General features: G+C 71.2%; 53 protein-coding genes and 1 tRNA gene (2 of these 54 running past the window's edge). 29 read left to right on the top strand and 25 right to left on the bottom strand.

Features of this window, described 5'->3' with window-relative positions; translation table 11 throughout:
* From lysA to ACH4RC_RS12775, 3 genes are all read right to left on the bottom strand, one after another.
* Positions 1-1,100 carry the 5' portion of a diaminopimelate decarboxylase gene (lysA, locus tag ACH4RC_RS12785; RefSeq protein WP_398198961.1) on the bottom strand. 292 nt of this gene lie to the left of the window's left edge, so the window shows 1,100 of its 1,392 coding nt (coding positions 1-1,100); its start codon is at positions 1,098-1,100; the stop codon falls past the left edge of the window.
* A gap of 39 nt (positions 1,101-1,139) precedes the next feature.
* Positions 1,140-2,192, bottom strand: coding sequence for an ArgS-related anticodon-binding protein NrtL (gene nrtL, locus ACH4RC_RS12780; protein WP_398198959.1), 1,053 nt, complete (start codon positions 2,190-2,192; stop codon positions 1,140-1,142).
* A 127-nt stretch (positions 2,193-2,319) separates the two neighbouring features.
* Positions 2,320-2,940 (bottom strand): PleD family two-component system response regulator, encoded by a 621-nt coding sequence (locus tag ACH4RC_RS12775; RefSeq protein WP_398198957.1) that lies wholly within the window; start codon positions 2,938-2,940, stop codon positions 2,320-2,322.
* A gap of 120 nt (positions 2,941-3,060) precedes the next feature.
* On the opposite strand from ACH4RC_RS12775, the gene ACH4RC_RS12770 reads away from it, so the two are divergent.
* Positions 3,061-3,132: transfer RNA gene (locus ACH4RC_RS12770), tRNA-Arg, on the top strand.
* A 111-nt stretch (positions 3,133-3,243) separates the two neighbouring features.
* Here ACH4RC_RS12770 and ACH4RC_RS12765 read toward each other — a convergent pair.
* From ACH4RC_RS12765 to ACH4RC_RS12755, 3 genes are all read right to left on the bottom strand, one after another.
* Positions 3,244-4,071 (bottom strand): nuclease-related domain-containing protein, encoded by an 828-nt coding sequence (locus ACH4RC_RS12765; protein WP_398198954.1) that lies wholly within the window; start codon positions 4,069-4,071, stop codon positions 3,244-3,246.
* A gap of 76 nt (positions 4,072-4,147) precedes the next feature.
* Positions 4,148-5,071 (bottom strand): M48 family metalloprotease, encoded by a 924-nt coding sequence (locus ACH4RC_RS12760; protein WP_398198951.1) that lies wholly within the window; start codon positions 5,069-5,071, stop codon positions 4,148-4,150.
* Between the two features lie 3 nt (positions 5,072-5,074).
* A complete protein-coding gene (locus ACH4RC_RS12755) occupies positions 5,075-5,542 on the bottom strand; it encodes a BlaI/MecI/CopY family transcriptional regulator (RefSeq protein WP_398198949.1) in 468 nt (155 codons plus the stop codon).
* Positions 5,543-5,735: 193 nt separating this feature from the next.
* On the opposite strand from ACH4RC_RS12755, the gene ACH4RC_RS12750 reads away from it, so the two are divergent.
* Positions 5,736-6,917: an acyltransferase family protein gene (locus ACH4RC_RS12750; RefSeq protein ID WP_398198946.1), complete on the top strand. Its 1,182-nt coding sequence runs from the start codon at positions 5,736-5,738 to the stop codon at positions 6,915-6,917.
* Between the two features lie 26 nt (positions 6,918-6,943).
* Here the strand turns inward: ACH4RC_RS12750 and ACH4RC_RS12745 are convergent, their stop codons facing one another.
* On the bottom strand, positions 6,944-7,924 hold the full coding sequence (locus ACH4RC_RS12745) for a Ku protein (protein ID WP_398199212.1): 981 nt from the start codon (positions 7,922-7,924) through the stop codon (positions 6,944-6,946).
* Between the two features lie 90 nt (positions 7,925-8,014).
* Here ACH4RC_RS12745 and ligD point away from each other — a divergent pair, with 90 nt between their 5' ends.
* Positions 8,015-8,908, top strand: a complete 894-nt coding sequence (ligD, locus tag ACH4RC_RS12740; protein ID WP_398198943.1) for a non-homologous end-joining DNA ligase — start codon at positions 8,015-8,017, stop codon at positions 8,906-8,908.
* A gap of 82 nt (positions 8,909-8,990) precedes the next feature.
* Here the strand turns inward: ligD and ACH4RC_RS12735 are convergent, their stop codons facing one another.
* Positions 8,991-9,794 (bottom strand): NERD domain-containing protein, encoded by an 804-nt coding sequence (locus ACH4RC_RS12735; RefSeq protein ID WP_398198940.1) that lies wholly within the window; start codon positions 9,792-9,794, stop codon positions 8,991-8,993.
* A gap of 170 nt (positions 9,795-9,964) precedes the next feature.
* Here ACH4RC_RS12735 and ACH4RC_RS12730 point away from each other — a divergent pair, with 170 nt between their 5' ends.
* The 5 genes from ACH4RC_RS12730 to ACH4RC_RS12710 all read left to right on the top strand — a co-directional run bounded on the left by ACH4RC_RS12730 (position 9,965) and on the right by ACH4RC_RS12710 (position 15,630).
* On the top strand, positions 9,965-10,711 hold the full coding sequence (locus ACH4RC_RS12730; RefSeq protein WP_398198938.1) for a hypothetical protein: 747 nt from the start codon (positions 9,965-9,967) through the stop codon (positions 10,709-10,711).
* Positions 10,708-12,057 (top strand): ATP-binding protein, encoded by a 1,350-nt coding sequence (locus tag ACH4RC_RS12725; RefSeq protein ID WP_398198936.1) that lies wholly within the window; start codon positions 10,708-10,710, stop codon positions 12,055-12,057. The genes ACH4RC_RS12730 and ACH4RC_RS12725 overlap by 4 nt, the downstream gene beginning before the upstream one ends.
* 198 nt (positions 12,058-12,255) lie before the next feature.
* Entirely contained in the window at positions 12,256-12,696 is a 441-nt protein-coding gene (locus tag ACH4RC_RS12720) for an SH3 domain-containing protein (protein ID WP_398198933.1), read from the top strand.
* A 40-nt stretch (positions 12,697-12,736) separates the two neighbouring features.
* On the top strand, positions 12,737-14,161 hold the full coding sequence (locus ACH4RC_RS12715; RefSeq protein WP_398198930.1) for an FtsW/RodA/SpoVE family cell cycle protein: 1,425 nt from the start codon (positions 12,737-12,739) through the stop codon (positions 14,159-14,161).
* Entirely contained in the window at positions 14,158-15,630 is a 1,473-nt protein-coding gene (locus ACH4RC_RS12710) for a penicillin-binding transpeptidase domain-containing protein (RefSeq protein WP_398198927.1), read from the top strand. Before ACH4RC_RS12715 ends, ACH4RC_RS12710 begins: the two co-directional genes overlap by 4 nt.
* 48 nt (positions 15,631-15,678) lie before the next feature.
* Here the strand turns inward: ACH4RC_RS12710 and ACH4RC_RS12705 are convergent, their stop codons facing one another.
* Positions 15,679-16,785, bottom strand: coding sequence for a ferritin-like domain-containing protein (locus ACH4RC_RS12705; RefSeq protein ID WP_398198924.1), 1,107 nt, complete (start codon positions 16,783-16,785; stop codon positions 15,679-15,681).
* Positions 16,786-16,938: 153 nt separating this feature from the next.
* On the opposite strand from ACH4RC_RS12705, the gene ACH4RC_RS12700 reads away from it, so the two are divergent.
* From ACH4RC_RS12700 to ACH4RC_RS12685, 4 genes are all read left to right on the top strand, one after another.
* Positions 16,939-17,889 (top strand): diiron oxygenase, encoded by a 951-nt coding sequence (locus ACH4RC_RS12700; protein WP_398198922.1) that lies wholly within the window; start codon positions 16,939-16,941, stop codon positions 17,887-17,889.
* A 34-nt stretch (positions 17,890-17,923) separates the two neighbouring features.
* Positions 17,924-18,649: a TetR/AcrR family transcriptional regulator gene (locus tag ACH4RC_RS12695; RefSeq protein WP_398198919.1), complete on the top strand. Its 726-nt coding sequence runs from the start codon at positions 17,924-17,926 to the stop codon at positions 18,647-18,649.
* An 81-nt stretch (positions 18,650-18,730) separates the two neighbouring features.
* Complete coding sequence (locus ACH4RC_RS12690; RefSeq protein WP_398198916.1) at positions 18,731-19,003, top strand: hypothetical protein; 273 nt, start codon at positions 18,731-18,733, stop codon at positions 19,001-19,003.
* A gap of 124 nt (positions 19,004-19,127) precedes the next feature.
* Positions 19,128-20,249 carry an NlpC/P60 family protein gene (locus ACH4RC_RS12685; protein WP_398198914.1) on the top strand — a complete coding sequence of 374 codons (1,122 nt, stop codon included), beginning with the start codon at positions 19,128-19,130 and terminating at the stop codon, positions 20,247-20,249.
* A 5-nt stretch (positions 20,250-20,254) separates the two neighbouring features.
* On the opposite strand, the gene ACH4RC_RS12680 is transcribed toward ACH4RC_RS12685, so the two are convergent.
* From ACH4RC_RS12680 to ACH4RC_RS12660, 5 genes are read right to left on the bottom strand one after another with little or no spacing between them, the layout of a single operon-like run.
* Positions 20,255-21,505, bottom strand: coding sequence for a styrene monooxygenase/indole monooxygenase family protein (locus ACH4RC_RS12680; RefSeq protein WP_398198913.1), 1,251 nt, complete (start codon positions 21,503-21,505; stop codon positions 20,255-20,257).
* Between the two features lie 50 nt (positions 21,506-21,555).
* Entirely contained in the window at positions 21,556-22,185 is a 630-nt protein-coding gene (locus ACH4RC_RS12675) for a GTP-binding protein (RefSeq protein ID WP_398198910.1), read from the bottom strand.
* The gene (locus ACH4RC_RS12670; protein WP_398198908.1) at positions 22,166-22,570 is read right to left on the bottom strand and encodes a DUF742 domain-containing protein; all 405 of its coding nucleotides are present in this window, start codon (positions 22,568-22,570) and stop codon (positions 22,166-22,168) included. Before ACH4RC_RS12670 ends, ACH4RC_RS12675 begins: the two co-directional genes overlap by 20 nt.
* On the bottom strand, positions 22,567-23,103 hold the full coding sequence (locus ACH4RC_RS12665) for a roadblock/LC7 domain-containing protein (RefSeq protein WP_398198905.1): 537 nt from the start codon (positions 23,101-23,103) through the stop codon (positions 22,567-22,569). The genes ACH4RC_RS12670 and ACH4RC_RS12665 overlap by 4 nt, the downstream gene beginning before the upstream one ends.
* Entirely contained in the window at positions 23,100-26,408 is a 3,309-nt protein-coding gene (locus ACH4RC_RS12660) for a nitrate- and nitrite sensing domain-containing protein (protein WP_398198904.1), read from the bottom strand. The genes ACH4RC_RS12665 and ACH4RC_RS12660 overlap by 4 nt, the downstream gene beginning before the upstream one ends.
* A 650-nt stretch (positions 26,409-27,058) precedes the next feature.
* Here ACH4RC_RS12660 and ACH4RC_RS12655 point away from each other — a divergent pair.
* Positions 27,059-27,847, top strand: coding sequence for a protein phosphatase 2C domain-containing protein (locus tag ACH4RC_RS12655; protein WP_398198903.1), 789 nt, complete (start codon positions 27,059-27,061; stop codon positions 27,845-27,847).
* A 93-nt stretch (positions 27,848-27,940) separates the two neighbouring features.
* Here the strand turns inward: ACH4RC_RS12655 and ACH4RC_RS12650 are convergent, their stop codons facing one another.
* On the bottom strand, positions 27,941-28,453 hold the full coding sequence (locus ACH4RC_RS12650; protein WP_398199209.1) for a MarR family winged helix-turn-helix transcriptional regulator: 513 nt from the start codon (positions 28,451-28,453) through the stop codon (positions 27,941-27,943).
* 326 nt (positions 28,454-28,779) lie between these two features.
* On the opposite strand from ACH4RC_RS12650, the gene ACH4RC_RS12645 reads away from it, so the two are divergent.
* On the top strand, positions 28,780-29,601 hold the full coding sequence (locus ACH4RC_RS12645) for a lysozyme (protein ID WP_398198900.1): 822 nt from the start codon (positions 28,780-28,782) through the stop codon (positions 29,599-29,601).
* 156 nt (positions 29,602-29,757) lie between these two features.
* On the opposite strand, the gene lon is transcribed toward ACH4RC_RS12645, so the two are convergent.
* Positions 29,758-32,193 (bottom strand): endopeptidase La, encoded by a 2,436-nt coding sequence (gene lon / locus ACH4RC_RS12640; protein WP_398198898.1) that lies wholly within the window; start codon positions 32,191-32,193, stop codon positions 29,758-29,760.
* Between the two features lie 162 nt (positions 32,194-32,355).
* On the opposite strand from lon, the gene ACH4RC_RS12635 reads away from it, so the two are divergent.
* Both ACH4RC_RS12635 and ACH4RC_RS12630 read left to right on the top strand, forming a co-directional pair.
* Positions 32,356-33,012 (top strand): GNAT family N-acetyltransferase, encoded by a 657-nt coding sequence (locus tag ACH4RC_RS12635; protein ID WP_398198896.1) that lies wholly within the window; start codon positions 32,356-32,358, stop codon positions 33,010-33,012.
* A 47-nt stretch (positions 33,013-33,059) separates the two neighbouring features.
* A complete protein-coding gene (locus ACH4RC_RS12630; RefSeq protein ID WP_398198893.1) occupies positions 33,060-34,190 on the top strand; it encodes a DUF3626 domain-containing protein in 1,131 nt (376 codons plus the stop codon).
* On the opposite strand, the gene ACH4RC_RS12625 is transcribed toward ACH4RC_RS12630, so the two are convergent.
* Positions 34,096-34,899 carry a rhomboid-like protein gene (locus ACH4RC_RS12625; protein WP_398199206.1) on the bottom strand — a complete coding sequence of 268 codons (804 nt, stop codon included), beginning with the start codon at positions 34,897-34,899 and terminating at the stop codon, positions 34,096-34,098. The two genes, ACH4RC_RS12630 and ACH4RC_RS12625, sit on opposite strands and share 95 nt — an antisense overlap.
* A 162-nt stretch (positions 34,900-35,061) precedes the next feature.
* Between ACH4RC_RS12625 and ACH4RC_RS12620 the strand changes: the two genes are divergently transcribed.
* From ACH4RC_RS12620 to ACH4RC_RS12600, 5 genes are all read left to right on the top strand, one after another.
* Positions 35,062-35,748, top strand: a complete 687-nt coding sequence (locus ACH4RC_RS12620; protein ID WP_398198890.1) for a spermidine synthase — start codon at positions 35,062-35,064, stop codon at positions 35,746-35,748.
* A 95-nt stretch (positions 35,749-35,843) separates the two neighbouring features.
* Positions 35,844-36,581 carry a response regulator transcription factor gene (locus ACH4RC_RS12615; RefSeq protein ID WP_361064207.1) on the top strand — a complete coding sequence of 246 codons (738 nt, stop codon included), beginning with the start codon at positions 35,844-35,846 and terminating at the stop codon, positions 36,579-36,581.
* A complete protein-coding gene (locus tag ACH4RC_RS12610) occupies positions 36,578-37,720 on the top strand; it encodes an ATP-binding protein (RefSeq protein WP_398198888.1) in 1,143 nt (380 codons plus the stop codon). Before ACH4RC_RS12615 ends, ACH4RC_RS12610 begins: the two co-directional genes overlap by 4 nt.
* Before the next feature lie 234 nt (positions 37,721-37,954).
* Positions 37,955-41,776 carry a multifunctional oxoglutarate decarboxylase/oxoglutarate dehydrogenase thiamine pyrophosphate-binding subunit/dihydrolipoyllysine-residue succinyltransferase subunit gene (locus ACH4RC_RS12605; RefSeq protein WP_398198885.1) on the top strand — a complete coding sequence of 1,274 codons (3,822 nt, stop codon included), beginning with the start codon at positions 37,955-37,957 and terminating at the stop codon, positions 41,774-41,776.
* A gap of 112 nt (positions 41,777-41,888) precedes the next feature.
* Positions 41,889-42,074 (top strand): DUF6104 family protein, encoded by a 186-nt coding sequence (locus tag ACH4RC_RS12600; RefSeq protein ID WP_030207192.1) that lies wholly within the window; start codon positions 41,889-41,891, stop codon positions 42,072-42,074.
* 41 nt (positions 42,075-42,115) lie between these two features.
* On the opposite strand, the gene ACH4RC_RS12595 is transcribed toward ACH4RC_RS12600, so the two are convergent.
* Positions 42,116-42,952: a hypothetical protein gene (locus tag ACH4RC_RS12595; RefSeq protein WP_398198883.1), complete on the bottom strand. Its 837-nt coding sequence runs from the start codon at positions 42,950-42,952 to the stop codon at positions 42,116-42,118.
* 153 nt (positions 42,953-43,105) lie between these two features.
* On the opposite strand from ACH4RC_RS12595, the gene ACH4RC_RS12590 reads away from it, so the two are divergent.
* A complete protein-coding gene (locus ACH4RC_RS12590; RefSeq protein WP_398198881.1) occupies positions 43,106-44,008 on the top strand; it encodes a DUF4097 family beta strand repeat-containing protein in 903 nt (300 codons plus the stop codon).
* A gap of 1 nt (position 44,009) precedes the next feature.
* Positions 44,010-45,044: a helix-turn-helix transcriptional regulator gene (locus ACH4RC_RS12585; RefSeq protein ID WP_398198879.1), complete on the top strand. Its 1,035-nt coding sequence runs from the start codon at positions 44,010-44,012 to the stop codon at positions 45,042-45,044.
* Between the two features lie 37 nt (positions 45,045-45,081).
* On the opposite strand, the gene ACH4RC_RS12580 is transcribed toward ACH4RC_RS12585, so the two are convergent.
* The 4 genes from ACH4RC_RS12580 to ACH4RC_RS12565 form a co-directional block, all read right to left on the bottom strand.
* Positions 45,082-45,639: a Clp protease N-terminal domain-containing protein gene (locus ACH4RC_RS12580; protein ID WP_398199204.1), complete on the bottom strand. Its 558-nt coding sequence runs from the start codon at positions 45,637-45,639 to the stop codon at positions 45,082-45,084.
* Positions 45,639-45,848, bottom strand: coding sequence for a helix-turn-helix domain-containing protein (locus ACH4RC_RS12575; protein WP_398198877.1), 210 nt, complete (start codon positions 45,846-45,848; stop codon positions 45,639-45,641). The genes ACH4RC_RS12580 and ACH4RC_RS12575 overlap by 1 nt, the downstream gene beginning before the upstream one ends.
* Before the next feature lie 133 nt (positions 45,849-45,981).
* On the bottom strand, positions 45,982-46,944 hold the full coding sequence (locus ACH4RC_RS12570; protein WP_398198876.1) for a zinc-binding dehydrogenase: 963 nt from the start codon (positions 46,942-46,944) through the stop codon (positions 45,982-45,984).
* Between the two features lie 129 nt (positions 46,945-47,073).
* A complete protein-coding gene (locus ACH4RC_RS12565) occupies positions 47,074-48,297 on the bottom strand; it encodes an NADP-dependent malic enzyme (protein ID WP_398198873.1) in 1,224 nt (407 codons plus the stop codon).
* A gap of 576 nt (positions 48,298-48,873) precedes the next feature.
* Between ACH4RC_RS12565 and ACH4RC_RS12560 the strand changes: the two genes are divergently transcribed.
* The 3 genes from ACH4RC_RS12560 (at position 48,874) to ACH4RC_RS12550 (ending at position 51,674) form a co-directional block, all read left to right on the top strand.
* Positions 48,874-49,851 (top strand): ABC transporter substrate-binding protein, encoded by a 978-nt coding sequence (locus ACH4RC_RS12560; protein ID WP_398198871.1) that lies wholly within the window; start codon positions 48,874-48,876, stop codon positions 49,849-49,851.
* A 99-nt stretch (positions 49,852-49,950) separates the two neighbouring features.
* The gene (locus ACH4RC_RS12555; protein WP_398198868.1) at positions 49,951-50,886 is read left to right on the top strand and encodes an amino acid ABC transporter permease; all 936 of its coding nucleotides are present in this window, start codon (positions 49,951-49,953) and stop codon (positions 50,884-50,886) included.
* A gap of 35 nt (positions 50,887-50,921) precedes the next feature.
* Complete coding sequence (locus ACH4RC_RS12550) at positions 50,922-51,674, top strand: amino acid ABC transporter ATP-binding protein (protein WP_398199201.1); 753 nt, start codon at positions 50,922-50,924, stop codon at positions 51,672-51,674.
* 319 nt (positions 51,675-51,993) lie between these two features.
* Here ACH4RC_RS12550 and ACH4RC_RS12545 read toward each other — a convergent pair whose 3' ends face one another.
* Entirely contained in the window at positions 51,994-52,755 is a 762-nt protein-coding gene (locus tag ACH4RC_RS12545; protein WP_398198865.1) for a class I SAM-dependent methyltransferase, read from the bottom strand.
* Between the two features lie 149 nt (positions 52,756-52,904).
* On the opposite strand from ACH4RC_RS12545, the gene ACH4RC_RS12540 reads away from it, so the two are divergent.
* Positions 52,905-53,543: a CGNR zinc finger domain-containing protein gene (locus tag ACH4RC_RS12540; RefSeq protein ID WP_398198863.1), complete on the top strand. Its 639-nt coding sequence runs from the start codon at positions 52,905-52,907 to the stop codon at positions 53,541-53,543.
* Here ACH4RC_RS12540 and sodX read toward each other — a convergent pair.
* A complete protein-coding gene (gene sodX / locus ACH4RC_RS12535; RefSeq protein WP_398198860.1) occupies positions 53,438-53,890 on the bottom strand; it encodes a nickel-type superoxide dismutase maturation protease in 453 nt (150 codons plus the stop codon). The genes ACH4RC_RS12540 and sodX overlap by 106 nt on opposite strands.
* A 157-nt stretch (positions 53,891-54,047) precedes the next feature.
* Between sodX and sodN the strand changes: the two genes are divergently transcribed.
* Positions 54,048-54,443, top strand: a complete 396-nt coding sequence (sodN, locus tag ACH4RC_RS12530) for a superoxide dismutase, Ni (RefSeq protein ID WP_365511445.1) — start codon at positions 54,048-54,050, stop codon at positions 54,441-54,443.
* A gap of 239 nt (positions 54,444-54,682) precedes the next feature.
* Complete coding sequence (locus ACH4RC_RS12525) at positions 54,683-55,516, top strand: hypothetical protein (protein ID WP_398198857.1); 834 nt, start codon at positions 54,683-54,685, stop codon at positions 55,514-55,516.
* Here the strand turns inward: ACH4RC_RS12525 and ACH4RC_RS12520 are convergent.
* A protein-coding gene (locus tag ACH4RC_RS12520) for a hypothetical protein (RefSeq protein ID WP_398198855.1) crosses the window boundary here: on the bottom strand, positions 55,500-55,940 show its final stretch. Its footprint extends 492 nt past the window's final position; 441 of the gene's 933 nt are visible here — the last part of the coding sequence; its start codon lies beyond the right edge, outside the window; the stop codon is at positions 55,500-55,502. The genes ACH4RC_RS12525 and ACH4RC_RS12520 overlap by 17 nt on opposite strands.

Raw genomic sequence — 55,940 nt, 5'->3', positions numbered from 1 at the left:
TCGGCGTCGTACAGAGCGGTCCTGATGTTGTCGGACATACCGCCGTCGACGGACACATACGTCCGCAGCCCTTCGAGCGGCTTGACGGTGCCGACGGTGTAGAGGGTGAAGGCGGTGGGCCCGACGATGGCGCGCCCGGGCTCGACGGAGATACGGGGGGTGCGCAGGGAGGCGGCCTCGCACTCGCGCGTGACGATCTCACCGAGCGCCTTGGCGATCTCCTGCGGCTCGCGGGGGTCGTCATCGCTGGTGTAAGCGATACCGAGCCCACCGCCGAGGTCGATCTCGGGAAGCTCGACGCCATGCTCGTCACGCACTTCGGCGAGCAGTCCGACGACCCGGCGGGCGGCGACCTCGAACCCGGCCATGTCGAAGATCTGCGATCCGATGTGCGAGTGGATGCCGATGAGCTCGAGCCCGTCGAGCTTGAGAGCGCGCCGCACGGCCTCGGCGGCCTGCCCTCCGGCGAGCGCGATCCCGAACTTCTGGTCCTCATGCGCGGTGGCGATGAACTCATGGGTGTGCGCCTCGACGCCGACGGTCACGCGGATCTGCACGCGCTGCCGCCTGCCGAGGCCGTCGGCGATGTGCGCGACGCGGGCGATCTCCTGGAAGGAGTCGAGAACGATCCGCCCGACCCCGGCCTCGACGGCGCGGTGGATCTCTTCCTCGGTCTTGTTGTTGCCGTGGAAGGCGATGCGCTCGGGGGGCATCCCGGCGGAGAGGGCGGTGGCGAGTTCCCCTCCGGAACAGACATCGAGATTGAGCCCTTCTTCGTGCAGCCACCGGACGACGGCACGGGAGAGGAACGCCTTCCCCGCATAGAAGACGTCGGCATCGGGCCCGAAGGCGTCACGCCAGGCGGCACACCGGGCACGGAAGTCGTCCTCGTCGAGGAAGTAGGCCGGAGTACCGAACTCCTCGGCGAGCCGCGCCACTTCGATGCCGCCGACGCGGACGCCACCCTCCGGCGTACGGGCGACGGTCTGCGCCCAGACCTTGGGGTCGAGGACGTTGAGGTCGGCGGGCGGGGCGGTGTAGTGCCCCTCGGGCAGGACGTCGGCGTGGCGGGGTCCTGCGGGATGTGCGGAACGGCTCATGACTGCGGGGCGCTCTCTTCGTCTTCTCGTGTGCCGGAGCTAGATGTGTGCGGGTGCGTCGATGCCGAGCAGGGACAGGCCGCCGGCCAGCACCGTCCCGACGGCTTCGGCGAGCGCGAGCCGGGCGCGGTGGGCGGCCGAAGGTTTCTCCTCGCCCATGGGGAGGGCGCGGGCGTGGACGTCCGGGTCGGTGAGGAAGGCGTCGGCGAGGGCGACGAGGTGCCGGGCGAGCCGGTCGGGGGCACGGTGGCGCGCGGCGCTGAGCAGGATGCGGGGGTGATCGGCGAGGGGGGTGAGCAGGTGGTGGCTGGTGGGGGCGCTGTTGGGCTCGGCGCTGAAGTGCAGGTCGGCGGCGTTGCGGGTGAGGGCGCGGGTGCGGGCGTGGGCGTAGCGGACGCGGAAGAGGGGGTTGGACTCGCGCTGGACGAGGTGCGTCTGCGTGGCGTCGCCGCCGAGGTGGGGGTGGTCGTGCGGGGCGGGGTGGAGGAGGGCCCAGCGCCCGGCGTCACGGCCGAGCCCGAGGGGGTGGGGGTCGCCGGGGACGGGCCGGAAGGTGACGTCGTGTGGGTCCGCGGCGTGCTCGACGCGAACCTCGGCGCCCTGGCTGCGCCCGATCCGGCCGATGGCATCGGCGAGGATCTCGGCGCGGGGTTCGCGGGGGATGCGCAGGTCGATGAGGTCGCTGCGGAGGGCGTGCCCGTGCCCGTAGGCGAGTCCTTCGCGCTGGATGAGGCGGAGGAGGTCGCGGGTGGCGTCGGCTGGGGCGCCGGGGGTGAGGGTGAGGTTGAGGAACCCGGGCCCGGAGACGTCGACGGCGTCGATGCCGGGGGCGTCGGCGAGCCGCTGCCTGAGAATCTCGGCGACGTGACGCGATGGCCTGCCGGCCGGGCCCGCGAGTTGCAGGGCGACATTGGTGGCGTAGTCCCCGTGCCCGCCGGGCCGGGGCCGCTCGATGACGATACGGGCGCGGGGCCGGCCCGCGCCGCTGTCCGTCTGCTCCAGGGTCGCCAGTGCCCCACCCGCCAGCTCACCGTCGTCCACCGCGCGACGCACGGCGTGCAGCACGGTGTGGGAGATCTCTGCGGGGGTCACGGGTCAAGCGTAGGGGAGGAGGGGGGTGGGTAGGCGAGTCGATTTGGCGGATGGTCCGCGATGCGGACGCGCGCGGCTCAGCGAGGGGTGGTCAGGCGCCGGACGCGCGCGGCTCAGCGAGGGGTGGTCAGGCGCCGGGGGCGGGGCTGGAGGAATCCGGGCTCTGGGCCGGTTGGCCCGGGTCGTCCGAGGTGTGGGCGGAGTCCGTGGTTGATGGACGGGGCTGATCGCCGGACGGGGACTTACTGTCATGCCGGGTGTCGGCGGACGAGGGGGCACTCGAAGCGACCGGGGCCATGGGGACCAACGGGGTCTCAGCCCCCCTCCCCCGCTTACGCAGCTCCCCCACCACACGCACCAGCTCATTGGGCTCGAACGGCTTGGCCAGAAAGGCGTCGACGCCGACTTCGAGCCCGGTCTCGACCTCGACCTCATTGCACGCGCTCACGACGACGATGGGCAGTCCGCTGGTCCGGGCATCGCCACGCAGCCGCGCGGCGGTCCGCAGCCCGTCGAGCCGAGGCATGACGACGTCGAGGGTGACGACATCGGGCTGCACCTGGTGCACGACGTCGAGACATTCGGCACCGTCAGCGGCGGTCACGACCTCGAAGCCCTCCAGCTCGAGGTTGACCCTGATCAATTGCCGGATGACCTTGTTGTCGTCAACAACGAGGACCCGGCCCGAGGCGCCTGGCACAACTCGAGAGTAGGTCGACACCCACCACCGCGTCCGGGTTTTCCCCACTTCCGCCCCGTACAGGGGAACTGGGCGTCCGACAGGCCCCCTGGCCACCCCAAATACCCGTTCCTGAGGACCCCGGACGAGCTGGTAGGGTTCTACCCGTCGCCGCTCACCGCGGCGCACGCCCCCGTAGCTCAGGGGATAGAGCAACGGCCTCCGGAGCCGTGTGCGCAGGTTCGAATCCTGCCGGGGGCACCTTGTATGAGGTGTCCGAAGACCCCGTCAGCAGCGGAGACGCTGAGGGCGGGGTCTTCGCGTATGCAGGTCCGCGTGGTCGTGTGCCGGGGGCCGTGGCGGGGCGAGGGATCACGCCCGGTTCCAGGCCTGCCGGTGGCGGGCGACGCTGTGCACCTCTTCGATCTGCTCGGCCGTCAGCGCCCCTGAGAGTGGAGCCAGTGCCGCTACCTGGCGTTCCTGGTACACCCGCACGGTGAGCTGTGTGGCTACCACCTTCAGCTCGGTGACGCCGACGAAGACGAGGACCGGCTCCACGGGTACGGGGAAAGTGCAGTAGTGGTCGAGGACTCGGGCCACTCGCTTGGCCTCCGCACGGCTCTTGCGCACGTAGGGGGCCGGCTTTCCGTGGGCGACTCTTACGGCGTCGTCGCCGACCCAGACGGGCCTTCCGTGGTGGTGCTTCGTGTTGATGCTGAAGACTCCGCCGGGGCCGATCAGCAGGTGGTCGATGTCCACGTTGCCGGCCAGGGGGACGGAGTGCAGGACTCGCCAGCCGTGGCGGGTCAGGCGGTTCAGTTCGGAGCCCACTCGGCGCTCCCCCGCCAACCCCTTTCGCCATGAGTCCCACTCCGTCGGCCGTCGTAGCAGCCGTGCGACGAGTCGTTCCAGCAGCCGTGGGCCTGATGCGGCCAGGAGGTCGCTCAGGGACTTGCCCGGAGGGTTGGCCGCCAGGTCGTCGGTCGGTGTCAGGGGTGGCAGCGTCGGTTGCGGCTCCGCCTCGACACGGCCGCGCAGGTGCTGTGTCAGCGCGGCGATCACGTCGGCACGATGCTCGGCGCGCAGGACCGTGATCTTCCCGGTGCTGACGTCCGCCCAGCCGGCCGCCGTGCCGTCGGGCAGGTTCGCGTACAGGCGATCGTGCCCGTACCGCTTCCATCGCGTGACCCTCAGCTCCACGAGGCCCCCTCCGCTCGTGCACCGACGATGACGCCATCGCAGCAGCCCGCGCACGAGGTCACAAGACCCCTGATTCCTACAGCGGTGTCGCCGCTCGCAGGATCGTGATCAGGGTGACCGTCGAGGTTGCCGATGCTGTTGCTGACATCACCGTGCCGACCAGTGCGGCCCACGCCGCCGCGCCGATTGCCGTGAAGAGGGGCGGCCAGGTCCGTGGGGTGGGGGGCGGGGCCAACAGGGCCGCCACCCTGCGGGGAACCGGGCCCGGGGGTGCCGCGAAGGGGATGCCCAGGAGGGTGGGGGCGCCCAGGAGGGCCGCCTTGCCTACCGCCCTCGCCGTTGTGCGGCGGTCGCCCACCACTCGTGCCGCCTCCTCGTCCGCCCAGCGTTCCACCGTGTACGTCACGCTCGTGTGCAAAGGGCGCAGGAACGGGTTCGCGCGGGCTGCCAGGCCTGTCAGGAGGAGGTGACGGTGGTGGTGGGCGGATCGGTGGGCTCGCTCGTGGGCGAACAGGGCTCTGCGTTCCGGGGATTGCAGGCCCTTCAGCATCCCCGTCGAGACGATGATCCTGCCGTTGGGGAGTGTGAGGGCGTAGGGGGTCGGGTCCGGGAGGATCGTGACCCTGCGGTGGGGCGGGAGGCCGGCCAGGGCCCGGACTGCTCTGCGAGTCGTTCTGTGGCGGTGCCGTAGGAGTGCCGCGCATGCTGTGACCGCGGCTGCCAGGCCGGCGATCGCCGCCTTGCCCACCACCTCGTCGTGCGGGACCGCCGCTCGTACCTCCGGGGCCGCCCAGCCGTCCGGGAGTGGGTTGCCCGGGAGTTGGGCCGTGCCGACTATTGCCAGGAGCGCCAGGGAGAGCGTGCTGCAGACGGCCAGGGTCGCCGCCGCCGCCGTCAGGAGCAGCGTCGCCGCCCGCGGGTGCAGGTGGCGTTCCGCCAGGCGGGCTACCGGCCATGCCGTCAGCGGGAGGATCAGGGGGAGGAAGACTGCTGCGCCCATCGGTCAGGGGGTTCCGTGGTCTTTCGGGGTGTCCTGGGCTTCCTGGGCTTCCTGGGCTTCCTGGGCTTCCTCCGTTGCCAGCAGGTCACGCAGGAGTTGCTCGTCGACCGCTGACAGGCTGGAGACGAAGCTGGTGAGTACCGCTGCCCTGTTCGTCTCCGCGTCCAGGACTCTGCGCATGCGGTGGGCCGCCAAGCCGGCCTCGTCGGAGGCGGCCGTCCAGGTGAAGGAGCGGCCCTCGCGTTCGCGGGTGACGGCGCCCTTGGCCTGGAGGCGGGTGAGGATCGTGATCACTGTGGTGTAGGCGAGGGTGCCGCCCAGCTGTTCGCGTACCCAGCCCGCTGTCACCGGGTGCGGGGCCTCGCACAGGGCCGTCAGTACCTGGCTCTCCAGTTCGCCCTGGCCGCGCCTGCGTCCGCCCTCCTCGTCCCGGCGTCCGCCTACGTTCTGGTTTGACACGGTATGCGTCATTCTCCCTGTCGCCTTCGCCGTCATCGTCATCGTAAGGGCGCCCGTCGCGCACGAGGGTGCGATGTCCGGGTTCGTGGGCGGGCTTCGTGTGACAGGCACCACCCGTGACCGGCACAGGTTTACGGGTGCCTCGATAGGTGACTACGGTGCGTTGAATGTCTCGCAGCCACATGAACCCCGTAAACCTTGGAAGATGCGCGATCTGGAGTCGGGGTTCCACGCGGGAGGGAACGTGAGCGAACAGGTTCAGTTGAGCGCCTCGCGAGCGCCTCTTCCTCCACAGCGTGCCCAGCGTGCCGATGGTCCACCTGCCCCCGCGCGCGCACCGGCCCAGGCCACCGCGTCCAGGCCCCGTGCCTCGCGTGACTCCTACTTCGACAACGCGAAGTACCTCGCCATCGTGCTCGTCGCCATGGGGCACGCGTGGGAACCGCTGCGTGACAGCAGCCGGGCGGCCTCCGCGCTGTACATGACCGTGTACGCGTTCCACATGCCCGCGTTCATCGTCATCTCCGGTTATTTCTCGCGGAGTTTCGATGCCGGTCCGGGGCGGATCAAGCGGCTCATCACTGGTGTCGCCGTGCCGTATGTCGTGTTCGAGTGCGCTTATACGCTGTTCAAGCGGACCGCCGGGGACGATCCTGACTATCCGTTCAGTCTGCTTGATCCCTGGTATCTGACCTGGTTCCTCATCGCGTTGTTCGTGTGGCGGCTGTCCACGCCGATCTGGAAAGTTGTCCGCTGGCCGTTGCCGGTGGCGCTCGGGATCGCCGTGCTTGCGTCTGTCTCCCCCGATATCGGGGACGACCTTGATCTCCAGCGCGTTCTTCAGTTCCTGCCGTTCTTTGTGCTGGGGCTTCGGCTCAAGCCGGAGCACTTCAGGCTCGTACGGCGGCGTGAGGCTCGGATTCTGGCCGTGCCTGTGTTCGCTTCCGCGTTGCTGTTCGCCTACTGGGCCGCTCCTCGTATGAACGCCGCCTGGTTCTACCGGCGCGACAGCGCGCAGGAGTTGGCCGCTCCCGGGTGGGCCGGGGGCGTCATGACGCTCGCCATGTTCGCGTGCTCGATGCTGCTCGTTGCGTGTTTCCTCGCGTGGGTGCCGGGGCGCAAGCTCTGGGTCACCGCGCTCGGCGCCGGCACGTTGTACGGGTATCTGCTGCACGGGTTCCTCGCCAAGGGGTCCCGGTTCTGGGACTGGTACGACGTGCGGTGGGTGCATACGCCGGTGGGTGAGGTCGCGGTGACGGTTGTCGCGGCGGCTGTCATCACCCTGTTGTGTACGCCGCCCGTGCAGCGCGTGTTCCGGTTCGTCATGGAGCCCAAGATGGAGTGGGCGTTCAGACGGGATGCCGGTGAGGTGGCTCGGAAGCGGTAGCGGCGTCTGCCACTGCCCCCGTCTCCTCAGGCCGAGGTCTTCTTCCGGGGTGTCGACTTCTTCTTCGCCCCGGTTGAGCTCGACCCCGTCTTCTTCGTGCTCTTCGCGGCACCGGACGTCGTCTTCTTCGGCGTCGCCGGTGCCGCCTTCTTCTTCGCGGGCGCCTTCTTGCGTTTGCGGCCCTCCATCGACGTCACCTCCGCCATCTCCTCGCCCGGTGAGCCGCCCCGCGCCTCTTTCGCCGCCCTTACGCTCCGCTCGAGTACGGCTGCCAGGTCGATCACCTTGCCGTCGCCGCTCGGGGCCGGCTTCGTGGGCTCCGCCGGGAGTTCGCCGGAGGCCTTCGCCGCGATCAGTTCCTCCACCGCCGCCCGGTAGTCGTCGTGGAGAGAGGCCATGTCGACCTCGCCGAGTGTGTCCATCAGGGCGTCCGCCAGATCGAGTTCGGCGTCGCGGACCGTGACGTGGGTGTCGGGGGCCACCTCGTCGGGTGAGCGGATCTCGTCCGGCCAGAGCAGGCCGTGCATCGCTATGACGTCGTCCACGACGCGGAGCATTCCGAGGCGCTCCTTGCCTCGTAGAGCGAATTTCGCGATGGCTACCTTCTTGCTCTGTTTCAGGGCCTCGCGAAGGAGTGTGTACGGCTTCGTGGCGTGGACGCCGTTCGCCGAGAGGTAGTACGCCGTGTCCATCTGGAGCGGGTCGATGCTGTTGGCCGGGACGAAGGCGAGGATTTCGATCGTCTTCGCCGTGTTCGTCGGGAGCGCGGCCAGGTCCTCGTCCGTGATCGGTATCACTGAGCCGTCGGCGTCCGCGTAGCCCTTGCCGATCTCAGCCGTATCGACCTCCTTGTCCTCCAGCTCGCACACCTTGCGGTAGCGGATGCGGCCGCCGTCCTCCAGGTGGACCTGGCGGAAGGAGACGGAGTGGTTCTCGGTGGCGGTCATCAGCTTGATCGGGATGCTGACCAGGCCGAAGGAGATGGCACCGTTCCATATGGAGCGCACGAGGACTTCCTCCTTCCCGGCCGGCCGTCGGCCGGTCCGTTCGGTCGGCTTGGCGTGCCGCTTTGGCATGGAATGCCAGAGTATTACGGTATGACGCCGATCACAGAAGTGGAGGGGCGGCGGCTGCCGCTCAGCAATCTGGAGAAGGTGCTCTATCCGGCCACCGGGTTCACCAAAGGCGAGCTGCTGCACTATTACGCGACCGCTGCGGATGCCTTGCTGCCTCATCTGCGTAACCGGCCGATCTCCTTTCTCCGCTTTCCCGACGGGCCCGACGGCCAGCACTTCTTCGCCAAGAACGTGCCGCCTGGGGCGCCCGAGTGGGTCAGGACGGCCGAGGTGCCGCGCTCCGACGGCGTCTCCCGGCAGGTTCTCGTGCAGGATCTCGCCTCGCTCATGTGGGCGGCGAACCTCGTCACGGAGTTCCACACCCCGCAGTGGCAGGCGGACGCGCCCGCGCAGGCCGACCGGCTCGTTCTCGACCTCGATCCCGGGGCGCCCGCCGACGTCGTGCAGTGTTGTGAGGTTGCCCTGTGGCTGCGTGAGCGGCTGGCGGCCGACGGGCTCGACGCCTTTGCCAAGACCTCCGGGTCCAAGGGGCTGCATCTGCTCGTACCGCTGGTTCCGGTGCCGTCCGAGCAGGCCAGTGCTTACGCGAAGGAGCTGGCGCAGGAGGCGGAGCGTGAGGTGCCGGGGCTTGTCGTGCACCGGATGGCGCGGAGTCTGCGGCCCGGGAAGGTGTTCGTCGACCACAGTCAGAACTCCGCCGCCAAGACGACCGCGGCGCCTTACACGTTGCGGGCGCGAGCCGAGCCGACCGTTTCCGCGCCCGTTACGTGGGACGAGGTCGAGGCCTGCCGGGACAGTCACGACGCGCTTGAGCTGGTGTTTCTCGCCGACAGCATCGCGCCTCGGCTTCAGCGGTACGGGGATCTGCTCGCGCCGTTGAACGATGCCGAGCGGGCCGGACGGCTGCCGTCGTGAAGGTGCCGGTGCCCTGTGCCGGTGCCGTGCCCGTGCCGGTGCCGGTGCCGTGCCCGTGCCGGTGCCAGTGGCCGTGGCGCCCCTAAACCCGCCCCCACGTCCCCCGGTCCCGCGCCATCGCGTGCAGCGCCTCCACGTCCGCCGGCTTGAGTTGGCCACCGGCCCTCGCCAGGCCCGTGACCTCCGTGTTCGTCAGTAGGCGTACGCCCCTCGGCGCCACCTGCACATCGACGACGGACGGTTCCACGAGGACCAGCCCCGCCCGTACCTCCGCCGTCAGGGCGAAGGACGCCCGGGACGCGTCCGCCCGTACGTCGCGCAGCAGCGGGCGGGGATCGCCCCGGCCCGCCGTGACCATCGCCTCGCTCACCCGGATCCGCTGGCGGTGCGCCGGGAGTACGTGCAGGGCGAACAGGCCGCCGGGGCCGATCACCAGGTGGTGGATACAGCCCCCGCCCGGCAGCGGTACCGAGTGCAGTACGCGCCAGCCCGCGCCCTCGAGAGCGTCCAGCGACTCGCCGACCAGTTGCTGCGCGGCCAGCGCCCGGCGTCGGGGATCGGTGCGGAGCCTGCGCTGCGGGGCCGGGTCGCGGTCCAGGGCGATCAGGAGGGCCTCGCCGGGGCGGTTCGGGGCGAGGTCGTCGTCCGGGTGGAGGCTGAGCCGGGCCAGTTCGGCGGGGGTAGGCACCGGCGGGGGCCCGACCGCCACGTGCCCGGCGATGAACGGGCGCAGCGCCGCGAGCACCGCCTCCCTGTGCGACTCGGTGAGCAGGTTGACCCGGCCCGCCTCCCTGTCGTACCAGGCGACGTTCCTGCCGTCGCCCCCGTACACGTAGAGCCGTTCCTGACCGTGGCGCCAGGTCGGTACGACGCGCAGTCCGTTCATGGCCCATCACCCCCCGACCATGGGAGCAGCAAGCCCGCCGCAGGGCAAGAAGGCGGGATGCGCCGGAGCGCGCGGGCGGCCCACCAGGCAGCGGAAAAGGACTTCCCCACCATTGCGGCTAATAAGGTGTACTGGACGACACCATCCTCATCCGCTACGGCAGGAGTGCAGTGACGCCCAGGCGCCCCGGTCGCACCGCCCTTGCGGCCCTCGCCGCGTCCGCCGCCCTGCCGTTGCTCTCGGGGTGCGGCGACGCCGGCGGGCTCGAAGGCGCGGGCCCCGCTCCCACGGCGGTGGGGCCGCGGAACCTGTGGCCGACGCTGACCCCCGCGTCCGCGCCCGCCGACGACTACGGGGCCGGTGAGACCGAGGTGGTCGAGGGGGTCGACGTGCCGGGCGGTGACCTGCGCAGGGTCGATCCCGTGACGGTCATCCGCGCGCAGGCGGACGCGGACCCGGACACGTACAAGGACATCGCGGAGGGGCTCGCCGACTGCGGCACCACCAGCCACGGCAGCAGCGCCGAGGACACCGAAAGCACCGCCTGTCCCGTCCTCCACGCCTACTACTCCGACCTCACCGGCAACGGCCGCGAGGACATGGTCGTCGGCGTGCGCGCGCCCAAGGGGCAGCTTCTCGTGCGGGTCTACATGTACGCGGACGGCAAGCTGACCCAGATCATGAACGACGAGGACGCCGTCATCAGCGTCCAGCTGGCCGACCGGAGCGTCGTCGTCCGCGCCGTCGCCGACCTCGCGGGCTACGAGTACCGGACCTCGTGGTCGTACGACAGCCATCAGCGGGCGATGCTGCCGACCCGCGACGAGATCGTGCGTACGGGGCCGCCGAAGACGCCCGTGCCGGAGACGCCGTCCGGGGACGCGACGCCCTCGCCCTCCGCTCCGAGCGGCTCGTGACGCGCCGGGCCCGGCGGCTGGCCGCGCTGCCCGCGTGGACGGCGTCGCTGACCTGGAAGGCCGTCGCGTTCCTCGCGGTGATCTGCTGTGCGCTGGCGGCGCTGCTCGGCGTCCTCGTGCACGTCTCGGTCACCGATCAGACGGTGCGGGAGGCCCGGGAGCGGGCGTTGTCGCGGCTCGACGAGGCGACGGCCGCGTTCCAGGCGGGCGGGCGGCAGGTGCGGGGCGCCGCGCTCGATCCGCCGGGGCTGCCCGCGTCGCTGCGGGAGCTCGCGGTGAGCGGGCAGCGCGGCACGATGGTCGCCCGGTACGAGTCGCGGCCCACGATGTGGGCGGCGGGTCCGGCGGCGGGCGGCAAGGCGCTCGCGGTGCAGGTCGACTACTCACAGGGGGCCCGCACCATCGACGGGCTCGACCGGGCGATCCTCGGCTCGTCGGCGCTGGCCATCGGGGCGACGCTGCTGGTCGGCGCGTTCGCGGTGACCCGGGTGACGCGGCGCCTGCACACCACGGCCCGCGTCGCCCGGAAGATCAGCGCGGGCGCGCTCGACGCCCGGGTCGACGATCCGCGCACCCGCGACCCGCACCGCCACCAGGACGAGGTCGCGGCGGTGGCCGGGGCGCTCGACCGTATGGCGTCGTCCTTGCAGGCCCGCATCCTCACCGAGCAGCGGTTCACGGCGGACGTCGCCCATGAACTGCGTACGCCGCTGACCGGACTGCACGCCGCCGCCGAACTGCTGCCTCCCGGCCGCCCCACCGAACTGGTACGCGACCGGGTTGCCGCGCTGCGCACGCTCACCGAGGACCTTCTGGAGATCTCCCGGCTCGACGCGCGCAGTGAGCGCGTCGATCTCGACGCGACCTGGCTGGGGCCGGTCGCCGAACGGGTCGTGCGCGCCACCACCACCGCCACCACGACCACGACCACCATCACAAGCGCCTCCGCCGGCGCGAGCATCTCCGCCTCCGCCTCCGACGCCAACGCCGCCACCTCCGTCGTCGTCGTCCGCGACGTGTGCGTGGTGACCGACCGGCGCCGTCTGGAGCGTGTCCTCGGCAACCTCGTCGCGAACGCGCACCGGCACGGTGGCCCGCCCGTCGAACTGACCGTCGACGGCCCGGTGATCAGCGTCCGCGATCACGGCGACGGCTACCCGGACTACCTGGTGGAGCACGGGCCGCAGCGTTTCCGGACGGAGGGCGGCACGAAGGGGCACGGTCTCGGGCTGACCATCGCCGTCGGCCAGGCCGAGATCCTCGGCGCCCGCCTGGACTTCACCAACGCTCCGGGCGGCGGCGCGCTGGCGACCCTGACCCTTCCGTACGAGGAACCCGCCGACTGAACCGGTGAACCGGTGAACCGGTGAACCGGGCCGTCCGGGCCCGCTCCGCTCACCCCAGCGGCGGTCTCCTCACCCCTCCGGCGGCCGTCGCCGTGCGTATCTCCGTGCCGCCCCTTAGGTATGAGGCGGGGCCGAGCCGCCGGGCCGGTCCTGTTCCGCCTACGTCCCGGCCCTGTCCGCATGCCCCTGGAGGCCGCCATGCACGTACAGAGAATCGCCGTTGCCCTCGCCGCGCTGTCGCTGACCGCAGCCGCCGCGTCCCCCGCCCTCGCCGACGGCACCCCGGGCGGGGGGCGGGAACAGAAGCAGGAACAGAAGCAGGAACAAGCGCAGGAACAGGCGAAGAAGCCCGAGCTGACGCTCGCTCAGAAGAAGGAGCAGGCGCAGAAGCAGCACCGCACCCCCGTCTACAAAGGCCGCGTCACCGCCAAGTCCGGCCTCCTCCTCCGTGACTCGCCGACCCGGGGCAGCAAGGTGGTCCGCTCGGAGCCGTACCGCGCGATCGTGCACATCAACTGCAAGACGAGTGGCCAGGACGTGGGCGGAAACCGCCTCTGGTACCTGCTGACCGACGGCACCTGGGCCTGGGGCGCCGCGAAGTACATCGACAACATCGGCGCCGCGCCCCGCTGGTGCTGATATAAGCGGATATCGCGGACGGTCTTGCTACGTTCCCCGCATGACCGGTTCACCGGGATCAGCGAGATCGGCGGCGCGATCAGCGACGAGAACAGCGGCGCGATCATCAGCGGCGGGACCCACGGGAGCACCGGCCCAGCCACCGGCTCCCGCCGTACGCGTCCCCCGGCGCCGCGGCACCGAACTCGCCCTGCTCGTCCTCGCCGTCCTGCTCAGCGTGTACGGCTACTGCGACGTGGGACTCGCCAGGAACGGCAACCTGCCGCCCGGCGCCGCCGGTTACGGCGCCGGGCTCGGCGTGCTCGCGCTGCTCGCGCATGTCGCCGTCCGGCTGCGGGCCCCGTACGCGGACCCGCTGCTGCTGCCCATCGCGGTGCTCCTGAACGGGCTCGGGCTCGTCCTCATCTACCGCCTCGACCTGTCGACCCCGGGCGACGAGGCGGCGTTCACCCAGCTCGTCTGGTCGACGCTCGGCGTCGGCCTGTTCATCGTCTGCGTCGTCCTCCTGCGCGATCACCGGGTGCTCCAGCGGTACGCGTACCTGAGCGTCGTCGTGGCGCTGGCCCTGATGATCCTGCCGATCTTCTTCCCGGCCGTGAACGGGGCCCGGATCTGGATCCGGATCGGCGGGTTCTCCATCCAGCCGGGCGAGTTCGCCAAGATCCTGCTCGCCGTCTTCTTCGCCAGCTACCTCGCCGCCAACCGCACCGCCCTGCGCTACACCGGCAAGAAGCTCTGGCGGCTGCAACTGCCTACGATGCGCGTCTTCGCGCCGATCCTCGCGATCTGGCTGCTCAGCGTCGGTGTCCTCGTCCTGGAGACCGATCTCGGGACCTCGCTGCTGTTCTTCGGTCTCTTCATCGTCATGCTCTACGTGGCCACCGGCCGCGTCAGCTGGATCGCCATCGGGCTGCTGCTCGCCGCGGCGGGCGCGTTCGTCGTCGCCTCCTTCGAGCCGCATGTGCACGGCCGCGTCGAGGACTGGCTGCACCCCTTCGCCTCCGTCGACGCGGGGAACGGTCCTGGCCAGCTCGCCCAGTCGCTGTTCGCGTTCGCGGCGGGCGGGATGCTCGGCACCGGGCTCGGGCTCGGGCACTCGGTCCTCATCGGGTTCGCCGCCAAGTCCGACTTCGTCCTGGCGACGGCGGGCGAGGAGCTCGGCCTGGTGGGCCTGACCGCGATCTTCCTGCTCTACGCGCTGCTCGTGGAGCGCGGCTACCGGGCCGGGCTCGCCCTGCGCGACCCCTTCGGCCGGCTCCTGTCCATCGGCCTCGCCTCGATCGTCGCGCTGCAGGTCTTCGTCATCGCGGGCGGTGTCATGGGGCTCATCCCGCTGACCGGCATGGCGATGCCGTTCCTCGCGCAGGGCGGCTCGTCGCTCGTCACCAACTGGATCATCGTCGCCATCCTGGTCCGGGTCAGCGACCGCGCCAGGAGCGGCGGCCCGGCGGAGGGCACCATATGACCAAGTACATCCGGCACGCCGCCGCCTTCTGCGTGCTTCTCCTCGTCGCACTGCTCGTCAACGCGGCCCGGGTGCAGGTCTTCGAGGCGTCCTCCCTCGACGGCAATTCCGCCAACCGCAGGCCCACCATCGCCCGGTACGGCCAGCCCCGCGGCGACATCCTCGTAGGCGGTAAGGCGATCACCGGGTCCGAGGACACCGGGCAGCCGCTGCGCTACGAGCGGACGTACAAGAACGGGCCGCTCTACGCGCCCGTCACCGGATACGCGTCGCAGACGTACGGCACGACGTTCGTCGAGAACGCCGAGGACGGCATCCTGTCCGGCACCGACCCGCTGCTCGCGCCGGTCCCGTTCTGGAACGAGATCACCCGCTCGCAGCAGGCCGGCGGCGACGCGGAGACGACCCTCCTGCCCGCCGCGCAGCAGGCCGCGTACGCGGGGCTCGGCGGCAAGAAGGGCGCCGTCGCGGCGGTCGATCCGTCGGACGGGAAGATCCTCGCGCTGGTCTCGACACCCTCGTACGACCCGGCGGAGATCGCGGGGACGGGGCGGGCCTCGACGCGCGCGTGGTCGCGGCTCACCGGCGATCCGGACCAGCCGATGCTGAACCGGGCTATCCGGCAGACGTATCCGCCGGGTTCGACGTTCAAGGTGGTCACGGCGGCGGCCGTGCTCGACCACGGGGTCGTCGACTCCCCCGGCGAGAAGACCGACACCCCTTCCCCGTACAAGCTGCCGGGCAGCACCACGCGGCTGACCAACGAGTCCTCGTCCGACGCCTGCGAGGACGCGACCCTGGAGTACGCGCTCCAGGCGTCCTGCAACACCGTCTTCGCCGGCCTCGGCGTGCGGGTCGGGCTCTCCGACATGGTGCGGACGGCTCGGAAGTTCGGCTTCAACGACAGCGGCATCAAGATCCCGATGGCCGTCGCCGCCTCGCACTTCGACACCGACATGAACAAGGCCCAGCTCGCGCTCTCCTCCATCGGCCAGTACGACACCCGGGCCACCCCGCTCCAGATGGCGATGGTCGCGGCGGCCGTCGCCAACGGCGGGACGCTGATGTCCCCGCACCTCGTCGAGAGGACGACGGCGAGCGACGGCTCCACGGTCCGCACCACCTCCGGCAGGACCTACCAGCAGGTCATGTCGGCGTACACGGCCAGCCGGCTCCAGCGGATGATGGTCGACGTCGTGACCAAGGGCACCGGCACCAACGCGCGGATCTCCGGGGCGACCGTGGGCGGCAAGACGGGCACCGCGCAGAACGGCGTGAACAACGAGGGCGTGCCCTACGCCTGGTTCCTCTCCTACGCCCAGGCCGCCGACGCGTCCACGCCGCAGGTCGCGGTCGCCGTGGTGGTGGAGGACGCGGCGGCGGACCGCGCGGACATCAGCGGCGGCGGCAGCGCGGCGCCGATCGCGCGGTCGGTGATGCGGGCGGTGCTGGACACGGCCGACGAGTAGTGCGAACGGTGCTCGACACCGGCGACGAACAGGGCTTCCTGACGGAACTCAGCCCTCCGCGCCCGCCCTGATCGCCTCCTCCACCTCCGCGACCCGTTCGTGCTCCTCGGCCGCGAACCGCTCCGCGTCCAGCTTCTCCGCGATCTCCTCGTCCTCGTTCATGAGCGCGTCGAGGTTGGAGTCGCCCATCTCGAAGACGCCCATGTCGACGTATGCCTGCTGGAGGCGCGGCCCCCACAGGCCGATGTCCTTGACACAGGGCACGATCCGCGAGAACAGCAGCTGACGGAAGAGCGCGAGGAACTCGGACTGCTCGGTGTACTCGTCGGCCAGTGCCTTGGGGATGCCGAAGTCCTCCAGGACCTCGACGCCGCGCAGGCGGTCGCGCATCAGGTAGCAGCCCTCGATGACGAACTCCTCGCGTTCGCGCAGTTCGGCGTCGGTGAGCTGCTTGTAGTAGTCGCGCAGCGCCATCCGCCCGAAGGCGACGTGGCGGGCCTCGTCCTGCATCACGTAGGCGAGAATCTGCTTGGGCAGCGGCTTGTCGGTGGTGTCGCGGATCATGCCGAACGCGGCGAGCGCGAGCCCTTCGATGAGGACCTGCATGCCGAGGTAGGGCATGTCCCAGCGGGAGTCGCGCAGGGTGTCGCCGAGGAGTGCCTGGAGGTTGTCGTTGATCGGGTAGAGCATCCCGATCTTCTCGTGGAGGAAGCGGCCGTAGATCTCGGCGTGCCGCGCCTCGTCCATGGTCTGCGTCGCCGAGTAGAGCTTGGCGTCGAGGTCGGGGACGGACTCGACGATGCGCGCCGCGCACACCATCGCGCCCTGCTCCCCGTGCAGGAACTGGCTGAACTGCCAGGAGGCGTAGTGCTTGCGCAGTTCGCCCTTGTCCTTCTCGGTCATCTTCGCCCAGTGGGGCGTGCCGTACAGGGACATCGCCTCGTCCGGGGCGCCGAGAGGGTCGTAGGGGTCGACCTCCAGCTCCCAGTCGATGCGTTTGGCGCCGTCCCACTGCTTGTCCTTGCCCTTCTGGTACAGGGCGAGCAGGCGGTCGCGCCCGTCGTCGTATTCCCAGCTCATGCGGGCCGAACTGGCCGACGGAATCTGCCAGTTGGGCTCGGCGGGGGCCCTGGTGTACAGCTCGTGCGTCGACATACCGGCAGGCTCACACGGTGTTGTACGCGGGGTCAACAAGTCGTGCGTGAGGGATTGACGTGCTTACTGACGCGCAGTCTCATAAGGCGGAGACACAGACGCCACCACCGGCACAGCGACGCACAGGAACGTACAGGAGCGGGGAGTTCAGCGATGACCACCATGACGGGCGCGGGCGCGGATGCGGACGCGGTGGACGGGCTGCGGGACGCGCTCGGTCTGCTCAAGGACCGCGAGCAGGTGGCCGAGCGGCTGCTCGACTCCTCCGCCAAGCACTCCTTCGACCCGGACAAGGAGCTGGACTGGGACGCCCCCTTCGAGGACGGCAAGTGGTTCTGGCCGCCGGAGCTGGTCTCCCTGTACGGCACCCCGCTGTGGCGCCGGATGAGCGAGCAGCAGCGCATCGACCTGTCCCGGCACGAGGCGGCGGCGCTCGCCTCCCTCGGCATCTGGTTCGAGCTGATCCTGATGCAGCTGCTCGTGCGCCACGTCTACGACAAACCGGCGACGAGCAAGCACGTCCGGTACGCGCTCACCGAGATCGAGGACGAGTGCCGGCACTCCAAGATGTTCGCGCGGCTGATCACGCGCGGCGAGACCCCGTACTACCCGGTGGCGCGCGTCCATCACACCCTGGGCCGCCTCTTCAAGACCGTCTCCACCACCCCCGGATCGTTCACGGCGACGCTGCTCGGCGAGGAGATACTCGACTGGATGCAGCGCCTGACCTTCCCGGACGAGCGCGTGCAGACGCTCATCCGGGGCGTGACGCGCATCCATGTGGTCGAGGAGGCGCGTCATGTCCGCTACGCGCGTGAGGAGCTGCGGCGCCAGATGGTGACGGCCCCGCGCTGGTCGCGGGAGTTCACGCGGCTCACGTCGGGGGAGTTCGCGCGCGTCTTCTCCGAGGCGTTCATCAACCCCGAGGTCTACACGAACGCGGGGCTCGACAAGCGGGAGGCCGTCGCGCAGGTCAAGGCGAGCGGGCACCGCCGCGAGATCATGCAGACCGGCGCGAAGCGGCTCACCGACTTCCTCGACGACATCGGCGTGCTGCGCGGCGTGGGCCGCCGCATGTGGCAGTCGTCCGGGCTCCTCGCCTGACAGGGCGGACCGGGTGACGGCTACTCTTCCGGGCATGACGTCGGCAACGGGCACGCCCGCCTACAGGCGGCTCAGCGTCGGGGAACGGCGCGCGCAGCTCCTCGAGACGGCGCTGTCACTGTTCGCGCACCGGGCCCCCGAAGAGGTCTCCCTCGACGACGTGGCCGAGGCGGCGGGCGTCTCCCGGCCGCTCGTCTACCGCTACTTCCCCGGCGGCAAGCAGCAGCTGTACGAGGCCGCGCTCCGCTCCGCCGCCGACGTCCTTGAGGGGTGTTTCGCCGAGCCCGCCGAAGGGCCGCTGACGACCCGCCTCGCCCGCGCGCTCGACCGCTATCTGGCCTTCGTCGACGAGCACGACATGGGGTTCGCGGCGCTGCTCCAGGGCGGCAGCGTCGTCGAGACGTCCCGGACGTCCGCGATCGTGGACGGCGTCCGGCGCGCCGCCGCCCACCACATCCTCAGCCACCTCCCGGCCGCCGAACCCGGGCTCCGGCTGCGCATGACGGTCCGCATGTGGATCACGGCCGTCGAGGCGGCGTCCCTGATCTGGCTCGACGAGGACAAGCAGCCCGCGCTGAGCGAGCTGCGCGACGGCCTCGTCGACCAGTTCATGGCGGCCCTGACCGCCACGGCCACCCGCGACCCCCAGACCGCCGAGGTCGTCCGCCTCGCCCTCGCCCTGGAGACCCCGGACGGGCCGGTGGGGAACCTGGCCCGGCGGGTGCTGCCGGTGGTGAGCGGCGCGGTGCACCTGCTGTGACATGGGTGGTGCACCTGCTGTGACACGGGGGGCATGCGCCTGCTGTGACACCGGTGGCGCGAAAGCGGTGACACTGGTGGCGTGAAGAGCGAAGACATCCCCTTTGTCGGCGGCCCCCTCGACGGGCGGTCGCTGCCCGTCCTGGTGACCGCCACCGGGAACCCGCCCAAGGTGTACAAGGTGCCCGTGCCGGATGCCGGCGGCGGGCCCGACACCGTACTCGTGTACGTACGCGAGCCCGTGCCCGACGGGAAGGCCGTGCGGCTCGTGCAGAAGTGGCGGTACGCCTTCGTGCCCGACGGGAAGGTGCGGCGGAGCGTGCGGTGGCCCTGGTCGAAGAAGCCGGGGGCGTGACGGGCGCCGCCCGCAGGAGTGGTGTCGTTGGGCCGAACCGCGCAGCCCCGCGCGTGAGATCGGGCGGCGGCTGTGATGTTCACGGTGCGGGGCGCGCAGGGCGGTCCGCGCCGGAGGTGATGAGGTGTCGGGCAGAGTGGTGCGTGGGGTGTGCGCGGTGGCCGTCATGGGGGCGGTTCTCGCGCCGGGTACCGCGGGCGCGGTGCCGGGGCCGCCGGGCGGTGAGCCGTCCGTCGCCGGGCTGCTGACGGACCTGCAAGACCTCTACCGGCAGGCCGAGGAGGCCACCGAGGCGTACAACGCGACCGAGGAGGAGCTGAAGGTGCGGCGCGCGCAGGCCGAGTCGCTCGCGGAGAAGCTGGCCGCCGCGCGCGGCTCGCTGCACGGCAGCCGCCTCGCGGCCGGGCGGCTCGCGCGCGAGCAGTACCAGGGCCGCAGCGACATCTCCCCGTACGTACGGCTGCTCCTCGCCCGTGACCCGCAGCACGCGCTCGACCAGGGCCATCTCGTCCTGCGGGCCGCCCGGGACCGGATGGCCACCGTCGGCCGGCTGACCGGCGACGAGAAGAAGGCCGACGCGCTCGCCACCAAGGCGCGGGCCGCGCTCGATGAGCAGCTGCGGCTCGCGGACGCGCGGAAGAAGGACCAGGACGCGGTGCGGGGGCGGCTGCGCCGGGTGGAGGAGCTGCTGGCGTCCCTCTCCCCCGAGCGGCTCGCCGAGCTGAGCCGCGCGGAGGAGGCCGGGACCGCTGTCGCGCAGCGGGCGTTCATGGCGTCGGGGGCGCTCAGTTCGGTCGGCCGGGCGCCGTCGAAGGCGGGCGGGGCGGCGCTCGCGTACGCCCTGCGGCAGATCGGGAAGCCGTACGTGTGGGGCGCGGAGGGACCGGGGTCGTTCGACTGCTCCGGGCTCACGTCGCAGGCGTGGGCGCACGCGGGGCGGAGGATCCCGCGTACGTCGCAGCAGCAGTGGGCGAGCCTGCCGAAGGTGGCGATGGACCGGCTGCGCCCCGGCGACCTCGTCGTCTACTTCCGCAAGGCCACGCACGTCGCCCTGTACCTGGGCAGGGGGCAGGTGGTGCAGGCGCCGCGGCCCGGGTCCCGGGTGAAGGTGTCACCGATCGCGGCGAACCCGGTGCTCGGGGCGGTGCGCCCGGACCCGGAGGCCAAGGCGATGACCGGGTACCGGCCGCCGCCGCTGCCGCGCGGGGCGACAGCGGGCGACGACACGGGCTACGACGGCGGCTGACCGGCTCAGCTCACCGAGGCCAGGTACGCGGCCGTCTTCTCGGGCTCGTAGAAGAAGTTCTCGAAGTCGGCCGGGTTGTTGAACCCGTTCGCGAAACGGTCCGCGACCGGCTGGAGCTGACCGGCCGCGCCGATCAGGTCGAGGACGTGTTCCGGCGGGGCGCCGAGCATCGCGTTCGTCCACTTCGTGACGTGCCGCGCGGTCTCCCAGTACCGGTCGAACGCGGACTGCATCCACTCCTCGTCGAACGGCTGGTCGGCGCGGTCGACGATGGACGCGAGGTACGAGGCGGCGCACTTGGACGCCGAGTTGGAGCCCTGCCCGGTGATCGGGTCGTTGGCGACGACCACGTCGGCGACGCCGAGGACCGCGCCGCCGCCGGGCAGCCGGCCGACGGGGTTGCGGACGGTCGGGGCGTAACGCCCGGCGAGGGTGCCGTTGGCGTCGGTCAGCTCGACCTTCGTGGCGCGCGCGTACTCCCAGGGCGTGAACTTCTCCATCAGCTCCAGGGTCAGCGCCAGGTGCTCGGAGGGGTCCTTGACACCCTTGAACGCGTCGAGCGGCCCGCCGGGGACGCCCTCCCAGAACAGGATGTCGGCGCGGCCGGTCGTCGTCAGCGTCGGCATGATGAACAGCTCGCCGACGCCCGGTACGAGGTTGCAGCGGACGGCGTCGAAGTCCGGGTGCTCGGGGCGGACGTCGACCCCGTGCACGTACGCCACCGCGAGCGCGCGCTGCGGCTCGCTGTACGGGGAGCGGGAGGCGTCGCGGCCGAACATCGAGACGAGCTCGCCCTTGCCCGCCGAGACGAGCACGAGGTCGTAGGTGCGGGAGAAGTAGTCCAGGTCGGAGACGGCGGCGCCGTGGATGACGAGCTGGCCGCCGCGCTGCGCGAACGTCTCCATCCAGCCGGCCATCTTCACGCGCTGGTCGACGGATTGCGCGAAGCCGTCCAGCTTGCCGACCCAGTCGACGGCGCGCTGCGAGGGGCCCGGGTCGAAGGAGCCGGGCGCGGCGACCGAGACGCCGAGGCCCTCGATCCTCGGCGCCTGCGACTCCCAGAAGTTGAGCTGGAGGTCGCGCTCGTGCTGGAGCGCGGTGTGGAACATGCACTGCGTCGACATGACCCGCCCGGAGCGGATCTCGTCAGCGGTGCGGTTGGACATCAGGGTGACCTCGTAGCCGTGGGACTGGAGCCCCAGGGCGAGCTGGAGACCGGACTGGCCGGCTCCGACGACGAGTATCTTCCGCGACATACGCTGCCTCTAACTGATCACTGATGAATAGGGGGGACGGGAGTTGCCGGTCACTCGGGCGTGACGTCGAGGGCGTGGCCGACCAGGGCGAGCAGGGTCTCGATCGCCGATATCCGGCGGCGCGCGTCCATGATCAGTACGGGCACGTGGGGCGGGACCGTCAAGGCCTCGCGCACGTCGTCCTCCTCGTACTCCTCGGTCCCGTCGAAGTGGTTGACGGCCACGACGTAGGGCAGTCCGCAGCTCTCGAAGTAGTCGAGGGCCGGGAAGCAGTCGGGCAGCCTGCGGGTGTCGGCGAGGACGACGGCGCCGATCGCGCCGCGCACCAGGTCGTCCCACATGAACCAGAAACGGTCCTGCCCGGGGGTGCCGAACAGGTACAGGACCAGGTCGTCGTCGAGCGTGAGGCGGCCGTAGTCCATGGCGACGGTCGTGGTCGTCTTCTCCGGCGTCGCGGTGAGGTCGTCGGTGCCCTCGCTCGCCCGCGTCATCAGCGCCTCCGTCTGGAGGGGCTCGATCTCCGAGACGGCGGCGACCAGGGTCGTCTTGCCGACGCCGAAGCCGCCCGCCACCACGATCTTCGTGGCGACGGGGGCCCGGGTGGTGTCCGTCTGCCAGGCCTGCAGCTGCTCCTCCTCGCCGGGCAGACCGGCGAGGAGGTCAGAGACGGCGGAGTCCACTCAGCACCCTTTCGAGCAGCGCGCGGTCCGGCTGTCCCGGGCCGTGACCGGTTCCGTACACGCGGATCTTTCCCTGGTCGGCGAGGTCGCTCAGCAGGACGCGGACCACCCCCAGGGGCATCTTGAGGAGCGCGGCGATCTCGGCGACCGTGCGCATGCGGCGGCACAGCGCGACGATGGCGCGCATCTCGGGCATGACGCCCGCGAGGGTCCCCTTCCCTATTTCGAGGCGCTCGTCGGGGCCCTCGATGGCGGCGGTGCTCGCGATGAACGTCTCCACGAGCAGCACGTGGCCGAAGCGGGTGCGGCCGCCGGTCAGGGAGTAGGGGCGTACGCGGGCGGGTTTTCGGTCGCTGCCGCGTACGGGGAGTTTGGGGCTGGTCACCGGTTGCTCTCTCCGCTCTGATCGCCCTGATCACCCTGACCGCCCTGGTTCTGCTCCATGGACTGGCGCAGCTCGCTGCGGAGTTCGGGGGTCAGGACGTGTCCCGCGCGGCCCACGAACAGCGCCATGTGGTAGGCGACGACGCTCATGTCGCAGTCCGGGGTGGCGTGCACGCCGAGCAGAGATCCGTCGCTGATGGACATGACGAAGAGGCTGCCGTCCTCCATCGCGACCATGGTCTGCTTGACGCCGCCGCCGTCCATCAGCTTCGCGGCGCCGATGGTCAGGGAGCCGACGCCGGAGACGATGGTGGCCAGGTCGGCGCTGGAACCCTTCGGGCCGCCGGTGCGGTCGACGGGGGTCTCGGTGTTCCTCCCGGGGTCGGAGGAGAGCAGGAGCAGCCCGTCGGACGAGACGACCGCGACGGAGAGCAGCCCTGGCACCTCCTCTACGAGATTGGTCAGCAGCCAGTGCAGATTGCGTGCCTCGCTGCTGAGCGCGGGGTTGTTCAGTGCAGGGGTGGGCGCAGTCAACTGCTTGCCTCCTCGGCTGTGTCCCCCTTGGCTTCTCCGACACGTTCCTGGGTCCCGGCCCGGGTCGCGGACGCCCCGTCCTCGATCTCCGCCTCCACGGCGCGCCTGCCCTCCTGTGCCCCGGTGTGGAAGCCGCCGAGCCTGCGGCGCAGGGCGTCCGCGTCGACGGCTCCCGTACGCGGCTTCGCGGCGGCGGCCGGGGCGGTCACCTTCGGGGTGCGCTTCGGCAGGCCCTTGTCGGTGACACGCTCCCACCGGGGCGGCCGGGGCACCGGAACGTGGCCCGCCGGGGGTTCGGCGGGGGTGTCGTCCGGGGCGCGGGTGCCGGGGGTGCCGGGGGTGGGGTTCTGCGTGGACGCGGGGTTCTGCGTGGACGCGGCGGCCTGTGTGGACGCGGGGTCCTGGTCGCGCGGGTCCTGGGCGGGCCCGGGGGCCTGCTTGCGCGGGGGCGCGGGGTTCTGGGCGCGCGGGGGCGCGGACTCGGAGTCCTGGGTGCGCGGCGGCACGGACTCGGAGACCTGGGCGCGCGGGGGCGCGGGGTCTTCGATCGGGGGCGGGGCGAGGAGCTCCATGGTGGTCTCGGACTCGGACTCGGGCCCGCGAACGACCGGGGGCTCGGCCTGCCCGGCGTCCCCGTCACCGTCCTGCGGACCGGACTCGAGGCCCGCCTCCCGCACGGCCTGCTCGGCGGCCTGGATGAGCGGGTCCGTTATGTCCCGGGACGCCGGAACCGGGCCGGTGGCATCGGTGGCGTCGTTGGTGTCAATGGCGTCGGTGGCGTCGGTGGCCGGGGAGACCGGGTCCGGGGCGGAGGTCGGCTCAGTCCCGCCCGCCGTCGCGCCGGTGGGCGCGGGAGCGTGACCGGCGCCCGAGGCGTCAGCCGGGGCAGCGGCCGAGCCCGGCGCGGACACCTGCTCCGAGCCGTACACACCCCCAGGCGCGGACACCTGCTCCGAGCCGCGGACGTCGGCCGAGCCCGGCGCGGACACTTGATCCGGGGCGGACGCACCGGCAGTCGCGGATCCCTGCCCCGGACCCGCGGCACCGGCCTCGGCGTCGCCCGAGCCCGGCCCGGACGCCTGGTCCGAACCGGGACCGTCAGTCGAGCCCGGCTCAGACACCGGCTCAGACCCCCGGGCCTCGGCCGAGCCCGGCTCAGAGACGTGCTCCGGGCCGGAGGCCACTTGGCGGCCGTTCAGGACGTTGGAGTTGGCCTCCGCCTCCGAACCGGGGAGGTGGACCGCGGGGGCGCCGCCCGGGACCGGGACCGACGGGGGTGCCGCGACCGCGGGGACGGCGGCGAGGAGGGCGGTGGGGAGGACGACGACCGCCGCGACCCCGCCTTGCTTCTGCTCGCGCAGCCGGACCCGTACGCCGTGCCGCGCGGCGAGGCGGGCGACGACGTAGAGGCCGAGGCCGAGACCGTCGGAGTCCTCGGGGTCGTGGGCCTGGTCGGCGGAGAACTCGGAGAGGCGCCCGTTCAGCTCGCGCAGCTTGTCGTCGGCCAGGCCGATGCCCTCGTCCTGGACGGAGAGCATGACCTCGCCGTTCTCCAGGAGCCAGGCGGAGACCTCGACGGCGGCGTCGGGCGGCGAGAACGAGGTGGCGTTCTCCAGGAGTTCGGCGACGAGGTGACTGAGGTCGTCCGCCGCGAACCCGGCGATGTGCGCGTGCGGCGGCAGCGCGGCGATCCGGACCCGCTCGTACCGCTCGATCTCGGAGACGGCGGCGCGCAGCACGTCGACGAGCGGCACGGACCCGGCGTGCTGCTGTCCGTGCTCGGCGCCGGCGAGGACGAGCAGGTTCTCGCTGTGGCGCCGCATGACGGTCGCGAAGTGGTCGAGCTTGAAGAGGGTGGCGAGCTGCTCGGGGTCCTGCTCGCGGTCCTCGAGGTTCTCGATGATGCCGAGCTGGCGCTCGACGAGGCCGAGGGTGCGCAGGGCGAGGTTGACGAAGGTGCCGTTGATGGAGTGCTTGGCCCGCTCCAACTGTTCGGTGGCGTCCGCCAGTTCCGCGCGGAGCTTGTCCCGGTCGTCCGCCATCCGCCGGCGCTCGCCCACGAGGTGCTTGCGGTCGGCCTCCAGCGTGCCCTGGCGCTCGTGGAGGGCGACGGCGTGCGCGTGGAGGGCGTTGACCGAGCGGACGACCTGGGCGAACTCGTTGTTGCGCCCCGTGTACTTGATGGGCTCCTCGGTGGCCGGTGCCCCGGCGAGCCGCGCCGATCCGATCCGGACCACCGCGAGCGGCCGCGTCAGCGAACGCGCCGCGCCCATCGCGAAGCCGAGCGCCGCGAGCAGGCAGACGCCGACGAGGGCGACCCGGATCTCCAGGTCGTTGACGTCGTCGTCGCGCAGCAGCTCCAGGCTCTTGACGCGCTGGTCCCCGAGCGCCGACTCGGCGCCCCGCATCGCGTCGATCCGGGCGGTGAGCGCGGCGTCGACGCTCTTGCTGTTGTAGCCCAGCTCGTCCTCGGACAGCGTCGGCGCGTCCGTCAGCCGGGCCAGGTACTTGTCGGCCTTCTCGATGTCGGCGCCGGTGACGGTGGAGTCGTACGCGGAGACGGACGCGGCCGGGGCGGAGTCCCGGAAGTCGTCGAGGGCGGCCTGTTCGCGGACGCGGGCCCGCTGGGCGGCGGCGCCGAGCTGGTCGCGCTGCTTGCTCTCGGGCGAGTCGGCGCTCTCGACGGTCTGCGGCAGCCCCGTGATCGGGTCGATGGTCGTCGTGGTGGAGGTGGACTCGGGGACGGCGTACGCGGCGAGCAGCAGCCCGCGGGCGGCGGAGGCCTGGTCGACGGCGCGGTCGAGGTCGGCGAGCGCGTGCGCGCCGGTGCCCGCGCGGGGCGGCATCGCATCGGCCAGCTCCTCGGCGAGCCGGTGCAGCTCCGTGATGGCCTTGGAGTAGGAGGTGTGGGCCGCCAGGGCGGTGCCCTTGCCGGTGAGGGCGGCGCGCCGGACGGCGGCGATGTCGTCGACGGTGCTCCGCAGGGGCCCCTCGGCGTCGGCCCGCAACTCCGCGACCTGCCGGTCGACCCGGGCGCTGCGCTGCTCGCTCAGCCCCTGCCCCTTGGGGCGCCCGGCGGCGATGAAGGCGCTGACCTCGTCCCGCTCGTCGGAGAGCGCGTGCGACAGGGCGACGGCCCGCTGCGTCCGCTCCGCGTCGTCCACGAGCCCCTGGGACTCCGATACCCGCCCGGAGGCGGCGACGAGGGCGGGCGCACCGGCGCCGACGACGGCGGCGGCCACGACGGCGACGGCGATGATCAGCCGGTTCCGCACCCGGGCCCGCTTGCCTTTGCCGACCGGCACGGGCTCGGCAGCCTTCGGGGTGGCCACCTTGGGGGTGGCGGTCGCGGGGCCGGGCTGCTGCCCGCCCGGACGTACCGATTCATCAGACGGCCGGCCCGACGCCGACGAGGCGTCCGCTGCCGTTACCGAGGGGACCGACGCTGCCGCCGAGGGGGCCGATGCCGCTGCCGAGGGGGCCGATGCGGCTACAGAAGGGGCCGATGCGGCTGTAGAAGGGGCCGATTCCAAGCCATCCGCACCTTCCGGCCCACCCGTCCCGCTGGCCACGTCACTGCCGGAGGTGTTCCGCACCTGGTGCTCGCATTCCTGACTCGTTCTACCCATGGGCGCAGGTGACGGTCCGACAACCCACGCGCCCCTCTGGCATGGCTCCCGACCATTCCAGTGCCCGTGAGCAGGGGGCGCACATCACCCTGCCCGCCACCCGAAGGAGTGAACATCGAGCGGGAGTTGGGGGGCAAGTTCCTCCGGCACCGTGTCGGCACGCCCGCGGTGCGCCGGTTGGACGTCTCACACAGGCTTTGAAAAGATGCCCCGCCACGCTCCGACGGATCCGATCATTCCGCCTCAAAACAGGCGCCCTACCTGGCAGTACGGCCCGATCGGCCCGACTAGGGCAGACCTCCGCGCCCCTCGTGCAGACTGGCTGAATGCGCATCGAACTGGCCACCGAACCCGGCACTCAGGACCGCCCGAACGAGGACTACGCGTCGGTCGCGGTTCCGGCCTCCGGGCAGGGCGGCACCCTGGTCGTCCTGGACGGTGTCACCCCTCCGACCGGCGACGACGGTTGTCTGCATTCCGTCCATTGGTTCACGGCGCGGCTGGGCGGCGCCCTCGCCGAACTGTCCGCTTCGCGCCTGGATATGACGTTGCGTGACATCCTCGCGGAGGCGCTCGCACGTACCGCCGACGCACACCGTGCGACCTGTGACCTTTCTCACCCGCGCACGCCTCAGGCAACCGTCGTGCTGGCCCGCTGGGACGCGGAGCGCGTCGCTTATCTGGTGCTGTCGGACTCCGCGTTGCTGGTCGAGGCGCCGGACGGCACGGTGACCGCGCTGCTCGACGACCGCCTCGACCGGGTACCGCGCGCGAACCTCGTCTCCGACGCGGTGGCCGACGCGACCGTGCGCAACAAGGAGGGCGGCTTCTTCACGGCCGCCGCCGACCCGACGGTCGCGACCCGCGCCGTCACCGGCACACTCCCCCGCCCCGAAGTCCGGGCGCTGGCGGCGATGACCGACGGGGTGACGCGCTGGGTGGAGAAGTTCGAGGCGGGCGACTGGCCCGACCTGTTCGCACTCATCCGCAAGGAGGGCGCGGAGGCGACGGTGGCCCGGGTCCGGGCGCTGGAGGACGCGGACGCGGAATCCCGTACGTACCTGCGCCGCGGCAAGCTCCACGACGACGCGACACTCGTCCACGCGGAGCTATAACCCTCAAGCCCCGCCAGCACAAGCCCCTCCGGCGCTTGAGGAGCGGGGTCCGGGGCGGAAGCCCCGCGACGACGCGCCCAGCACGGCCCCGCCCTACTCCGCCCCCGCGTTCAACTGGTGCAGCAGCCGGGCGAGTTCAGCCACCTCGACCCGGTCCCACCCGGCAAGCTGCCGCACGTACCGCATACGGCGCGCCTCACGGACCCGCCCGAAGTCGACGCGGCCGCGCTCGGTGAGGGAGATCAGCCAGGCCCGCCCATCGGCGGGGTCGGGCTCGCGGGAGACGAACCCCAGCTCCTCCAGGGCGCGCAGCTGCCGGCTCATCGTCGCCTTGCCGACCCCGATGTACGCGGCGAGTTCGGTGGCCCGCTGCGCCCCGCACTCCTCGAGCCGCACGAGCAGCCCGTACGCGGCCGGTTCCAGATCGGGATGGACCTCGCGGGCCATCTCACCGGAGGAGGCGCGGGCGCGGCGCAGGAAAACGGTGAGCTCCCGTTCGAGGGAGAGAAACTCCTGGTCCACACCGCGGTCCACACCACTTCGCACCGGCGCGGAATTGCCGCCCCGTTCAGCGGCGCGCCGCCTGCCGTTCCCGTCTTCGTGCACGTCAGCACCCATGGCCAGAGTTTCCCCGGGTTTCCCAGTTCTGAAAGTTTTCGCCAATCGCGGCAATCACCGCAGCTCCGTCAGTATTTCGCAGGAGTAGACCAACGGCGTCATCCGGACTCTCTTCCCTCCCCCGGGTCTACATGCGTAGCGTCATGCATGGCATGTCCACACCAGCGCGTCCACGCCAGTGACGTACACGTCAGTGACGTACACGGACGTACACGGTGCCATCCCCACCCGTGACATGCCGAGAGGTCGCACACCCGGCACAGGTCCCCGATCAGCGCCTCGCTGGTCTCCCACGGCCTTCATGGAGGCATGCAATGCCCGTGCACAGACCCGGAAACCGCAAGCGCAGAACCCTCGCCACCGGCGCCTTGTTCGCCGCGCTCTCCCTTCTCTTCGCCCTGCCCAGCGCCGCACAGGCCGCCGATGTACCCGCCCGCGGCACCGCCCACCTGGGCATGGGCGTCGCCGCGCACGACGGCGACACCGGCCAGGGCCCGATCGGCCGCGCCACGCAGACCGAGGGCGTCGACGTCAGCAGCCACCAGTCCAACGTGGCCTGGTCGACCCTGTGGAACAGCGGCGTGAAGTGGGCCTACACCAAGGCCAGCGAAGGCACCTACTACACGAACCCCTACTTCGCGCAGCAGTACAACGGCTCGTACAACGTGGGCATGATCCGCGGCGCGTACCACTTCGCGACGCCCGACACCACGAACGGCGCCACACAGGCCAACTACTTCGTGGACCACGGGGGCGGCTGGTCCAGGGACGGCAAGACGCTGCCCGGCGTGCTCGACATCGAGTGGAACCCGTACGGCGCCGCCTGCTACGGCAAGACGGCCGCCGGCATGGTGACGTGGATCCGCGACTTCGTGAACCAGTACAAGGCGCGCACCGGCCGTGACGCCGTGATCTACACGGCGACCAGCTGGTGGACCCAGTGCACCGGCAACTCCAGCGCGTTCGGCGCCACGAACCCGCTGTGGATCGCCCGGTACGCCTCCACGGTGGGCACGCTGCCCGCGGGCTGGAGCTTCCAGACGATCTGGCAGTACACGTCGAGCGGCCCGACGGTCGGCGACCACAACAAGTTCAACGGCGCGCTCGACCGCGTCCAGGCGCTCGCCAACGGCTGACACGGAGCACGACGCAGCGGGGGTACGCCCGGCTCGGGCGGGCCCCCGCTACTTGCTTGATCGCTGCTCCGTAGCGCTTCGGCAGCTCAGGAGCCGACGGCCGAAAGGCCCGGGTTCCTCGCGGAACCCGGGCCTCCGGCATCCGGTACGCGTCCGTCACGCCGCGACCGGAACCTCCAGGTCCGCCGAGGACGAGGCCGAGGCCGAGGCCGAAGCCGGAGCGAGCGCCAGCTCGAGGACCTGCCGCACATCCGTCACCGGGTGCACGTCCAGCTTCTCCAGGACCTCGGCCGGGACGTCGTCCAGGTCCGCCTCGTTCCGCTTGGGGATGATCACCGTGGTGATCCCGGCCCGGTGCGCGGCGAGCAGCTTCTGCTTCACGCCGCCGATGGGCAGGACCCGGCCGGTCAGCGAGACCTCACCGGTCATCGCCACGTCCGTACGGACCAGGCGTCCGCTGAGCAGGGAGGCGAGGGCGGTCGTCATGGTGACGCCCGCGCTCGGCCCGTCCTTGGGCACCGCGCCCGCCGGGAAGTGGATGTGCACGCCGCGCTCCTTCAGGTCGGCGACGGGCAGCTCCAGCTCGGCCCCGTGGGAGCGCAGGAACGACAGGGCGATCTGCGCGCTCTCCTTCATCACGTCACCGAGCTGACCGGTGAGGGTCAGACCCGCCGCACCCGTCTCCGGGTCGGCCAGCGACGCCTCTACGAAGAGGACGTCACCGCCCGCGCCGGTCACGGCGAGCCCGGTCGCGACACCCGGCACCGCCGTGCGCCGCTCGGCCGGGTCCTGGGCGGACTCGGGCACGTGGTGCGGGCGCCCGATGAGGCCGCGCAGCTCGGCGTCGGTCACCGTGAACGGCAGTTCGCGCTCGCCGAGTTCGTGCTGCGCCGCGACCTTGCGGAGCAGCCGGGACACGGCGCGCTCCAGGTTACGGACGCCGGCCTCGCGGGTGTACTCGCCCGCCAGCTTGCGCAGCGCGCTCTCGTCGAGAGTCACCTCGTCCTTCTCCAGACCGGCCCGCTCCAGCTGGCGCGGGAGCAGGTGGTCCCGGGCGATGACGACCTTCTCGTCCTCGGTGTAGCCGTCGAGCCGGACCAGCTCCATACGGTCGAGCAGCGCCTCCGGGATGGCTTCGAGCACATTCGCCGTGGCCAGGAACACCACGTCGCTCAGGTCGAGTTCGACCTCCAGGTAGTGGTCGCGGAACGTGTGGTTCTGCGCCGGGTCGAGGACTTCGAGCAGGGCCGCGGCGGGGTCGCCGCGGAAGTCGGAGCCGACCTTGTCGATCTCGTCGAGCAGGACCACCGGGTTCATCGACCCGGCCTCCTTGATGGCGCGCACGATGCGGCCCGGCAGTGCGCCCACGTACGTACGGCGGTGGCCGCGGATCTCCGCCTCGTCGCGGACGCCGCCGAGGGCGACGCGGACGAACTTGCGGCCCATCGCGTGTGCCACGGACTCGCCGAGCGAGGTCTTGCCGACGCCGGGCGGGCCGACGAGGGCGAGCACGGCGCCGCCGCGACGGCCGCCGACGACGCCGAGCCCGCGGTCGCCGCGCCGCTTGCGCACGGCCAGGTACTCGGTGATGCGCTCCTTCACGTCCTGGAGGCCCGCGTGCTCGGCGTCGAGGATCTCCTGCGCGCCCTTGATGTCGAAGGCGTCCTCGGTCCGCTCGGTCCACGGCAGTTCGAGGACGGTGTCGAGCCAGGTGCGGATCCAGGAGCCCTCGGGGGACTGGTCGCTGGAGCGCTCCAGCTTCTCGACCTCCTTGAGAGCGGCCTCGCGGACCTTCTCGGGCAGGTCGGCGGCCTCGACGCGGGCACGGTAGTCGTCGGACTCCTCGCCCTCCTTCTCGCCGTTCAGCTCGCGCAGCTCCTTGCGGACCGCGTCGAGCTGGCGCCGCAGCAGGAACTCGCGCTGCTGCTTGTCGACGCCTTCCTGTACGTCCTTGGCGATCGACTCGGCGACGTCCTGCTCGGCCAGGTGCTCGCGCAGCTGCTCGGTGGCGAGCCTGAGGCGGGCGACCGGGTCGGCGGTCTCCAGGAGTTCGATCTTCTGGTCGGTGGTGAGGAACGGCGAGTAGCCGGAGTTGTCGGCGAGGACGGACACGTCGTCGATCTGCTGAACGCGGTCCACGACCTGCCAGGCGCCCCGCTTCTTCAGCCAGTTCGTGGCGAGCGCCTTGTACTCCTTGACCAGCTCGGCGACGGCGCCGGGCAGCGGGTCCGGCACCTCTTCCTCGACGGTCAGTCCCTCCACCCACAGGGCGGCGCCGGGCCCGGTGGTGCCCGCGCCGATGCGCACGCGGCCGCGCCCGCGGATCAGGGCGCCGGGGTCGCCGTCGGCGAGCCGGCCCACCTGCTCGACGGTGCCGAGCACGCCGGTGTTGGCGTACGTGCCGTCGATCCGCGGAACAAGCAGCACCTTCGGCTTGCTGTCGCCATCGGAGCGCGCGGCGGCCTGTGCGGCCTCCACGGCGGCGCGTACGTCGGTGTCGTTCAGGTCCAGGGGCACGACCATGCCGGGCAGCACGACCTCGTCGTCGAGCGGCAGCACGGGCAAGGTGAGCGGTGTGGACGTCGAAGCCATGATCTCCCCTTCGGCATTCAAGTTGAGCTATGTGGACTCAATGCTTGGGTGCCTCCGAATGTTCCCGGGCATGCGTTCGCTCTCAGCGATCACCCCTGTCGCCAAGGAAAACGGCCTAAGTAAGGTGCAGGAGTCAAGAAGGACTATTACAAGGGGTAACGCATGACGACCGTGGATCACGTACGGGACTGGGTCGACGGCTGGGTCGTCAGCCGCGGCGCCTCCGCCCCGCTCGTCGAACCCTGGGGCTACACGGTCCATGTCGGCCTGACGGAGCAGCCGGGCCGGCACGTCCTGGGGGCCGTCAACGACGACGTGCGCGAGGACGACGTGCGCAAGGTCACCGATTCGGGTCACGCGCGCGCATGGCACCTCAAGGTCTTCGCCGATCCCGAGCGCGTCCTGCCGTGGCTCGGCCCCGCGTGGGAGCCGTACGGCTCGGGCGACTTCCTGATGACGACGGACCTCGCGCCCACCACGGCACCCGCCGCCCCCGCGGGCTACCGGCTGCACACCTGGAACCGTGGCGGCGTCACCCGCGCCCTGCTCACCGACGCGGACGGCGGGTTCGCCGCGCGCGGCCAGGTCGCCCCCGTCGGCGCGAGCGCGACTGTCGACCAGATCGAGACCTCGGAGCACCACCGCCGCAAGGGCCTCGGCAGCGTGATCATGGGCGTGCTGCACGCGGCGGCCCACGCCCAGGGCGCCACCCGCGCCGTCCTGGCCTGCACCCCCGAGGGCCGGCTCCTGTACGAGTCGGTGGGCTGGCGCATCGTCGCTCCGCTGACCAACGCCAAGCACCGGGGCGCGCCGGCCTGACCGCAAACTCTTTGCCGCGCGCGTCCGCGCCGCTCGATACTGCGGCGATGACCGCCGCCCCCGCGATCCCGCCCACGACCTCGCTGACCAGTGCCCAGGAAGCCGCCTTGCGCCATGTGCGCGCGGCAGGGAGTGCGGGCCGCGGCGCCGCGCTCGACCGGCTGCGGAGCCACGGCGTCCCGCCGGAGACGGCCGCCGCGCTGATCGCCACGATCCGCGCTCACGCGCGCGTGACGCTCAATTTCCACCCCGACCGGCTGCTCGCGGACGGGCGCACCACGGTCGCCGACCGGATCGCGGCCGACGGCCGCTACCGCGGCCAGTACGAGACGGGCCTGTCGAACGGCAGCCGCAGCGCGCACCCGGGCGGCCTGCGCGACGGCTGGGAGGAGACGCTGTTCGGCGGCGCGTACACGGGCGCCGCCGCCACCGAGCGCCCCAAGTACGGCGCGCTGAACCTGGCCCGCCACGCGGACGGGGCCGCGCCCCGCTTCGGCTCCTGCCATGTGCGGCTGCGCCCCGAGGTGAGCGCGCGGGCCACCTTCTGCTTCGGCGACAGCCACGTGGGCCCCGCGGACCTCGGCACCCGCGACGCGCTGCTCCCCGTACTCGCCGCCCTCGTGGCGGACGCGGCGGCGAGCGGGCAGTCGGTCGGGGTGGCGGGCGCGGACCCGGTGGCCGTGGTCCGCGGGCTGCCGTACCCGTCGGCGTCGCCGGAGGTCGGCCGGTCCCTGGACTTCTACGTGGAGGCGCAGGTGCACGGCGACGTGGACCTGCGCAGGGACGCGGAGGCGCTCGTCCTGGACCCGTCGTTCCGCGCCACCCGCACCGCCGGGCTCCTCACCGGGCTCGGGGTTCCCGTGGAGTGGCACGCCGGGTACGAGCTGCGCCCCGGGGGCCGGGACGACGACCTCGCGGATTTCCGCGGGCCCGCGCTGCCTGCGGTCACCGCGCGCGTGGCCGCCGAGTTCGGCGAGAACGGCGGCGTGGACGCGGCAGCCGTCGGCCGGGCCGCCGCGCACGCCGTCAGGTCACCGGACAGCTGGGGAGCGTACGGGGCGCCGGACGAGGTGCTGCAGTACCTCAAGCAGGTGTGGCACTGCGTCGTGCGGTTCGGGACGAGTCCGCCGGAAGGCCGGGCGCCCGGTTCCGGCGACGGCGCGGCAACGGCCAGGTAGCGACGCCGACAGCCAGGGCGAGGAGGTGGCCCCAGCTCGTCATCGGGTCGGCGAACGTGAGCAGGTCGCCGATCAGCATCGCGCCGAAGACGAGGAGCACGGCGTAGCGCGGCCAGGGTGTGAGCAGTCCGGCGAGCGCCCCGATGCTGGCGGCGAGGCCGAAGCTGACGCCGTAGTCGAGGCGGTGCAGGGAGGTGTCGGGGAGGTGGCCCACCATCACCGACAGGCCGACGGGGATCTCGGTGGCCAGGGTCGCGAGGACGTGGCCGAGCACGAAGACGGCGGCGGTGCGCCGGCCGCCCGTGCGCCGTTCGAGGGCGGTCAGCACGACCACGAACGCGATCATGAACGGCGACGCGACGCCGCCCACGATCCACAGCGCGCTGGCCGTCAGCACGAGTACCGGCGACTGAGCAAGATGAGTGACATCGGTACTGGAGGCCCGGAGCGCCCGGGCGACCGTGTCCGGGTCGGCGAACTCCGTGAAGAGGGACGTGCCGATGAGGATGAGCGCGTACGTGAAGGTGAACGGCGTGCCGGTCGGGGTGGGCAGCAGGCGCAGGAGCCGGCGGCGGCGCGCTCCGGGGCGCCGCGGCGCGGTCTCGGCGGCGGGCGGGCCTGGCTGTGCCGGGACGCCGATCAGCGCAGGCCGGGGCCTCGCCTCGGCGACGGGCGCCGCCCCGTCGTCGGCTGCCGCGCCCGATTTCACGCAAGACACCCTTAATGCACCTTTTTCGGTTCACCGCGGTCGCAAAATGTGACCCGTTCAACAGCAACCTCACGGACGCCGACCGCGTCCGCACCGCTCCCACCTTCCCTCTCCTGTCCCGGAACTCCCCCTCCATGCGTGCGGGCCCGCCAGAATGGCCGGATGTCCGACAGCATTCTCACCGAACAGCCCGTCGTCCTGGACCGCCGTACGGGCCCGCACGGCGAAGTCGTACTGCGCCGCCACGGCGACCTGCTGCAGATCATCGCCAACGGCACTTTCCTGATGGACACCTCCGACGGCCGCTCCGAGCGGCTCCTCGTCGACGCGGCGCTCGCCGGACTGCCCCCGGAGCGCCCCGCCCCGGGCCTGCTCGTCGGCGGGCTCGGCGTCGGGTTCTCCCTGGCCCACGCCGCGACAGAGCCGCGCTGGGGCCGGATCACCGTGGTCGAGCGCGAGCGGGCGATCATCGACTGGCACCGCGGAGGAGCGCTCCGGCACCTCTCCGCCGAGGCGCTCGCCGACCCCCGTACGGAGATCGTCGAGGCCGACCTCGTACGGCATCTGCACGAGACGTCCGCCACGTACGACGCGCTCTGCCTGGACATCGACAACGGCCCGGACTGGACCGTCACCGAGGACAACGACAGCCTCTACTCCCCCGCCGGGCTCGCCGCCTGCCACGCCCGCCTCAACCCCGGCGGCGTGCTCGCCGTCTGGTCCGCACAGCCGTCCGCAAATTTCGAAGGAACCTTGCGGAATGCCGGATTCCGGGCGGTCCGCACCGAAGAGATCCCCGTTGTCCGAGGCGTACCCGACGTGGTGCACCTCGCAGTACGGGCCGCGTAGCCGACCGGCGGTAACTCCCCGTACGCTGACGTCCGAAACCCAGATCATTCAAGCGTCAAGCGCGCCAGGACCGGTGCGCATTCAGGGGCGGGGCGATGGAGCAGACACACACCTCCCACAACGGCAGCACGGCGACCCCGGGCGCCCAGCGCCGGGTTCTGGTCGTCGAGGACGACCCCACGATCGTGGACGCCATCGCCGCCCGGCTACGGGCCGAGGGATTCCTCGTGCAAACCGCACAGGACGGTCCCTCGGCGGTCGACACGGCCGAGGCCTGGCAGCCCGACCTGCTGATCCTCGACATCATGCTGCCCGGCTTCGACGGGCTCGAGGTCTGCCGCCGCGTGCAGGCGCAGCGGCCGGTGCCGGTCATGATGCTGACCGCGCGCGACGACGAGACGGACATGCTCGTCGGGCTCGGCGTCGGTGCCGACGACTACATGACCAAGCCGTTCTCCATGCGGGAGCTGGCCGCGCGGGTCCACGTCCTGCTCCGCCGGGTCGAGCGGGCGGCCCTCGCCGCCGCGACCCCGCGCAGCGGCATCCTGCGCCTCGGCGAGCTGGAGATCGACCACGCCCAGCGCCGGGTCCGGGTCAGGAGCGAGGACGTGCACCTCACCCCGACCGAGTTCGACCTGCTCGTCTGCCTGGCGAACACCCCGCGCGCGGTCCTCTCCCGCGAGCAGCTGCTCGCCGAGGTCTGGGACTGGGCCGACGCCTCCGGCACCCGTACGGTCGACAGCCACATCAAGGCGCTGCGCCGCAAGATCGGTGCTGAGCGGATCCGCACCGTGCACGGTGTCGGCTACGCGCTGGAGACGCCGACGCCATGAGCGGCGGGGACCGGACACCGCATGCCCGCGCCGCGCGCCCGCACCCCATCGGCCCGCACTGGGCGACGGGCGGTCTGCGCCCCTTCTCGATCAAGGCGAAGCTCGGCACGCTCGTCGTCGTCTCCGTCTTCATCACCACGGGCCTGATCATGGTCGCGATGTACACGGCGACGGAGCTGCGCTTCATCACCGTGTTCTCGATCATCGCGACGCTGCTCATCACGCAGTTCGTGGCGCACAGCCTCACCGCGCCGCTCGACGAGATGAGCACGGTGGCCCGCTCCATCTCCAACGGCGACTACACGCGCCGCGTGCGCGGCGCGGACCGCCGCGACGAGCTGGGCGACCTCGCGGTGACCATCAACCGCATGGCCGACGAGCTGGCCGCGCAGGACCTCCAGCGCAAAGAGCTGGTCGCCAACGTCTCGCACGAGCTGCGCACCCCGATCGCGGGGCTCCGCGCGGTCCTGGAGAACGTGGTGGACGGCGTCATGGCCGCCGACCCCGAGACGATGCGCACCGCCCTGAAACAGACGGAGCGCCTCGGCCGCCTCGTGGAGACCCTCCTGGACCTGTCCCGTCTGGACAACGGCGTCGTGCCGCTCAAGGCGCGCCGCTTCGAGGTCTGGCCGTACCTGTCGGGTGTGCTCAAGGAGGCGAACATGGCGGTCTCGCAGCGCGCGGGCATCGCCTCCGGCTCCGGTACTCATACGCGTACGGACGTCCACCTGCATCTGGACGTCTCACCGCCGGAACTTACGGCCCACGCCGACCCGGAGCGCATCCACCAGGTCGTGGCGAACCTCATCGACAACGCGGTGAAGCACTCCCCGGCCCACGGCCGCGTCACCGTACGCGCGCGGCGCGGGCTGACCCCCGAGTCCCTGGAGCTGGAGGTGCTCGACGAGGGGCCCGGTATCCCCGAGTCGGAGTGGCACCGGGTGTTCGAGCGTTTCAACCGGGGCAACGCCGGACACTCGGCGAACGGCAAGGGTGACGGTGGCACGGGTCTCGGCCTCGCCATCGCCCGCTGGGCCGTGGACCTGCACGGCGGCAAGATCCGCGTGGCCGAATCGGCGCGCGGATGCCGGATCAAGGTCACTCTTCCGGGACAGGCCGGGACCGCAAAGTTGACGTAGGGTTTCGGTCAGGCGGAGGTCAAGCCGCGCCCAGTCGCGCCCAGTGCGCCGGGCGCGCGGTCGAACGTACGTAAACCCCGGTTGTTTCCCGCCATTTCGCGGCCCGAAACCCGATCTCCAGTGTGACTTACGCGACGGATCACCGGCCCGGTCTGCACGTCCCGCTCTTGGAGGCGTAGCCTTTATTCCCGCTGTCCATCACCTTGTGAGAAGCGGAAGAGGGCGGTTACCGCCGTGTCGCCACAGTCCCCCAGTAACCCGAGCATCTCGACCGAGACCGACCAAGCCGAGCAGGGCAAGAGCCCTGCCGCCGCCTTCGGTCCCAATGAGTGGCTCGTCGACGAGATCTATCAGCAGTACCTCCAGGACCCGAATTCGGTCGACCGAGCCTGGTGGGACTTCTTCGCCGACTACAAGCCCGGTGCCGCAGCCACGGGGGCTGCGCCGACTGAGCCTGTGAAGACACCGGCCCAGAAGGCCGGGACCCAGGCCCCGGCTGCGCCCGCTCAGGCCGCTCCCGCCGCGCCGGCGCCCGCCAGGGCCGCCGAGCCCGCGAAGCCCGCCGCCGCGCCCGCTCAGTCGGCGCCCGCGAAGCCCGCTCAGTCGGCGCCCGCCGCCGCGAAGGCCGCCCCCGCTCCCGCCGCCCCCGCTCCGAAGAAGGCTGAACAAGTGACGACCGAGGCCCCCGCCGGCCCCGAGCTCGTGACGCTGCGCGGTCCCGCCGCCGCCGTCGCGAAGAACATGAACGCCTCCATCGAGGTCCCCACGGCCACGTCCGTGCGCGCCGTCCCGGTGAAGCTGCTGTTCGACAACCGCATCGTCATCAACAACCACCTCAAGCGCGCCCGCGGCGGGAAGATCTCCTTCACGCACCTCATCGGGTACGCCATGGTGCAGGCCATCAAGGCCATGCCGTCGATGAACTACTCCTTCGCGGTGAAGGACGGCAAGCCGACGCTGGTCAAGCCGGAGCACATCAACTTCGGCCTCGCGATCGACCTGGTGAAGCCCAACGGCGACCGTCAGCTGGTCGTCGCGGGCATCAAGAAGGCCGAGACGCTGAACTTCTTCGAGTTCTGGCAGGCCTACGAGGACATCGTCCGCCGCGCGCGCGACGGCAAGCTCGGCATGGACGACTTCACCGGCGTCACGGTCTCCCTGACCAACCCCGGCGGCCTCGGCACCGTGCACTCCGTGCCGCGTCTGATGCCCGGACAGTCGGTCATCATGGGCGTCGGCTCGATGGACTACCCGGCGGAGTTCCAGGGCACCTCCCAGGACACCCTGAACAAGCTCGGCATCTCGAAGGTCATGACGCTCACGTCGACCTACGACCACCGGGTCATCCAGGGCGCCGCCTCCGGCGAGTTCCTGCGCGTCGTCGCCAACCTGCTCCTCGGCGAGCAGGGCTTCTACGACGAGATCTTCAAGGCGCTGCGCATCCCCTACGAGCCGGTCCGCTGGCTCAAGGACATCGACGCGTCGCACGACGACGACGTCACGAAGGCCGCCCGCGTCTTCGAGCTGATCCACTCCTACCGGGTCCGCGGCCACGTCATGGCCGACACCGACCCGCTGGAGTACCAGCAGCGCAAGCACCCCGACCTGGACATCACCGAGCACGGCCTCACCCTGTGGGACCTGGAGCGCGAGTTCGCCGTCGGCGGCTTCGCCGGCAAGTCGATGATGAAGCTGCGCGACATCCTCGGCGTGCTGCGCGACTCGTACTGCCGCACCACAGGCGTCGAGTTCATGCACATCCAGGACCCCAAGCAGCGCAAGTGGATCCAGGACCGCATCGAGCGCGCGCACTCCAAGCCGGAGCGCGAGGAGCAGCTGCGCATCCTGCGCCGGCTGAACTCGGCCGAGGCGTTCGAGACGTTCCTGCAGACGAAGTACGTCGGCCAGAAGCGCTTCTCCCTGGAGGGCGGCGAGTCCGTCATCCCGCTGCTCGACGCGGTCATCGACTCCGCCGCCGAGGCCCGCCTCGACGAGGTCGTCATCGGCATGGCCCACCGCGGCCGCCTGAACGTGCTCGCGAACATCGTCGGCAAGTCGTACGCGCAGATCTTCCGCGAGTTCGAGGGCAACCTCGACCCGAAGTCGATGCACGGCTCCGGCGACGTCAAGTACCACCTGGGCGCCGAGGGCACCTTCACCGGCCTGGACGGCGAGCAGATCAAGGTCTCGCTCGCGGCCAACCCGTCCCACCTGGAGACGGTCGACCCGGTCATCGAGGGCATCGTCCGCGCCAAGCAGGACATCATCAACAAGGGCGGCACCGACTTCACCGTCCTGCCGGTCGCCCTGCACGGTGACGCGGCCTTCGCGGGCCAGGGTGTGGTCGCCGAGACGCTCAACATGTCGCAGCTGCGCGGCTACCGCACGGGCGGCACGGTCCACATCGTCATCAACAACCAGGTCGGCTTCACCGCCGCCCCGGAGTCCTCGCGCTCCTCCATGTACGCCACCGACGTGGCCCGCATGATCGAGGCGCCGATCTTCCACGTGAACGGTGACGACCCCGAGGCCGTCGTCCGCGTCGCCCGGCTCGCCTTCGAGTTCCGCCAGGCGTTCAACAAGGACGTCGTGATCGACCTCATCTGCTACCGCCGCCGCGGTCACAACGAGTCGGACAACCCGGCGTTCACGCAGCCGCTGATGTACGACCTGATCGACAAGAAGCGCTCGGTGCGCAAGCTCTACACCGAGTCCCTCATCGGTCGCGGCGACATCACCCTGGAAGAGGCCGAGCAGGCGCTCCAGGACTTCCAGGGCCAGCTCGAGAAGGTCTTCACCGAGGTCCGCGAGGCCGTCGCGCAGCCGGGCGAGGTCCAGATGCCCGAGCCGCAGGCCGAGTTCCCGGTGCCGGTGCAGACGGCGATCTCCCAGGAGGTCGTCAAGCGCATCGCCGAGTCCCAGGTCAACATCCCGGACAACGTCACGGTGCACCCTCGTCTGCTGCCGCAGCTGCAGCGCCGCGCCTCGATGATCGAGGACGGGACGATCGACTGGGGCATGGGCGAGACCCTCGCCGTCGGCTCCCTGCTCCTGGAGGGCACCCCGGTGCGCCTCTCGGGCCAGGACTCGCGCCGCGGCACCTTCGGCCAGCGCCACGCCGTCCTCATCGACCGGCAGACCGGCGAGGACTACACGCCGCTGCTGTACCTGTCGCCCGAGCAGGCCCGCTACAACGTCTACGACTCGCTGCTCTCCGAGTACGCGGTCATGGGCTTCGAGTACGGCTACTCGCTCGCGCGTCCCGAGTCCCTCGTGATGTGGGAAGCGCAGTTCGGTGACTTCGTCAACGGCGCGCAGACGGTCGTCGACGAGTACATCTCGGCCGCCGAGCAGAAGTGGGGCCAGACGAGCGGTGTGACGCTGCTCCTCCCCCACGGCTACGAGGGCCAGGGCCCGGACCACTCCTCGGCCCGTGTCGAGCGCTTCCTCCAGCTGTGCGCGCAGAACAACATGACGGTCGCCATGCCTACGCTGCCGTCGAACTACTTCCACCTCCTGCGGTGGCAGGTGCACAACCCGCACCACAAGCCGCTGGTGGTCTTCACCCCGAAGTCGATGCTGCGCCTCAAGGCCGCCGCGTCGAAGGTGGAGGAGTTCACGTCGGGCGGCTTCCGTCCGGTCATCGGCGACGAGTCGGTCGAGGCGAGCGCGGTCCGCAAGGTCGTCTTCGTCGCGGGCAAGCTGTACTACGACCTCGAGGCCGAGCGGAAGAAGAGCGGCATCACGGACACCGCGATCATCCGCGTCGAGCGCCTGTACCCGCTGCCGGGTGCCGAGCTCCAGGCGGAGATCGCCAAGTACCCGAACGCCGAGAAGTACCTGTGGGCGCAGGAGGAGCCGGCGAACCAGGGTGCCTGGCCGTTCATCGCGCTCAACCTGATCGACCACCTGGACCTGGCCGTCGGTGCCGACATCCCGGGCGCCGAGCGTCTGCGGCGCATCTCGCGCCCGCACGGCTCGTCCCCGGCGGTCGGCTCCGCCAAGCGCCACCAGGCCGAGCAGGAGCAGCTCGTGCGCGAGGTGTTCGAGGCGTAAGCGCTTCGCTCTCCGTACAGGGCCGCATCCCCGTCAGGGGGTGCGGCCCTGCCGCGTATCGGCCGCGCACCTGCCGCGTATCGGTCGCACACCTGCCGCATATCCTGGGGGTATGTACTTCACGGACCGTGGCATCGAAGAGCTGGAGAAGCGGCGCGGCGAGGAGGAGGTCACCTTCGAGTGGCTCGCCGAGCAGCTCCGTACGTTCGTCGATCTCAACCCGGACTTCGAGGTGCCGGTGGAGCGCCTGGCGACGTGGCTGGCGCGCCTGGACGACGACGAGGACGACGAGGAGTAGATCCTCAGGTTCTCCGGTTCGCTACGGGCTTCCGCGCGGCGTCAGTCGCGGCCCGCGCGCACCCTGTCGTACGCGAGTCCGAGCGCGCCGTGCACGAGCAGCAGGCCGCCCGCCGTGAGCCAGCCGCCGCTGCGCCGCCGTGCGCCGTACGCCGTGAGCGGTACCCCGGCCGCCAGCTGGGCGGCGGCCAGGCAGCGCCCTCTGGGGCCGCGCATCCAGGGGCCGATGCCGGTGGTCTCCACGACGTCCAGCTCGGCGTGGACGGCGTCGCGCCAGCCAGGCCACTCGATGCTCTGGGCGCCGCCCTGGGCGAGCGCGGCCTCGCGCAGCCGGTCGGCCGGTTCGCCGGGGGCGAGGCCCGGGGGCAGGGTCAGGCCGGTACGGGTGAGGATCGCGAGCAGGCCGCGCAGCCGGGCACGGGCGTCCGCCTCGGTGCCGGGCGTGGTCAGCACATCAAGGGACTGCATGTCGAGCACCGGGTCGAGGCCGAGGCGGGCGGCGAAGGTGCGCATGGCCTCCTCCTCGCCGACCGGCGTGCCGTTCGCGAGCCACTCGTAGCCGACGGGCCGGCGGAAGCCGGACGCGAGCGTGAAGCCGCTGCGCTCCGCGTCCCACCACAGGGCGAGCACCGGCCAGGGCGCGCCGACGGCGAGCGCGCCCGCCCAGCCGCCGAGGACCCGGTCCACGACCTCGCCGGATTCGCCGACGCCGTCCGTCGCGGCCCGCCACGGCTCTCCCTCGGGGACGAGCACGCTCCACTCCGTCCCGGCGCGGGTGAGCAGCATCCGCTGGCGGAGCAGGCGGGCGGCTGGGCCGACGACGTCGGGTTCGGCGCGGCAGAGCAGCAGGGCACCGGTGGCGGAGCGCGGGGACGGCATGGCTCCACGCTAAGACAATTCCGTCACTTACCGCCATAAATGCCGTAGTCACCACGTCCGCCGGTCGCGACAGTCTTGACTTCCCGTGCCCGCGATATATCGTGTTGAACAGAGGACGCGATATGGCGCGTTCGCTCCGGAGGAGGTCGCACCATGTCCGAGTGGTCCGTCGCGGAGCCGCAGAAACTCGTCTTCGACGAGCGGGTGACGGCTCTGCACGTGCGCGTCGTGAACGGCACGGTGAACGTGGTGGGCACGGAGGAGGACTCCGCCCGCCTCGAGGTCTCCGAGATCGAGGGGCCGCCGCTGCGCGTCACGCAGGAGGGCGGCACGCTCACCGTCGCCTATGACGACCTGCCCTGGAAGGGCTTCCTCAAGTGGCTCGACCGCAAGGGCTGGCACCGCAGCGCGGTCGTCTCGCTGGCCGTGCCGAGCGGCACGCGGGTCGAGGTCGGTGTGGTGGGCGCGGGCGCGGTCGTCTCCGGCGTCGACGGACGCACCGAGGTGAAGGGCGTCACCGGCGACACCACGCTCGTGGGCGTCACAGGGCCGGTGCGCACCAGCACGGTCTCCGGCAGCGTCGAGGCGCAGGCGGTCACCGGCGACCTGCGGTTCGGTTCGGTCTCGGGCGATCTGACGGTCGTCGAGGGCTCGGGCTCGTTCGTGAAGGCGGACACCGTCAGCGGATCGATGATCGTCGACCTGGACCCCTCGGGCCCCACGGACGTGGCCCTGACGAGCGTCTCCGGCGAGATAGCCATCCGCATCCCGCACCCGGCGGACACAAAGGTCGAGGCGAACACCGCGAGCGGAGCGGTGTCCAACGCCTTCGACGGGCTGCGCGTCTCCGGGCAGTGGGGCGCCCACAAGATCACCGGCCGTCTCGGCGCGGGCACCGGCACCCTGCGGGCGACCACGGTCTCCGGTTCGATCGCGCTGCTGCGCAGGCCGCCGGGCGAGGACGACGGCCCCGCGACTCCTGCCCCTGCCCCCGACGCCGACGCCCCTGCCCCCGACGCCGACGCCTCCGCTCCCGCCGACAAGAAGGTGCTCTGACATGCCTCCCGTCTTCGCCCACGGCCGCCTGCGCCTCTACCTCCTCAAGCTCCTCGACGAGGCCCCGCGCCACGGCTACGAGGTGATCCGCCTCTTGGAGGAGCGCTTCCAGGGGCTCTACGCGCCTTCGGCGGGCACGGTCTACCCGCGCCTGGCCAAGCTGGAGTCCGAGGGCCTCGTCACCCACACCACCGAGGGCGGCCGCAAGGTGTACGCGATCACCGACGCGGGCCGCGCCGAACTGGCCGACCGCAGCGGCGAACTGGCCGACCTGGAGCTGGAGATCCGCGAGTCGGTCGCCGAGCTGGCCGCCGAGATCCGGGACGACGTGCGCGGTGCGGCGGGCGATCTGCGCCGCGAGGTCCGCGCCGCCACCTCCCAGACGCGCGGCACCCGTGGCGGTCCGGCGCCGGACCTGAGCAGCCTCATGGACTTCACCGACAAGGAGTCCTGGCGCACCGCCAAGGAGGAGCTGCGCCGCGCGAAGCAGGAGTGGAAGGAGCAGGCTCGGCGCGCCAAGGACGAGAGCCGCCGGGCGCGCGAGGAGGCCCAGCGGGCGCGCCGCCAGGCCAAGGAGACGCAGGACAAGGTGCGGGCGCAGGCGCAGGACGAGTTCCAGCGGATGGCCCAGCGAGTGCAGGACCAGGTGCAGGACCACTTCGCGCGGGGCGACTGGCCGTCGGGCGTCCGGGAGGGTCTGTCCGAGCTGGCCAAGGAGTTCGGCGAGTTCGGCAGGAACTTCGGCAAGGACTTCGGGGCCCCGGCTTCCGCCCCGGCTTCGGCTGCGGAGAAGGAGCCGACGTACCGTCCGGCGTCGGAGAAGGTGGCGGCGGAGTACGTCCCGTCGTGGGCGAGAGAAGACTCCACCGGCGACCCGGCCCGCGACCTCGACCGCCTCCTCGACCGCTTCCGCGACGACATCCGCGACACGGCCCGCGACCAGGGAGTCTCCGAGGACCAGGTCCGCACGGCCCGGGACCATCTGTCGGAGGCGGCGGCACGGATCACGGGGGCGCTGCGGACACCGAAGGGGTGAGGCCAGCAGGGCCGGCCCTGGGGAGGCGGCCCGGGGTTCAGCCCGCCGCCGCCTCCCCGCGCCCGTAGAGCACCCGCTCCACCGCCGGCACCGTCACCCCGTGCCCGGCCAGGGTCTCGGAGGCGATACCGGGCCGGGCCGCCAGGGCGAGGAGGAGGTGTTCGTCGCCGATCGCGCGGTCGTGATGGGCCAGGGCCATGCGCAGGGACGACTCCAGAACGCCCTTGGCCTCCTTGGCGAAGGGGCGCCGCCCGAGGAGGCGACGGCCCCCGCTCAGCGCCCCGACACCGTGGGCCTCCTCGACCCGGGCGACGATCGCGTCCACGTCGATGCCGAGCCCGGAGAGGGCTTCGGCGTCGGCCTGGCTCAGTCCGGCGCGGCGGCGTGCGGTGAGCAGCGCCTCGCCGATCGCCGCCCGCTTGCCCTCGGCGTCCACACCGAGTGCGCCGAGAGCGAAGGAGCCCCGGGTGCCACGGGCGTCGAGAACCGCGAGGAGCAGGTGGCCCTCGTCGACGTGCGGTGCGCGTTCCCGCTCCGCGTGGGTGACGGCGCCCTTGACCACGTCCCTGGCGCCTTCGGTGAACCGCTCGAACATCATCGCCTCCCGTACTTCTTGTGCACGGCCTGCCTGCTGACCCCGAGCTCGCCCGCGATCTCCTGCCACGACCAGCCCTGATTGCGCGCGCTGCGCACCTGTACCGCTTCCAGTTGCTCGAGCAGCCGCCGCAGCGCGGCGACGGACCGCAGTCCGACGCGCGGGTCGGGGGCGCCTGCCTGCTCGGCGAGATTCGTGGCCTCGGTCATGGTGTCAATGTAGGTTGACACCCCTCCGACGTCAACCCGAGTTGACATCGACGCCGCGAAAAAGGGGCGCCTCGGCGCCCCTTCCCCGGCCCGTCGCCCGGCCCGTCGGTCAGGCGGCCAGTCGGTCAGACGGTCAGACGGTCAGTACGACCTTCCCGAACAGCTCCCCGCCCGCCATCTTCTGGAACCCGTCCCGCGCCCGGTCCAGCGGCAGCGTCTCGTCGATGACGGGCCGCACCCCGGTCGCCGCGCAGAAGGACAGCAGGTCCTCCAGCTCGTCCTTGGAGCCCATCGTCGAGCCGACGACCTTCAGCTCCAGGAAGAAGATGCGGTTCAGCTCGGCGGACTTCGGGCTCGGCCCGCTGGTCGCACCGGAGATGACCAGCGTGCCGCCCGGCTTGAGCGACTTGACGGAGTGCGACCAGGTCGCGGCGCCGACCGTCTCGATCACGGCGTCCACCCGCTGCGACAGCCGCGCCCCGGACTCGACGGCCTCGACGGCGCCGAGTTCAAGGGCGCGCTTGCGCTTGGCCTCGTCGCGGCTGGTGGCGAAGACCCGTAGACCGGCGGCCTTGCCGAGGACGATCGCGGCCGTGGCGACACCGCCGCCCGCGCCCTGCACGAGCACCGAATCGCCCGGCCGTACGCCCGCGTTGGTGAAGAGCATCCGGTACGCGGTCAGCCACGCCGTCGGCAGGCACGCGGCCTCCTCGAAGGAGAGCTCCTTGGGCTTCGGCAGCACGTTCCACTCAGGGACCGTGACCTGCTCGGCGAAGGTGCCCTGGTACTTCTCGGTGAGGATGGAGCGGCCCTCGCGGGGGCCGACGCCGTACCCGGTCTGCCCGATGACGGAGTGGAGCACGACCTCGTTGCCGTCGCGGTCGATGCCGGCGGCGTCGCAGCCCAGGATCATGGGCAGCGCCTCCTCGCCGAGCCCGACCCCGCGCAGGGACCAGAGGTCGTGGTGGTTGAGGGAGGCGGCCTTGACGTTCACGGTGGTCCAGCCGGGCCGGTCCTGGGGGGCGGGCCGCTCCCCCAACTCCAGTCCGTTCAGCGGCTGGTCACGGTCGATGCGGGCGGCATAGGCGGCGAACATGACCTTGACGATAGGCGTCGGACAGGGGCCGGGGAACCACCTCCGCCTGTGACACACGTCCTGTGGACACCGTGGCGGCGGGCAAGGGAAAGGCCCCGCCGTCGGCGGGGCCTTTTCGCGGAGCAGTGCTCAGCGTCGCGCGACGCCCTCGGCCCGGGCGGCCGCGGCCACGGCCGCCGTCACCGCCGGCGCCACCCGCTCGTCGAACGGCGACGGGATGACGTACTCGGCGGACAGGTCGTCGCCGACCACGGAGGCCAGCGCCTCGGCCGCGGCGATCTTCATCGTCTCGGTGATCCGCGAGGCCCGCACCTGCAGCGCGCCCGCGAAGATCCCCGGGAACGCGAGGACGTTGTTGATCTGGTTCGGGAAGTCCGAGCGCCCGGTCGCGACGACGGCCGCGTACTTGTGGGCGACGTCGGGGTGCACCTCGGGGTTCGGGTTGGCCATCGCGAAGACGAAGGCGCCCGGCGCCATCGAGGCGACCGCGGCCTCCGGGACCGTACCGCCGGAGACGCCGATGTAGACGTCGGCGCCCGCGAGGGCGTCCGCCAGGGAACCGGCGAGGCCGGCCTTGTTGGTGATCTCCGCCAGCTCGCGCTTGACCGCGGTGAGGTCCTCGCGGTCGCGGCTGACGATGCCCTTGCGGTCGGTGACCGCGACATCGCCGAGCCCCGCCTCCAGGAGGAACTTGGCGATGGCGACACCCGCCGCACCGGCGCCGGAGATCACGGCGCGCAGCTCGCCGAGCGTACGGCCGCTGAGCCGGGCCGCGTTCTTCAGCGCGGCCAGCGTGACGACGGCCGTGCCGTGCTGGTCGTCGTGGAAGACGGGGATGTCGAGCTTCTCCTGGAGCCTGCGCTCGATCTCGAAGCAGCGCGGCGCCGAGATGTCCTCCAGGTTGACGCCGCCGAAGGACGGGGCGAGCCGCACGACGGTGTCGACGATCTCGTCCACGTCGGTCGTCGCGAGCGCGAGCGGCACCGCGTCCACGCCGCCGAACTGCTTGAAGAGGATGGCCTTGCCCTCCATCACCGGGAGGGACGCCTCGGGGCCGATGTCGCCGAGGCCGAGCACGGCCGTGCCGTCGGTGACGACGGCCACGACGCTCGACTTCCACGTGTAGTCGTGGACGAGCTCCGGCTGCTCCGCGATCGCGCTGCACACCTTCGCGACGCCGGGCGTGTACGCCAGGGACAGGTCGTCCTTGTCGCGGACCGGCACGGTGGCCTGCACGGCCATCTTGCCGCCGCGGTGCAGGGCGAACGCAGGATCGAAGGGATCGGCGAGGTCGCTGCTGCCTTCGGTGCCGGTACCGCTGTCGCTGCGAGGATTGACGATCTCCGCTGCCACTTGTCTTACCCCTTAGGTTCTGAACATCAGGTGAGGGTGGATCCGCTCCTGGTTGAGGAGCGGGCGGGCACCGCGTACGCCCCACTCGGTTCCTGTTGGGGAACCGCTGCACAGGTGCGTACACGACGGGCGCGCCGCACGCGCGCCCTGAGCCCCGGATGAGGGGTGTAAAGAACCTTCTTACCCGACGGAACAGGGTGCGGACGACCCCATACGTGATCGATCACAGCCCGGTGACATGACTCATAGCCGAATATGTGGACAAGTCCTCAACTCGCGCTCGACGTCCGCCGGACAGCGGTTCAAATGGTGAGACGTCGGGCGATCCGCCGGAGATTTTCCCGCCGTCACGCGGCGGACCCGCAGATGATGCGGCCCCATGCACCGTGATGAGCCACCGCGTTGGCCGTCTTGGCGGACCTGTTATCCGATTTTGACATCACCGACCCCCAACGGCTGCCCGTCCGAATGGCAAGATGCCGTCATCGCACGTCGTCGCACGAGGTCGCGACACCCGAAGGTGTGTGCTCAGGCGACCGAACGCCAACTCCACCCATCCCGCCGGAGGACCCCACCATGACCGCAAGCACCACCCGTCGTACGACCGCGAATTCCGCGAAGTCCCGGATAGCCGCGGTCGGCGCGATCGCGGTCGCCGGCGCCCTGCTGCTGACCGGCTGCGGTGACCAGACGAAGTCGAAGGACGACGACTCGTCCTCCGCGTCGGGCTCGTCGAAGTCCGCGCCGCTCGCCGACAAGCTGCCCGCGCAGATCCGCGACAAGGGCGTCATCAACGTCGGCTCGGACATCGCCTACGCACCCGTCGAGTACAAGGACGACTCGGGCAAGGCGGTCGGTATCGACCCGGACATCGCCGCGGCGCTCGGCAAGCAGCTCGGCGTGGAGTTCAACTTCCAGAACGGCAAGTTCGCCGACCTCGTGGGCGGCCTCGCCTCCAAGCGCTACGACATCGCCATGTCGGCCATGACGGACACCAAGGACCGGCAGAACGGCATCGACAGCGACACCGGCAAGAAGGTCGGCAAGGGCGTCGACTTCGTCGACTACTTCACCGCGGGCGTCTCGCTCTACACCAACAAGGGCGACGACCAGGGGATCAAGACCTGGGACGACCTGTGCGGCAAGACGATCGCCGTGCAGACGGCGACCTTCTCCCAGGACCTCGCCAAGGACCAGGCGAAGAAGTGCGCCAAGGACGGCAAGAAGGCCCTGAAGGTCGAGGACTTCGCCACCAACCCGGAGGCCGAGACCCGGATGCGCTCCAAGGGCGCCGACGTCGTCTCCGCGGACTACCCGATCGCCGCGTACTCGGTGAAGAAGTCCGGCGGCGGCAAGTACTTCGAGATCGTCGGCGACCAGGTCGAGGCGGGCCCCTACGGCATCGCCGTCGCCAAGGACAACACGCAGCTGCGCGACGCCCTCCAGGCCGCCATGACCGAGATCATCAAGAGCGGCGAGTACAAGAAGATCATCGCGAAGTGGGGCGTCGACGACGGCGCCGTCACCGAGTCGAAGATCAACGGTGGTTCCTGACCCCTGTCACCCCTGCCCTTCCGGCGCTCCGACGGGCCCCTGCCCTTCTGACACTCCGACGGGCTTCTCCACTCTGACGGGATTTGAAAGGCACCACCCATGACTCCACCTCTCAGCAAGGCGAACGAGCCCGCGGACAGCGCGTCCGCGGGCGCCCCGCCGGAGGCCATCAAGGCCATCCCGGTGCGCCACCCGGGCCGCTACGTGTCCGCGGTCGTCGCCCTGGCGCTGCTCGGCGCCATCGTCTACGCCTTCTCCAAAGGCAAGATCGAGTGGGGCACGATCCCCGACTACTTCTTCGACGACCGGGTCCTCACCGGCGTCGGGAAGACGCTCGAACTGACCGTCCTCTCCATGCTCATCGGCATCGTCGGCGGCATCGTCCTCGCCGTGATGCGCATGTCGAAGAACCCGGTGACCAGCACCATCGCCTGGTTCTACATCTGGTTCTTCCGCGGCACGCCGGTCCTGGTCCAGCTGTTCATCTGGTTCAACCTGGGCCTGGTCTTCGAGTACATCAACCTCGGGCCGATCTACAAGGACTACTGGTCCTCGTTCATGACCCCGCTGCTGACCGCGCTCCTCGGGCTCGGACTCAACGAGGCCGCGTACATGGCGGAGATCTGCCGCTCGGGCCTGCTCGCCGTCGACGAGGGGCAGACCGAGGCCGCGCACGCGCTCGGCATGAGCCACTCCAAGACCCTGCGCCGCATCGTGATCCCGCAGGCCATGCGCGTGATCGTGCCGCCCACGGGCAACGAGGTCATCAACATGCTGAAGACGACCTCGCTCGTCTCGGCGGTGCAGTTCCTCGACCTGTTCAAGGTGGCCTCCGACATCGGCCAGTCGGCCGCCTCCACGGTGGAGATGTACTTCCTGGCCGCCGCCTGGTACCTGGTCCTCACCTCGATCTTCAGCGTCGGGCAGTACTACATCGAGCGGTACTACGCGCGCGGCACGTCCCGTTCGCTGCCCCCGACCCCGCTGCAGCGCCTGCGCACCGTCGTCGGCCGCCCGAACGGAGGCACGGCATGAACACCCCGGAGAAGGCGGCCGCCGCCGACGCCACCATGGTCAAGTCCGAAGGCGTCCACAAGTCCTTCGGCAGCGTCGAGGTCCTCAAGGGCATCGATCTGGAGGTCAAGCAGGGCGAGGTCTTCTGCCTCATCGGCCCCTCCGGCTCCGGCAAGTCGACGTTCCTGCGCTGCATCAACCACCTGGAGAAGATCAACTCCGGTCGTCTCTACGTGGATGGAGAGCTGGTCGGTTACCGCCAGAAGGGCGACAAGCTCTACGAGCTGCGCGACAGCGAGGTCGCCCTCAAGCGCCGGGACATCGGCATGGTCTTCCAGCGCTTCAACCTCTTCCCGCACATGACGGCCCTGGAGAACGTCATGGAGGCGCCGGTCCAGGTCAAGGGCGTCTCCCGGGCCCAGGCCCGCGAGCGGGCGGGTGAGCTCCTGGAGCGGGTCGGCCTCGCCGACCGGGCGAGGAACTACCCCTCGCAGCTCTCCGGCGGCCAGCAGCAGCGCGTGGCGATCGCCCGCGCGCTCGCGATGGACCCGAAGCTGATGCTCTTCGACGAGCCGACCTCGGCGCTCGACCCCGAGCTGGTCGGTGACGTCCTCGACGTCATGCGCGGCCTCGCCGAGTCCGGCATGACGATGGTCGTCGTCACGCACGAGATGGGCTTCGCCCGCGAGGTCGGGGACAGTCTCGTCTTCATGGACGAGGGCGTGGTGGTGGAATCAGGCCATCCTCGCGACGTCCTGACGAACCCGCAGCACGAGCGGACGCAGGGCTTCCTCTCGAAGGTCCTCTAGCCGTCCCGGCCCACCCGGGACAGGGGCGCTCCGGCTTCACGATCCCGGAGCGCCCCTTTCCCGGTGGGTGCGCGTTTTCCGGGTCATCTGGGTGCGTGCCCGAGCGCGGCTCTCGTCGTGGTTGCTCGCGCAGTTCCCCGCGCCCCCGAAATGCGCACTCCGCGCACCATGTCCGGGGGCGCGCGTACGTGCGGAGCGCCCCGTCGGGGAAGGCGCGGCGGAGCCGCAGGCCTTCAGCGGCCCAGGGAACTGCGCGACCAGCCAGAACGCATACGCACCCCGCAAGAAGACCCAAGCCCCGCAGACGCGACCGCGACCGTCACTTCAGCGCCAGCACCATCACATCGGACGGCGACGCCCACACCGCGCGGGCCTCCGAGAACCCCGCCCCGCGAAGCGCCTCCGCATGCCAGGCGGCAGACGGCGCATCCCCGTCCGCGTGCTCCCCATAGATCTCGAACCGCCGAGCCGTAGGCCCGGCCAGTACGGGATCCGCGGCGGCCAGCTCCCACCACGCGGCCCAGTCGAGCGCCCCTTCCCGCTTCGCCGACTCCATACCCGCGTGCCGAAGCGCCCGCTCCGCGGCGTTGATCCGCGGCGTCGACCGGTCGATCATGTGGTCCGCGTTCATGAGGACGCCGCCGTCCCGGACGAGTCCGGCGACCTGACCGTAGAGCGTCGCGAGGGGTTCGGAGTGCAGCCAGTGCAGGGCGGTGGCGGTGAGCACGGCGTCGTACGAGGTGTGCGGCAGCGCCTCCGTCCAGCGCGGGTCCTTGAGGTCGGCGGTGACGAAGCCGACGCGCGGGTCGCCCTCGAAGGTGCCGCGCGCGATGGCGAGCAGCGCCGGGTCGAGGTCGACCCCTACGCTGGTCGCCTCCGGGAACCGGGCGAGCAGCCGCGCGGTGATGCTGCCGGTGCCGCAGGCGAGGTCGAGGACGCGGGGCGCACGCCCGACACACGCCTCGACCATGTCGAGCATCACCCGGAACCGCTCCTCGCGGTCGGGCATGTACCACTCCTGCTGCCGGTCCCAGCTCCGCTGCCAGGCGTGCCAGTCGGTGCCTGTGGCGGTGTCCGTCATGAAGCCCTCCCGTGCGGGCATCGTGTGCGTGATGCCCTGTGCCATCCGTCGCGTGGCGCCGCACCCTCGCCTGCGTAATACCCTGAATACCGATACGAGCATTACAAGCGCCTCGCCCTGACCCTAGCCCGCCCCCGTAAGGACTACAAGTGGAACTGGCCTATTACTCGGACTACGCCGTGCGCCTCGTCAACACGGAGGAGCCGGTCCGCGGCAAGGACAGCCTGACCTCCGTGGACGCGGTGCGCGCACTGTTCGGCGCCAACCAGGAGGCGGCCCGTCGTGCGGCGGACGCCGACCTGACCCGGTTCAGGAGCGTCCGCGGCCGCCTGCGCGCGGTGTTCGAGGCGGCCGACGGCGGCGACGAGACGCTCGCGGTGAACCTGCTGAACTCACTCCTCCTGGAGTTCCCGGTGAGCCCGCAGATCTCCGGCCACGACCACCGCGACGACGACGGCCGCCCCCTGTGGCACATGCACCTGGCCGACCACCCGTCGAACGCGACGGCGGGCTACGCCGCGATCGCCGCCATGGGCCTCGCCTTCCACCTCACCGAGTACGGCGTGGACCGCCTCGGCCTGTGCGAGGCGGCCCCGTGCCGCAACGCCTACCTGGACACGTCCACCAACCGCTCCCGGCGCTACTGCTCCGACCGCTGCGCGACCCGCGCCAACGTCGCCGCCTACCGCGCCCGCAAGCGTCTGGAGGCCGAGCGGCCCGACCGGTCCGAGAACACCGGCCGCACCGCGCCGAGCGCCCAGGACACCACGGCCATCGCCGACCGCTGACCCTCGCCCTCCGCCCACGGCCTGCGCCGCCGCAGCCGCCCGCGCACCTTGGCGAGCACGAGGTCGTCCGGCACGACCCCGTACACCGTGCTGTCGCCGCCGGCGCCCGGGTTGTCGCCGAGCACCCACCAGCCGCCCTCGCGCCGCTCGGCGATCCGCTTCACCACCAACAGGTCCTGCTGGAAGGGGTGGCGCAAGACGATGACGTCCCCGGGCCGCACCCGGGCGCCGTACTGCACCAGCATCCAGTCACCGTGGTACAGCGTCGGCACCATCGACGGACCGTCCACCTCGATGATCTGAAACGGCACCTTCGTCCCGCGCCCTTCCCCGATCGTCTCGGGCATCTGCCGACCTCCCCGGTTTCCGTCCGCCGGTCCCATCCTCCACCTGTCCCAGTGTCACCCTGGACTTTTGGCCTAAGCCCCCGGGGGCACCCGAGAAAAGCCGTGCTCCACGGAGTAATGTCGCACCCGAGAAGACGATCACGAGGAAGGACAGCACATGCTTTCCCGCCTGTTCGCCCCCAAGGTGAAGGCCAGCGCTCACTGCGACCTCCCCTGCGGCGTGTACGACCCGGCCCAGGCCCGCATCGAGGCCGAGTCGGTCAAGGCCGTCCAGGAGAAGATGGCCGGCAACGACGACCCGCACTTCCAGGCGCGCGCCACCGTCATCAAGGAGCAGCGTGCCGAGCTCGCCAAGCACCACGTCTCGGTGCTGTGGAGCGACTACTTCAAGCCCCCGCACTTCGAGAAGTACCCGGAGCTGCACCAGCTGGTCAACGACACCCTGAAGGCCCTCTCGGCCGCCAAGGGCTCGACCGACCCGGCCACGGGCCAGAAGGCCCTGGACTACATCGCCCAGATCGACAAGATCTTCTGGGAGACCAAGAAGGCCTGATCAGGCCTGATCACGGTCTGAACCAGGGCTGCTGAACCACCGGTTCCGGTGACCGGCGGGCGGTGCACCCTCGCGGGCCCCGGACCATCCGAAGGGGCCCGGCCGACGAACTCGGCCGGGCCCCTTCGGCGTACCCCAGCGCCCCGAGCACCCCGAACGCCCCAGGTGTACCGAGTGAGTGCCCCGGGTGCCCCGCCGTCAGAAGACCGCCTGGTGCCCCGACGTCAGGAGACCGCCCCGTGCCCCGCCGCCCCCGCGTCCTCTACGTGACCGACCTGGCCTACCAGGCCCGTGGCCGCCGCTACTGCGACGAGGACATCTTCCTCACCTCGCGCCTGCGTTCCGCGTTCGACCTCGCCCTCTGCCACCCCTTGGACGCGACCGCGCTCATGGACGGCTTCGACGTGGTCGTGGTCCGCAACAGCGGCCCCGTCCTCGGCTACCAGGAGGCGTACGCGGCCTTCCGCGCCGAGGCCCTCGCCCGCGGCACGACCGTCTACAACCCGTTGACCGGCCGCGCCGACATGGCCGGCAAGCAGTACCTGCCGGACCTGACCCGGGCCGGCCATCCGGTGATCCCGACGGTCGAGAGCGCCGCCGACCTCGACCGCCTGCCCGAGGCCGGCGCGTACGTGGTGAAGCCGAAGCTGGGCGCGGACTCGATGGGCCTGCGCGTCGTGTCCCCGGCCGAACTCCACGACCTCCCGCCCAACCATGCCCTCCTGATCCAGCCCCACATCGACTTCACGTACGAGGTCTCCTTCTACTTCGTCGACCGCACCCTCCAGTACTCCCTGTACGCCCCCGACCCCGAGCGCCGCTGGGACCTGCGCCCGTACGAACCCACCACCGCCGACCGCGCGTTCGCCCGGCACTTCATCGACTGGAACGCCCTCCCGTACGGGATCCAGCGCGTCGACGCCTGCCGCACCCGCGAGGGCGCCCTGCTCCTCGTGGAGCTGGAGGACCTGAACCCGTACCTCTCGCTCGGCCTTCTCGACGAGGCGACGCGCGACGCGTTCGTGACGGCGATGACCGAGTCGGTCCGCGAGGCCGTCACCCCGCTGCCATGACCTCCCGCACGTTGCTGAGCAACCGGTCCCGGTCCGCGCGTACGGAGTCGAACTCGGCCTTATGCTCGACGAGTTCGCGGCGCTGGAGGCGTTCCGTGACCGCCCACCACACCCCCGCCGTGTTGTGTGCGCGCTTGCACTCGACGTCGGCGACGGCCGTACCGGTCTCCCGCCGCGTGTGCTTCGTGTTGCCGTCCTTCCCGCGCCGCCACGCCTTGTCGCTGGAGGCGGCCACGGGGTCGGTGTACCGCTTGAAGCCCTTGTCGACCACGCAGTCCGCCCAGGCCCGGTAGGCGCGGCGCAGACGCGGTTCCCGTTCGGCCCGCTCGCGGACGGTGTACTCGCGTTCGGTGACGTACGTCCACATGCGCTTGACGTCCCGCACTCCGCGCTGGATCCGCCGGTACGCCTCCCCCGAGCAGCC

This window comes from Streptomyces sp. NPDC016845, assembly GCF_044332585.1.
Lineage (GTDB): Bacteria > Actinomycetota > Actinomycetes > Streptomycetales > Streptomycetaceae > Streptomyces.
This window is presented reverse-complemented; position numbering and strand designations above follow the sequence as displayed.

Bases quoted from the DNA above. Each gene is read 5' to 3' on its own strand.
- ACH4RC_RS12635 (WP_398198896.1), top strand. From the start codon at position 32,356: ATGACGACCGTGGATCACGTACGGGACTGGGTCGACGGCTGGGTCGTC.
- ACH4RC_RS12630 (WP_398198893.1), top strand. From the start codon at position 33,060: ATGACCGCCGCCCCCGCGATCCCGCCCACGACCTCGCTGACCAGTGCC.
- ACH4RC_RS12590 (WP_398198881.1), top strand. From the start codon at position 43,106: ATGTCCGAGTGGTCCGTCGCGGAGCCGCAGAAACTCGTCTTCGACGAG.
- ACH4RC_RS12600 (WP_030207192.1), top strand. From the start codon at position 41,889: ATGTACTTCACGGACCGTGGCATCGAAGAGCTGGAGAAGCGGCGCGGC.
- lon (WP_398198898.1), bottom strand. From the start codon at position 32,193: ATGGCTTCGACGTCCACACCGCTCACCTTGCCCGTGCTGCCGCTCGAC.
- ACH4RC_RS12545 (WP_398198865.1), bottom strand. From the start codon at position 52,755: ATGACGGACACCGCCACAGGCACCGACTGGCACGCCTGGCAGCGGAGC.
- ACH4RC_RS12575 (WP_398198877.1), bottom strand. From the start codon at position 45,848: ATGACCGAGGCCACGAATCTCGCCGAGCAGGCAGGCGCCCCCGACCCG.
- ACH4RC_RS12655 (WP_398198903.1), top strand. From the start codon at position 27,059: ATGCGCATCGAACTGGCCACCGAACCCGGCACTCAGGACCGCCCGAAC.
- ACH4RC_RS12580 (WP_398199204.1), bottom strand. From the start codon at position 45,639: ATGTTCGAGCGGTTCACCGAAGGCGCCAGGGACGTGGTCAAGGGCGCC.
- ACH4RC_RS12755 (WP_398198949.1), bottom strand. From the start codon at position 5,542: ATGACGCATACCGTGTCAAACCAGAACGTAGGCGGACGCCGGGACGAG.
- ACH4RC_RS12695 (WP_398198919.1), top strand. From the start codon at position 17,924: ATGACGTCGGCAACGGGCACGCCCGCCTACAGGCGGCTCAGCGTCGGG.
- ACH4RC_RS12560 (WP_398198871.1), top strand. From the start codon at position 48,874: ATGACCGCAAGCACCACCCGTCGTACGACCGCGAATTCCGCGAAGTCC.
- ACH4RC_RS12715 (WP_398198930.1), top strand. From the start codon at position 12,737: ATGACCGGTTCACCGGGATCAGCGAGATCGGCGGCGCGATCAGCGACG.
- ligD (WP_398198943.1), top strand. From the start codon at position 8,015: ATGACGCCGATCACAGAAGTGGAGGGGCGGCGGCTGCCGCTCAGCAAT.
- sodX (WP_398198860.1), bottom strand. From the start codon at position 53,890: ATGCCCGAGACGATCGGGGAAGGGCGCGGGACGAAGGTGCCGTTTCAG.
- ACH4RC_RS12585 (WP_398198879.1), top strand. From the start codon at position 44,010: ATGCCTCCCGTCTTCGCCCACGGCCGCCTGCGCCTCTACCTCCTCAAG.
- ACH4RC_RS12610 (WP_398198888.1), top strand. From the start codon at position 36,578: ATGAGCGGCGGGGACCGGACACCGCATGCCCGCGCCGCGCGCCCGCAC.
- ACH4RC_RS12735 (WP_398198940.1), bottom strand. From the start codon at position 9,794: ATGAACGGACTGCGCGTCGTACCGACCTGGCGCCACGGTCAGGAACGG.
- ACH4RC_RS12710 (WP_398198927.1), top strand. From the start codon at position 14,158: ATGACCAAGTACATCCGGCACGCCGCCGCCTTCTGCGTGCTTCTCCTC.
- ACH4RC_RS12555 (WP_398198868.1), top strand. From the start codon at position 49,951: ATGACTCCACCTCTCAGCAAGGCGAACGAGCCCGCGGACAGCGCGTCC.
- ACH4RC_RS12615 (WP_361064207.1), top strand. From the start codon at position 35,844: ATGGAGCAGACACACACCTCCCACAACGGCAGCACGGCGACCCCGGGC.
- ACH4RC_RS12760 (WP_398198951.1), bottom strand. From the start codon at position 5,071: ATGGGCGCAGCAGTCTTCCTCCCCCTGATCCTCCCGCTGACGGCATGG.
- ACH4RC_RS12720 (WP_398198933.1), top strand. From the start codon at position 12,256: ATGCACGTACAGAGAATCGCCGTTGCCCTCGCCGCGCTGTCGCTGACC.
- ACH4RC_RS12620 (WP_398198890.1), top strand. From the start codon at position 35,062: ATGTCCGACAGCATTCTCACCGAACAGCCCGTCGTCCTGGACCGCCGT.
- ACH4RC_RS12595 (WP_398198883.1), bottom strand. From the start codon at position 42,952: ATGCCGTCCCCGCGCTCCGCCACCGGTGCCCTGCTGCTCTGCCGCGCC.
- ACH4RC_RS12550 (WP_398199201.1), top strand. From the start codon at position 50,922: ATGGTCAAGTCCGAAGGCGTCCACAAGTCCTTCGGCAGCGTCGAGGTC.
- sodN (WP_365511445.1), top strand. From the start codon at position 54,048: ATGCTTTCCCGCCTGTTCGCCCCCAAGGTGAAGGCCAGCGCTCACTGC.
- ACH4RC_RS12750 (WP_398198946.1), top strand. From the start codon at position 5,736: ATGCGCGATCTGGAGTCGGGGTTCCACGCGGGAGGGAACGTGAGCGAA.
- ACH4RC_RS12645 (WP_398198900.1), top strand. From the start codon at position 28,780: ATGCCCGTGCACAGACCCGGAAACCGCAAGCGCAGAACCCTCGCCACC.
- ACH4RC_RS12700 (WP_398198922.1), top strand. From the start codon at position 16,939: ATGACCACCATGACGGGCGCGGGCGCGGATGCGGACGCGGTGGACGGG.
- ACH4RC_RS12680 (WP_398198913.1), bottom strand. From the start codon at position 21,505: ATGTCGCGGAAGATACTCGTCGTCGGAGCCGGCCAGTCCGGTCTCCAG.
- ACH4RC_RS12705 (WP_398198924.1), bottom strand. From the start codon at position 16,785: ATGTCGACGCACGAGCTGTACACCAGGGCCCCCGCCGAGCCCAACTGG.
- ACH4RC_RS12570 (WP_398198876.1), bottom strand. From the start codon at position 46,944: ATGTTCGCCGCCTATGCCGCCCGCATCGACCGTGACCAGCCGCTGAAC.